The organism is Weissella koreensis KCTC 3621 (assembly GCF_000277645.1).
The window spans coordinates 115344-173014 of sequence record NZ_AKGG01000011.1 but is presented as its reverse complement, the minus strand read 5'-3'; the positions used below and the strand labels follow the sequence as shown (position 1 = coordinate 173014).

The 57671-nt window shown below is 35.3% G+C and carries 58 protein-coding genes (2 of these 58 cut by a window edge); all 58 read left to right on the top strand.

Going from position 1 to position 57671, the window contains the following annotated elements:
* Positions 1-1049: the 3' portion of a replication initiation and membrane attachment family protein gene (locus JC2156_RS03990; protein WP_006845564.1), read on the top strand. It extends 244 nt beyond the left edge of the window; 1049 of the gene's 1293 nt are visible here — the last part of the coding sequence; its start codon lies off the left edge, out of view; it ends in the stop codon at positions 1047-1049.
* Positions 1050-1051: 2 nt separating this feature from the next.
* Complete coding sequence (dnaI, locus tag JC2156_RS03985) at positions 1052-2035, top strand: primosomal protein DnaI (RefSeq protein ID WP_006845563.1); 984 nt, start codon at positions 1052-1054, stop codon at positions 2033-2035.
* A 113-nt stretch (positions 2036-2148) separates the two neighbouring features.
* Positions 2149-3144, top strand: coding sequence for a YibE/F family protein (locus JC2156_RS03980; protein WP_238530587.1), 996 nt, complete (start codon positions 2149-2151; stop codon positions 3142-3144).
* Positions 3144-3908, top strand: a complete 765-nt coding sequence (locus JC2156_RS03975) for a YibE/F family protein (RefSeq protein WP_006845561.1) — start codon at positions 3144-3146, stop codon at positions 3906-3908. Before JC2156_RS03980 ends, JC2156_RS03975 begins: the two co-directional genes overlap by 1 nt.
* A 158-nt stretch (positions 3909-4066) precedes the next feature.
* The gene (locus tag JC2156_RS03970; protein ID WP_006845560.1) at positions 4067-4756 is read left to right on the top strand and encodes a response regulator transcription factor; all 690 of its coding nucleotides are present in this window, start codon (positions 4067-4069) and stop codon (positions 4754-4756) included.
* Between the two features lie 144 nt (positions 4757-4900).
* Positions 4901-6244 (top strand): sensor histidine kinase, encoded by a 1344-nt coding sequence (locus JC2156_RS03965; RefSeq protein ID WP_238530586.1) that lies wholly within the window; start codon positions 4901-4903, stop codon positions 6242-6244.
* Positions 6245-6351: 107 nt separating this feature from the next.
* The gene (locus tag JC2156_RS03960) at positions 6352-7686 is read left to right on the top strand and encodes an FAD-dependent oxidoreductase (protein WP_006845558.1); all 1335 of its coding nucleotides are present in this window, start codon (positions 6352-6354) and stop codon (positions 7684-7686) included.
* Positions 7687-7995: 309 nt separating this feature from the next.
* A complete protein-coding gene (locus JC2156_RS03955; RefSeq protein WP_006845557.1) occupies positions 7996-8412 on the top strand; it encodes a MarR family winged helix-turn-helix transcriptional regulator in 417 nt (138 codons plus the stop codon).
* A gap of 113 nt (positions 8413-8525) precedes the next feature.
* Positions 8526-9392: a DegV family protein gene (locus tag JC2156_RS03950; RefSeq protein ID WP_006845556.1), complete on the top strand. Its 867-nt coding sequence runs from the start codon at positions 8526-8528 to the stop codon at positions 9390-9392.
* Positions 9393-9436: 44 nt separating this feature from the next.
* Entirely contained in the window at positions 9437-10291 is an 855-nt protein-coding gene (locus JC2156_RS03945) for a DegV family protein (RefSeq protein ID WP_006845555.1), read from the top strand.
* A gap of 225 nt (positions 10292-10516) precedes the next feature.
* Positions 10517-11386 carry a GDSL-type esterase/lipase family protein gene (locus tag JC2156_RS03940; RefSeq protein WP_006845554.1) on the top strand — a complete coding sequence of 290 codons (870 nt, stop codon included), beginning with the start codon at positions 10517-10519 and terminating at the stop codon, positions 11384-11386.
* Entirely contained in the window at positions 11386-11994 is a 609-nt protein-coding gene (locus tag JC2156_RS03935) for a YpmS family protein (RefSeq protein WP_006845553.1), read from the top strand. Before JC2156_RS03940 ends, JC2156_RS03935 begins: the two co-directional genes overlap by 1 nt.
* Positions 11994-12215 (top strand): YozE family protein, encoded by a 222-nt coding sequence (locus JC2156_RS03930; protein WP_006845552.1) that lies wholly within the window; start codon positions 11994-11996, stop codon positions 12213-12215. The genes JC2156_RS03935 and JC2156_RS03930 overlap by 1 nt, the downstream gene beginning before the upstream one ends.
* A 12-nt stretch (positions 12216-12227) precedes the next feature.
* On the top strand, positions 12228-13106 hold the full coding sequence (gene ylqF, locus JC2156_RS03925; protein ID WP_006845551.1) for a ribosome biogenesis GTPase YlqF: 879 nt from the start codon (positions 12228-12230) through the stop codon (positions 13104-13106).
* Positions 13099-13863, top strand: a complete 765-nt coding sequence (locus tag JC2156_RS03920) for a ribonuclease HII (RefSeq protein WP_006845550.1) — start codon at positions 13099-13101, stop codon at positions 13861-13863. The genes ylqF and JC2156_RS03920 overlap by 8 nt, the downstream gene beginning before the upstream one ends.
* 43 nt (positions 13864-13906) lie before the next feature.
* Positions 13907-14785: a DNA-processing protein DprA gene (dprA, locus tag JC2156_RS03915; protein WP_006845549.1), complete on the top strand. Its 879-nt coding sequence runs from the start codon at positions 13907-13909 to the stop codon at positions 14783-14785.
* Positions 14786-15070: 285 nt separating this feature from the next.
* On the top strand, positions 15071-16438 hold the full coding sequence (locus tag JC2156_RS03910; RefSeq protein ID WP_038241089.1) for a Na+/H+ antiporter NhaC family protein: 1368 nt from the start codon (positions 15071-15073) through the stop codon (positions 16436-16438).
* A gap of 145 nt (positions 16439-16583) precedes the next feature.
* Positions 16584-17177, top strand: coding sequence for a Holliday junction branch migration protein RuvA (gene ruvA, locus JC2156_RS03905; RefSeq protein WP_006845546.1), 594 nt, complete (start codon positions 16584-16586; stop codon positions 17175-17177).
* Between the two features lie 22 nt (positions 17178-17199).
* Positions 17200-18210 carry a Holliday junction branch migration DNA helicase RuvB gene (ruvB, locus tag JC2156_RS08865; RefSeq protein ID WP_006845545.1) on the top strand — a complete coding sequence of 337 codons (1011 nt, stop codon included), beginning with the start codon at positions 17200-17202 and terminating at the stop codon, positions 18208-18210.
* Between the two features lie 3 nt (positions 18211-18213).
* Positions 18214-19260 (top strand): tRNA preQ1(34) S-adenosylmethionine ribosyltransferase-isomerase QueA, encoded by a 1047-nt coding sequence (queA, locus tag JC2156_RS08860; RefSeq protein WP_006845544.1) that lies wholly within the window; start codon positions 18214-18216, stop codon positions 19258-19260.
* 74 nt (positions 19261-19334) lie between these two features.
* Positions 19335-20486, top strand: a complete 1152-nt coding sequence (tgt, locus tag JC2156_RS03890) for a tRNA guanosine(34) transglycosylase Tgt (protein ID WP_038241098.1) — start codon at positions 19335-19337, stop codon at positions 20484-20486.
* 18 nt (positions 20487-20504) lie between these two features.
* Positions 20505-20870 (top strand): preprotein translocase subunit YajC, encoded by a 366-nt coding sequence (yajC, locus tag JC2156_RS03885; protein ID WP_006845542.1) that lies wholly within the window; start codon positions 20505-20507, stop codon positions 20868-20870.
* A 99-nt stretch (positions 20871-20969) separates the two neighbouring features.
* Positions 20970-22088 carry a DNA polymerase IV gene (dinB, locus tag JC2156_RS03880; RefSeq protein WP_013989138.1) on the top strand — a complete coding sequence of 373 codons (1119 nt, stop codon included), beginning with the start codon at positions 20970-20972 and terminating at the stop codon, positions 22086-22088.
* Positions 22089-22167: 79 nt separating this feature from the next.
* Complete coding sequence (locus JC2156_RS03875) at positions 22168-23118, top strand: DHH family phosphoesterase (RefSeq protein ID WP_006845540.1); 951 nt, start codon at positions 22168-22170, stop codon at positions 23116-23118.
* 14 nt (positions 23119-23132) lie between these two features.
* Positions 23133-24503 (top strand): DEAD/DEAH box helicase, encoded by a 1371-nt coding sequence (locus JC2156_RS03870; protein ID WP_006845539.1) that lies wholly within the window; start codon positions 23133-23135, stop codon positions 24501-24503.
* Between the two features lie 19 nt (positions 24504-24522).
* The gene (locus JC2156_RS03865; protein WP_006845538.1) at positions 24523-25449 is read left to right on the top strand and encodes a YitT family protein; all 927 of its coding nucleotides are present in this window, start codon (positions 24523-24525) and stop codon (positions 25447-25449) included.
* 16 nt (positions 25450-25465) lie between these two features.
* Entirely contained in the window at positions 25466-25651 is a 186-nt protein-coding gene (locus JC2156_RS03860) for a 2-hydroxymuconate tautomerase (RefSeq protein WP_006845537.1), read from the top strand.
* 189 nt (positions 25652-25840) lie between these two features.
* On the top strand, positions 25841-27343 hold the full coding sequence (gene glpK / locus JC2156_RS03855; protein ID WP_006845536.1) for a glycerol kinase GlpK: 1503 nt from the start codon (positions 25841-25843) through the stop codon (positions 27341-27343).
* Positions 27344-27513: 170 nt separating this feature from the next.
* Positions 27514-28239: a YebC/PmpR family DNA-binding transcriptional regulator gene (locus tag JC2156_RS03850; RefSeq protein WP_006845535.1), complete on the top strand. Its 726-nt coding sequence runs from the start codon at positions 27514-27516 to the stop codon at positions 28237-28239.
* Positions 28240-28349: 110 nt separating this feature from the next.
* Positions 28350-29243, top strand: coding sequence for a competence type IV pilus ATPase ComGA (gene comGA, locus JC2156_RS03845; RefSeq protein ID WP_006845534.1), 894 nt, complete (start codon positions 28350-28352; stop codon positions 29241-29243).
* Complete coding sequence (locus JC2156_RS03840; RefSeq protein WP_006845533.1) at positions 29233-30234, top strand: type II secretion system F family protein; 1002 nt, start codon at positions 29233-29235, stop codon at positions 30232-30234. The genes comGA and JC2156_RS03840 overlap by 11 nt, the downstream gene beginning before the upstream one ends.
* On the top strand, positions 30228-30548 hold the full coding sequence (locus tag JC2156_RS03835; protein ID WP_006845532.1) for a competence type IV pilus major pilin ComGC: 321 nt from the start codon (positions 30228-30230) through the stop codon (positions 30546-30548). Before JC2156_RS03840 ends, JC2156_RS03835 begins: the two co-directional genes overlap by 7 nt.
* Before the next feature lie 50 nt (positions 30549-30598).
* On the top strand, positions 30599-30964 hold the full coding sequence (locus tag JC2156_RS03830; protein ID WP_006845531.1) for a hypothetical protein: 366 nt from the start codon (positions 30599-30601) through the stop codon (positions 30962-30964).
* A 167-nt stretch (positions 30965-31131) separates the two neighbouring features.
* On the top strand, positions 31132-31233 hold the full coding sequence (locus tag JC2156_RS08855) for a prepilin-type N-terminal cleavage/methylation domain-containing protein (protein WP_155815918.1): 102 nt from the start codon (positions 31132-31134) through the stop codon (positions 31231-31233).
* Positions 31230-31637: a hypothetical protein gene (locus JC2156_RS03825; RefSeq protein ID WP_006845529.1), complete on the top strand. Its 408-nt coding sequence runs from the start codon at positions 31230-31232 to the stop codon at positions 31635-31637. The genes JC2156_RS08855 and JC2156_RS03825 overlap by 4 nt, the downstream gene beginning before the upstream one ends.
* Before the next feature lie 73 nt (positions 31638-31710).
* Positions 31711-31872: a hypothetical protein gene (locus JC2156_RS09090; RefSeq protein ID WP_006845528.1), complete on the top strand. Its 162-nt coding sequence runs from the start codon at positions 31711-31713 to the stop codon at positions 31870-31872.
* Between the two features lie 42 nt (positions 31873-31914).
* Entirely contained in the window at positions 31915-32916 is a 1002-nt protein-coding gene (locus tag JC2156_RS03820; RefSeq protein WP_006845527.1) for a class I SAM-dependent methyltransferase, read from the top strand.
* A gap of 101 nt (positions 32917-33017) precedes the next feature.
* Entirely contained in the window at positions 33018-34202 is a 1185-nt protein-coding gene (locus tag JC2156_RS03815; protein WP_006845526.1) for an acetate/propionate family kinase, read from the top strand.
* 175 nt (positions 34203-34377) lie between these two features.
* Positions 34378-36798 (top strand): primosomal protein N', encoded by a 2421-nt coding sequence (gene priA, locus JC2156_RS03810; RefSeq protein ID WP_006845525.1) that lies wholly within the window; start codon positions 34378-34380, stop codon positions 36796-36798.
* A 14-nt stretch (positions 36799-36812) separates the two neighbouring features.
* The gene (fmt, locus tag JC2156_RS03805; protein WP_006845524.1) at positions 36813-37766 is read left to right on the top strand and encodes a methionyl-tRNA formyltransferase; all 954 of its coding nucleotides are present in this window, start codon (positions 36813-36815) and stop codon (positions 37764-37766) included.
* Positions 37759-39117 (top strand): 16S rRNA (cytosine(967)-C(5))-methyltransferase RsmB, encoded by a 1359-nt coding sequence (gene rsmB, locus JC2156_RS03800; RefSeq protein ID WP_006845523.1) that lies wholly within the window; start codon positions 37759-37761, stop codon positions 39115-39117. The genes fmt and rsmB overlap by 8 nt, the downstream gene beginning before the upstream one ends.
* 42 nt (positions 39118-39159) lie before the next feature.
* Positions 39160-39903, top strand: a complete 744-nt coding sequence (locus JC2156_RS03795) for a Stp1/IreP family PP2C-type Ser/Thr phosphatase (RefSeq protein WP_006845522.1) — start codon at positions 39160-39162, stop codon at positions 39901-39903.
* Positions 39903-41891, top strand: a complete 1989-nt coding sequence (gene pknB / locus JC2156_RS03790; protein WP_006845521.1) for a Stk1 family PASTA domain-containing Ser/Thr kinase — start codon at positions 39903-39905, stop codon at positions 41889-41891. Before JC2156_RS03795 ends, pknB begins: the two co-directional genes overlap by 1 nt.
* A gap of 194 nt (positions 41892-42085) precedes the next feature.
* Positions 42086-43000, top strand: a complete 915-nt coding sequence (gene rsgA / locus JC2156_RS03785; RefSeq protein WP_006845520.1) for a ribosome small subunit-dependent GTPase A — start codon at positions 42086-42088, stop codon at positions 42998-43000.
* A 72-nt stretch (positions 43001-43072) separates the two neighbouring features.
* Positions 43073-43729: a ribulose-phosphate 3-epimerase gene (rpe, locus tag JC2156_RS03780; RefSeq protein ID WP_006845519.1), complete on the top strand. Its 657-nt coding sequence runs from the start codon at positions 43073-43075 to the stop codon at positions 43727-43729.
* A gap of 25 nt (positions 43730-43754) precedes the next feature.
* Positions 43755-44423 carry a thiamine diphosphokinase gene (locus JC2156_RS03775; RefSeq protein ID WP_006845518.1) on the top strand — a complete coding sequence of 223 codons (669 nt, stop codon included), beginning with the start codon at positions 43755-43757 and terminating at the stop codon, positions 44421-44423.
* Between the two features lie 131 nt (positions 44424-44554).
* On the top strand, positions 44555-44755 hold the full coding sequence (gene rpmB, locus JC2156_RS03770) for a 50S ribosomal protein L28 (protein ID WP_006845517.1): 201 nt from the start codon (positions 44555-44557) through the stop codon (positions 44753-44755).
* Positions 44756-44986: 231 nt separating this feature from the next.
* On the top strand, positions 44987-45349 hold the full coding sequence (locus JC2156_RS03765; RefSeq protein WP_006845516.1) for an Asp23/Gls24 family envelope stress response protein: 363 nt from the start codon (positions 44987-44989) through the stop codon (positions 45347-45349).
* 27 nt (positions 45350-45376) lie between these two features.
* A complete protein-coding gene (locus JC2156_RS03760) occupies positions 45377-47059 on the top strand; it encodes a DAK2 domain-containing protein (protein ID WP_006845515.1) in 1683 nt (560 codons plus the stop codon).
* Between the two features lie 237 nt (positions 47060-47296).
* Positions 47297-49018, top strand: a complete 1722-nt coding sequence (locus tag JC2156_RS03755; protein WP_006845514.1) for a phospho-sugar mutase — start codon at positions 47297-47299, stop codon at positions 49016-49018.
* A gap of 25 nt (positions 49019-49043) precedes the next feature.
* Positions 49044-49613: a LemA family protein gene (locus tag JC2156_RS03750; RefSeq protein WP_006845513.1), complete on the top strand. Its 570-nt coding sequence runs from the start codon at positions 49044-49046 to the stop codon at positions 49611-49613.
* 2 nt (positions 49614-49615) lie between these two features.
* The gene (gene htpX, locus JC2156_RS03745) at positions 49616-50509 is read left to right on the top strand and encodes a zinc metalloprotease HtpX (protein ID WP_006845512.1); all 894 of its coding nucleotides are present in this window, start codon (positions 49616-49618) and stop codon (positions 50507-50509) included.
* 156 nt (positions 50510-50665) lie between these two features.
* The gene (locus JC2156_RS03740; RefSeq protein ID WP_238530585.1) at positions 50666-52033 is read left to right on the top strand and encodes a bifunctional folylpolyglutamate synthase/dihydrofolate synthase; all 1368 of its coding nucleotides are present in this window, start codon (positions 50666-50668) and stop codon (positions 52031-52033) included.
* Between the two features lie 6 nt (positions 52034-52039).
* Positions 52040-53572 (top strand): Mur ligase family protein, encoded by a 1533-nt coding sequence (locus JC2156_RS03735; RefSeq protein ID WP_006845510.1) that lies wholly within the window; start codon positions 52040-52042, stop codon positions 53570-53572.
* Positions 53573-53655: 83 nt separating this feature from the next.
* Complete coding sequence (locus JC2156_RS03730) at positions 53656-53958, top strand: hypothetical protein (protein ID WP_006845509.1); 303 nt, start codon at positions 53656-53658, stop codon at positions 53956-53958.
* Between the two features lie 11 nt (positions 53959-53969).
* Positions 53970-55655, top strand: a complete 1686-nt coding sequence (gene argS / locus JC2156_RS03725) for an arginine--tRNA ligase (RefSeq protein ID WP_006845508.1) — start codon at positions 53970-53972, stop codon at positions 55653-55655.
* A 333-nt stretch (positions 55656-55988) separates the two neighbouring features.
* Positions 55989-57440, top strand: a complete 1452-nt coding sequence (locus JC2156_RS03720) for an NCS2 family permease (protein ID WP_006845507.1) — start codon at positions 55989-55991, stop codon at positions 57438-57440.
* A 161-nt stretch (positions 57441-57601) separates the two neighbouring features.
* Positions 57602-57671: the start of an ATP-dependent DNA helicase RecG gene (gene recG / locus JC2156_RS03715; protein ID WP_006845506.1), read on the top strand. It continues 1961 nt past the right edge of the window; the window shows 70 of its 2031 coding nt (coding positions 1-70); it begins with the start codon at positions 57602-57604; its stop codon lies beyond the right edge, outside the window.

The window sequence follows — 57671 nt, the reverse complement described above, 5'->3', positions numbered from 1 at the left end:
GCTATGGGCTGATTCGGACTTTCGAACAAGTATTAACATTAGAATCACAATGGGTTTATGAAATAAATCAACCGATTGATGCTGAAAATTTTCTTAGTGATAAATTGCTAGTGAAACTTCTTTCATCTTATTTAGGTGATGATCAATTTGAGATATTAAAAACAAGTTTATTACCTGATTCAGCAGAAATTGAGGGAAATAATGTGTCAAAGGGATTATTTGATATTATTCGAGAGGATAATTTTGATCAGATTGAACCGTTGAAGCCGATTAATAAAAGGTCAACAGCATGGGATGAAGCTCGTCAAAAGGATCAGCCAACTATTGATTTTGATTTAATGTTTGAAATGTTAAAGGTGTATGGAGTTTCTCGGATGACTTTATTGAAAAATAAAGATAATTTAATGCTTTTCAAAAAATTATATGCAATTGATGATTTAAAATTAATTCGACTTATACAAGGGCATATGCTTGACGATCATCAAATTGACATTAAAGGAATCGAAAATGAGTTACGTCAAGAATTTCAGCAGCGACAAGAAGTTACGATCCAACCTGTAACTGATGTACAACCCAAGACAGGAAATATCCTAATTGATCAAGCTAACCAGTTGAGCCCATTAGAATTTTTAAAAAATATTCGCGAACAACGTGGGGGTGTCGTAACGGCAAGCGAACAATATGCAATTGAGCAATTAATAAAATATGGACGGTTACCTAACCCGGTTATAAATATAGAATTATATACACTGAGTGTTTTACAAGATCGCAAAACTTTGCCGAAAGCAATCTTAGAGGCAACTTATTCAGATTGGGCTCAGGCTAACATTAAAACGCCCAGTGAGGCCATTAAGTATATTCAGCAACGAGAGAAAAAAATTAAACAAGGTCAGCAGAATCGTACATCAAGTCGAGCTGGACAGCAGAAACATGAAACAAAACCCGATTGGGACAATCAACCAATTCAGGAGGTTAGCTCAGCCGATCAGGCTAAACTAGATAAAATGTTAGCCCAGATGGAAGCTAAGCGTGCCATCAAAAAGGAGTGATAATGCCAAATGTAGAACCATTTAATTTTCAAAATAATCGAGGAACTCAAAATATTGGAAAATCATTCCAAGATATTTTAAAAAAGCGGCCTCAAATGAGAAATGAATATGAAAAAATAAGGCAAATTATGTTGGAAGATGCAGAAATTAAAAATTTTATTCAAGAGCATCAGCCGGATTTAAGCGAAGCAATTTTCAATCGCGATTTAGCAACCATCTATGAATATTATTTGCAAAATAAAAAACAACAAGATGGCTTACCAGATGTTCATCCTGGTTATGATCCAGAGTTGTTATTTGTTGATAAACGTGTGGTGATTCAATATCGAGCAAGTCAAAAAATGCAAAAACAACATGAAAAGTTACGAGCAGCTAGTAAAATTATGGCAATTGGTATGCCTAAACAATTAAAATCGGCCACAATGAATGATTTTAAGTCAATGGATTCGGGAATGACTGCCGCTGTCTTAGCAGTTTCGGAATTTATTGAAGATTATGTTGATCGGCCTCAAGAATTTCATCAAGGTGCTTATTTACAAGGACCATATGGGGTAGGTAAAACTTATTTGATGGGAGCAATGGCTAATCAACTGTCTTTTGATGATATTGATGTATTATTGTTGCACTATCCAACTTTGGCTACCAATATGAAAGATGCAATAAGTGATCACAGTATTGACACTAAGACAGTACGGTCAGATATGAAATTGGTAGATATTCTAGTTTTAGATGACATTGGAGCTGAAAGTGATGGAAGTGGTTGGATTCGAGATGATGTTTTGAGTGTTGTTCTTGATTATCGAATGCAAAATGGACTAGCAACATTTTTTACATCTAACTTCTCTATGAAACAATTAGAGGAAGAACACTTCACATTGACCAAGAATGGGGCTGAACCAGTTAAAGCTGCTCGAATTATGCAAAGAATTAAATATTTAGCAAAGGAGATCCCAGTTAACGGCCAAAATAGAAGGCTAAATCCATGATATTAAATAAAGGCAAGAGACATTTTTTGTTTTGGTTATGTCTATTAACAGTTATATTATTTACATATTTTGGATTACGGCATGATGCATCGTTATATAGTAAACCTGTTGTATTGATAGAAAAAGTTAAAGTAATTGATGAAAATAATTCGACTGATGCATATCTGAATCGTGTGACTAATTATCGACAAAAAGTTAAAGCTAAATTTTTAAACACTGATCGTCAAGGTGAAAAAATTTGGATTGAAAATAATTATGATAGTAGTCAAGGAATGGATCAAAAATTAAAGCCAAAAATGCAGATTTTTTTACGTCAACAAGGGGATGCTTGGAACTTTGATAATGTTAAAAGAGATGCCACCTGGATTCCGTTATTAATTGCACTAATTGGTTTGTTAATTAATTTGATGGGGAAGTCTGGACGTCTAACAGCCATTTCTTTGGTTTTAAATACAATTTTATTTATTATTACTATTGATTTAAATTTAAAAACTGGGACCCATTATTTATTACCATTATTTGTGATCTTTAGTTTAATTGTGTCTGCATTGACTCTTGGATTGGTGATGGGATTTAAAAAAAGGCAAACATGGGTGATTTTTGCAACAGTGGTTACAACTACACTTATTACAATGCTTTTAGCTGCTTTAGTTTTTAAGTTGAATCATAATCAAGGTGTTAACTTTGAATTGTTAGGGTTCATTACACAATTACCCGTTCCAATGTTTTTTTCAATGACGTTAGTAGGAGTTTTGGGGGCAGTCATGGATGAATCAACGGACATGATTGCTACTTTATTTGCATTAAGAAAAGAAAATCATGATGTAACAACGAAAGAATTAATAATTGCAGGACGACATGTAGGACAAGAAATATTCGGAGCATTAACCAACGTGTTATTCTTGATTTTTATTGCTGGACAGATCCCGATGGCTATTTTGTTTTTAAGAAATGGGAATAACATTGGGTATACTTATGATATGAACATGGCATTGGGGATGGTTCAAACTCTGATTAGTGCGATCGGAATTGTGTTAACAGTTCCAGCTGGAATTTTGTGGGTTATCATTGATTCTAAGTATGAAATGCACAAAAGGAGGCTTAATTAATGTCAGTTACATTCGTTTTAGCACTCATTTTACTAGTATTAATGGTAGTTATTGGTGGTAAAAAAGGAATGGGTGCTTTTGTTAGTCTATGGATTAATTTTATTTTATTAATGGGCATGCTTCTCTTAATTAGTTGGGGATTTAGTATGTTTATGGTGTTATTAATTGGGAGTAGTTTGGTCTTATTGATTACGATATATAGTGCTGGAGCTGATGAAGAAACTACGATGGTATCATTGAAAAGTAGTTTAATCGTTATGTTGATTTTAATTTTGGTGATTATTCCTGTTGAACATTTAAACTTTGTACAAGGATTTACCGTTGAAAATTCAGAAGAGTTGGAAGGCTTATCTTTGCAAATTGGTTTAAATTTTGGGCAGTTGGGAATTGCAGCCGCACTGTTAGCAACACTTGGAGCAATCGCTGAAGCGTCTGTAGCAATTACATCAGGATTATCTGAGATTATGGAACACCACCCAGATATGGAAGTAAATAAATTAATACGATCAGGTTACCAACTAGGTTATCAAATTATAGGAACGGCTTTAAATACTGTTTTATTTGGTTTTATGGCTGATTTTTTGAGCTTGGGAATTATGTTTGCTAAACTTAATTATGGTATTGGAGATATCGTTAATTCTAAATTATTAGTTTCAGCTATTTTATCAATGCTGTATGCCTTTTTTGGTGTTATTATGGTGTTACCAATAACCTTGGGTTTGATTAAGATTCATCAACTAAAAGTAATAAATTCTGAGAATTAAAGTTAAAAATATTTTTAAATTGTATGCAATATAATACCTCGCTGCGTTAAATATGAAAAAACTCTATTAAATTAGTATTTACTTGATGAAAATTAGATATTTATGTTAAACTTAATAAGTTTGTTAAAAATAATGTTTTGAAAGAATAGGGTGCTAAGATGAATAAAATTTTGATAATTGAAGATGAGGAAAATTTAGCACGATTTGTTGAGTTAGAATTACAACATGAAGGCTATGAAACGACAGTTGCCGATAATGGTCGAACTGGGTTAGAAATATCGTTAGAAGAAAATTTCGATTTGATTCTATTAGATCTAATGTTACCAGAATTAAGTGGGTTAGAAGTTGCACGTAGACTTCGAGAAGTCAAAAACACACCTATTATTATGATGACGGCTCGTGATTCAGTTATTGATCGCGTTTCAGGGTTAGACTATGGGGCTGACGATTATGTTGTAAAGCCGTTTGCAATTGAAGAATTGTTGGCACGTATCCGGGCTTTATTGCGTCGAATTAATATTGAAACTGAAGAGCATGCTAGTCATCAAAGTATTGTAAAGTATCGTGATTTGGTGGTTGAAAAAGAAAATCGAATTGCGCGACGTGGTGATGAAATTATCAATTTAACGAAACGCGAATATGAATTACTTGTTATTTTGATGGAGAATATTAATGTTGTTCAATCAAGAGAAGTACTTTTGGCCAAGGTTTGGGGATATGATGATAACGTTGAAACCAATGTTGTAGATGTTTATATCCGTTACCTACGTAATAAAATTGATTATAGTGACTCTAAAACTTCATATATTCAAACTGTTCGTGGAACCGGTTATGTGATGCGTCAATAGAATTTGGAGAGATACAATGGATAAAACAGCCATTGTTAAAAATAATCCCAAGCAAAAGCCAGGTTTGTCACTTAAATGGAAGTGGGCCATGGGCTCAGCATTGGGATTTTTTTAATATTTATAATTTTTAGTTACATTTTAATTATGGCATTTGCTAATCGTATGTTGGTGGATGAAAAAATTTCATCGCGGGAATCTCTTAATTGGGTAGCCCAACGATTAGAAAAGGTCCCAATTGACAAGGTTAAATCGCAAGAAATTGAATCAGCGATTATTGGAGATAACGCCTTGTCACAAAAACAAGAGGTCGGATTGGTAGAAACTATGCGCCCTGACTTTAAAATCATAATTTACGATGGATCGTATCAAGTTTATCCCAAACATAAACCGGCAATGATTAATTTAGAAAATAGAAAGATTCATTTAGAACATGACCAAAATGGTAATCAAACATTGGTTGGTTATAAAACCATTCATAATAAAAATGGTAAAACGATCGGAGTCATTCGATTAGATAATAATTTAGAACAATTTAACCGTTTATTTAATCGAATTTATATGATTACGATTATAGCAACACTTTTGGGAGTTTTCTTTACTGCAATTTGGGGTTACTGGTTAGCTGATTATCTGTTGAGACCGATGGATGATATTAAAAAAGTGGTAGATTCAGCTAGAATTGATTCTCAATCGCAGGCTCGAGTTGACTCAGATGGAACTAGAAATGATGAAATAACTGATTTAGGTAAAATTGTGAATCGTAGTTTAGATCAAATGCAACATACTATGATGGCTCAACATCAGTTTGTGGAAGATGTTTCGCACGAACTTCGTACGCCAGTAGCAATTGTTAAGGGCCATATGGAACTCTTAAACCGTTGGGGTAAGGATGATCCTAAGATTTTAAATGAATCAATTGAAGCATCTTTAAAGGAAATTAGCCGGATGCAAGGATTGGTCCAAGAAATGTTGGATTTGACACGTGCAGACCAAGTGGAATTAGCTTTTAAAGATGGAAATACTGATATTCGTGAAGTGGTAACCTTAGTATATAATAATTTCAAAATGATCCATGATGATTTTACTTTTATTCTGGATGATGATTTAAAACATCCAACTTTTGTAAATATGTCACGAGATCATTTGGAGCAAATTATGATTATTTTATCTGATAATGCTGTGAAATACTCACGCGATCGCAAAGAAATTCACTATTCTGTGTCACGTAATGGAGGACAAGTTCAGATTGCGGTACAAGATTTTGGTGAAGGGATTAGTCCTGAGGAAGCCCATCATGTTTTTGATCGCTTTTATCGTGTTGATAAAGCTCGATCACGTAAGCAAGGTGGAAATGGTTTGGGCTTAAGTATTGCTCAAAAATTGATTGAGGGCTATGGTGGGACCATCATCTTGGAATCTGCTGAAGGTCATGGGTCGATTTTTAGAATTACATTACCTATTAAAAACAATGATCGTAAGTCGAAATAATTATAAATATATATTCTTTAAAAGATAGTATGTGAAAAAAGACGCTAACGTTGTATAATTGACTTATACAAATGAAAGCGTTTTTTTTATTATCGGAGGATGGACTAATGAAAGTTGCAATTATCGGATGTACTCATGCAGGTATTTTCTCAGCTCGTGGAATTCTAGAAACAGATCCAACGGCTGAAATTACAGTTTTTGAAAAGAATGATACTGTCTCTTTTCTTTCATGTGGAATTGCTCTATGGGTAGGTAACCACGTTTCTGACCCTGAGAAAATGTTTTATGATTCAGTTGAAGCCATGAAAAATGATGGTATTGATATGAAGATGCAGCATGAAGTTACGAATGTTGACTTGGAAAATAAAGTTGTAACATATCAAAACTTGGAGAATCAACAAGAGAAAACTGAAAAATTCGATAAAATTGTTGTGACAACTGGTTCAAAGCCAGTTATGCCACCAATTCCTGGAATTAATGGAAAAAATATTTATCTATGCAAGAATTGGGATGATGCCAAAGCTATTAATGAGGCCGTCAAAGATGTTAAATCAGCGATCGTAATCGGGGCTGGATATATTGGAGCTGAAATTGCAGAACAATTTTCAGTAAGCGGAATTAAAACAACTTTGATCGATGGTCTTGATCGGGTTCTGGCAAAAAACTTTGATAAAGATATTACGGATGAAGTTGAGATTGAATATCAAAAACACGATGTTACTTTAGGCTTAGGGCAAATGGTACAAGCGTTTGAATCTACTGATGACGGTGTTAAGGTAACAACTGATAAGGGATCTTATGAAGCAGATATTGTTGTCTTAGGAATTGGATTCTTACCACGGACTGATTTATTTACTGGGCAAGTTGATATGATTAAGAATGGAGCTATTATTGTTGATAAGTATATGCAAACTTCAGTTAAAGATGTTTATGCGGCTGGTGATTCTGCGACTGTATTTTATAATCCAACACAGCAAGATGACTACATTCCATTGGCAACAAATGCAGTACGCCAAGGAATTTTAGTTGGTAAAAACATTTTGAAGCCCACTGTAGCATACTTGGGAACTCAAGCAACGTCGGCTGTTGAGCTTTATGGTAAGGCAATGGCCAGTTCTGGATTAAATCAGCAATTAGCTCAAGCACGTGGTATTGAAGGAATCAAGACCGTTACCATTGAACAAGATTATCGACCTGATTTCATGTTAACGACAACCCCTGTACGTGCTACTTTGGTTTGGGATGAAAACACTCGGGCTGTTTTGGGTGGATCATTTTATTCTGAACATGATATTTCACAAACTGCTAATGCCTTATCATTAGCGATTCAAAATAAGATGACAATTGATGAATTAGCGCTTTCAGACTTCTTATTCCAACCAAATTTCAGCCAACCAATTAATTTCTTAGGGGCAGTGGCTATGGCAGCAGCAAAGCAATAAGCTATTGTTAAATTTCTAAAAATTTTTAAGGTTGGGACAGTCTGTCCCAGCCTTTTTATAAACTTATATAAACACTAAATATTTTTTAAATCTAATCGGCGGAATGTGAAAAATATAATTTAAATAAAACATGGATAATATTATTCTTTATTTTTAAATATATTTATTCTTATCATAAAATTTAATAGGAAACTACCATGGAAGCGATTATAATATTTATTAAGCACTTTTATTTTTAAATTTTGAGAAAAAGTAGCCATGATTTAAGATTATTTAAAATTGAGCTAGTCCTATTGGGAGGAGTTGCTAATGAAAGAAATTTTAAATGCATTACATGAAACAGATAAAGATTTTCAAAAAATTTTAAAAGAAATTATGAAAGATTATAAAATAACCATTGCAGAATGGCATCTTTTAATGAAAGTGGACAATGAATTTGATACTCAAGATCAATTGAGCCAAACAACAGGGTTAGATACTTCAACCCTCTCACGACAGTTAAATGCTTTAATGAAAAAAAAGATGATTGAACATCAGGTTGTTGGCCATGATCATCGACATTTTATATATCAAGTTACACCGTTAGGGGCAGAAAGTTTGGCCAAAATTAAAGCACAGTATCAGGCGACTGAGCAACAAATTTTTTCCGTTTGGTCTGAAGAAGAAAAGTCAATGTTGCAAATTTTAATAAATCGATTGGACAAATCAATTCAAAAAGGATTGTAAATCTCGGGTGGAAGCTAGTCAGTTCTAGTGGAACAGCGTATAATGAATAATTAATTTATTATTTGAATTATTTAGATGCCCAAATATTTTTAGATTAGAAAAGAGATTTATTTATGAAGATTGCAATTATGACCGATTCAACGGCAACAATTAGCTCTGAAGAGGCTGAACGATACAATATTAAAGTAATTCCAATTCCAATTATTTTAGATGGTAAGGCGTATAAAGAAGGAACTGAAATTACACCAAAACAGTTTTATGAGAAATTAAAAACTTCAGATTCATTTCCATCAACTTCCCAACCAGCTATTGGAGAATTGATGGAAATTTATGAAGATTTGAAATCCGAAGGCTATGATAAAGTAATTTCAATTCACTTAGCATCTACAATTTCAGGGTTTATCAATAATGTAGCATCAATTGCAGATAAAATTGATGGTTTGGAAGTTATTCCATATGATTCAAAAATAACGGTTCGTTTGATGGGATGGTTGGTTTTAAAAGCTGCTAAAATGGCACAAGATGACAAAAGTGTTGATGAAATTTTATCAACTTTAGATCAACTTCGTGATTCGATAGATGAATATTTCGTAGTTGATGATTTGAATAATTTAGTGCGTGGCGGACGTTTGTCAAATGCTGGGGCCATTATTGGAACAATGTTAAAGGTTAAACCAATTTTAACCTTTGATAACGATTCAAACTATATTGTCCCATTTGAAAAAGTTCGTTCAATGAAGAAAGCTAAAAAACGAGTTGAAGCCATTTTTAAGGATGTATTGATGAATACTGATTATCCTTTGAAACCATTGGTTATTCATGCAAATGATCCAATTGAAGGCGAGAAGTGGCGTCAAGAGCTTGAAGGAATGTATCCTGAATTGAACTTTGAACTTTCTTATTTTGGTCCGGTGGTAGGAACCCATTTGGGTCAGGGAGCATTAGCGGTTGCTTGGATGCGTGATCCAGAAAGTTTGTAAAAAATTAAATTATTAGTATTACATTTATTAGGTAGGAGAGAAAGATGACTAAAGTTAAAATTGTAACCGATTCGACGGCAGTTTTGTCAGATGCAGAAATTAAGGATTTGGGGATTAAAGTAATTCCTTTGAATGTTATGATTGATGATAAGACGTATACAGATGGTGTTGATTTATCACGTGAGGAATTCATGGATAAAATGGCACAGGCCAAAAATCTACCTAAGACATCAACTCCTGCATTGGGTGTTTTTACCGATGCTTATGAAGATTTATTAGCTAATGATGATGATGTGGAAATTATTAGTATTCACTTAACTCCAGGTTTGTCAGGGACTTTTGACACTGCACAACAAGCAGCTAAGATGTTGGAAACTGATAAAATTCATGTTATTGATTCAACCTTCATTGATTGTGCATTAGGGTTCCAAGCAATTAAGGCTGCTGAATTAGCCCAACAAGGTAAGTCTGCGACAGAAATTATGCAAGAAATTAAAGCGGTTCATGCAAATACGGAATTGTACTTAACTTTGAGTTCTTTAGATAATTTAACAGCGGGTGGACGTATTTCGAAAGCAACTGGCTTTATTAGTGGTTTGTTAAATATTAAAATTGGGGCTCATATTGTTAATGGTGACATTATTGCCGAGACTAAAGGACGTGGGTCAAAAACAATTAAGAACTATTTGAAGAAAATTGTGGATCAAATGCATGAAGCTAAAGGTATTCAAAGAATTGGATTATCACATGCTGGAATTCCAGAATTGGCGCAAGAATTAGCTGATATTTTAAGAACTGAGTTTCCTGAAGCCCAAGTTCATGTTCAACAAACGACACCAGTTGTATCAACGCATACTGGCGCTGGTGCATTTGGGCTTAGTTATTTAAAACAATATTAATTATTACTAATGAAGAATAGTGCTGGAACTTGTTTCAGTTCTATTTTTTTTCATTTAACAGAAATAATTTAGTATATCATCCTTAAAATAAGGTCTTAATAATTGTTAATTCATGATTAGGAAAAGGTATTATGTTAGAATTTACTAAAAATAAAGTATAATGATTAGAAATGTCTTGAATTTTATTTGGTATAATTAATTTCTGCGTGAAAGGGGGGATCGATTATGAAAAGAATACTAATCGTTTTAATGACATTATTGATTAGTTTTAGTCTTTCACCGTATATTGAGGCTAAGGAAATTGTTAAGAATCAAGTTCAATTAGTGACGGTTGGTGATTCTTTAACACAAGGTGTGGGAGATACCACTAATCAGGGTGGTTATGAAAAAAGAATTGCGAAATTAATTGAGAAAAAAGATCATGTTAAGGTTAAAACCAATAATTATGGTAAATCGGGTGATCGTTCCGACCAAATTTTAAAGCGTGTTCAAAAAAATGGAATAGCACAGAAAAATATTAAAGAGGCTGATATCATTGTAATGACATCAGGTGGAAATGACTTACAACAAGAATTATTTAAATTAATTCAAACTAAAGAAGAAAAAGATATTTTGTTAAAGGTAAAATCACATAAAGACGAATATTCTGATAGTTTGAATGAACTTATGAATTACATTAGAAGTTTGAACCCAGATGCTCCTATATTTATTTTTGGAAATTATAATCCTTTGTATGTTTATTTAGCTAATCGACCTGATATTAATCAAGCTGTGCATCTTTATAATTCAATAAATAGTGAAACAGCTCGTGAGAATAATAATGCATATTATGTTTCAGTTTTTAATAAACTTACTTATGGTCAGTTTCAAAGCAAAAAACAGCAGGCTAAGCTAAAAAAACAATCAGCAGCGTCTTTTACAGGAACAGTAGATAATAAAGTAGTTAAATCGACTTTAAATGGTCCCAATAAAGATAAAAACGAATATATTACTAGTTCAGATCATTATCATCCAAATAATAAGGGGTATGATCAGATGAGTAAGGCACTTTTTAAAACTGTTCAAAAACAAAAGGATGAGTGGATATATAAATAATGGTTAAAAAAGGATTGACTAAAGAACAACATCAGTTTAGACAACAAGGAATTTTGTGGGGGATTGGAGGAGCTTTAATTGTTTTAGTTTTTGTGGCTTTAATTTTAATGGTGATGCCACAAGGAAAGGAAAAACAATTTAGTACCCAGCAACAAGTTAAAATGACCGATGCTTCAATGGATGTACAATTAACGAAGAAAAATTTGAATGCTTGGATGAATAAATATTTGAATGATGATCCATCATTGAAAAAACGATTACGCTTTGAAATGGGGCAGTCAAGTATGATGGTCTATGGAACAGAACGCCTTTTAGGGCAAGATGTAGACTATGGAATGAAGATGACACCATCTGTCACTAAAGATGGTAATTTATTATTGCACGCTGATTCAGTTGCAGTGGGGCAGTTGCCTTTACCAGTCAATTATGTGATGGGTGGACTAGCTTCGCACTTAGATTTGCCAGCATGGGCCGATGTGAATCCTAAGAAGCAGACAATTTTAATTGATTTTAAAAAAGTTCCTAAGGTTTCTGGTATGCAGATTAAAATTAAGCAAATTAATATGAAAAAGGATCACTTTGTGTTCCAAGTGGGGTTACCAAAATAATGAGGCGTTCATTTTATCAATGGTTGATGACACAAAGAGATCCAGTCACACACGATGAAGTTAAAAATTTTGCGAATGGAACTTTTTATGATCAAGCATTTCCAAAGCAAAGCACAGATTTTGATGAACTTTCAAGATATTTGGAAGAAAATGGTAATTATTTACAAGCAATGGATATTTTTGATGCAGCTTGGCGTCAATATCTAGCATCAGAAGAATAGAGGTTTATTTTTATGGGACAAATTATTCAGTGGTATCCAGGCCACATGGCGAAGGCCTTCCGCTTAATGCGCGAAAATATGAAGTATGTAGATATTGTATTTGAATTAGTAGATGCCAGGATTCCATTGTCTTCACGGAATCCTGAACTAGATGATGTCTTAGGAGATAAGCCACGGTTATTGGTAATGACTAAGACCGATTTAGCTGATCCATCCCGGACTAAGGAATGGATTACATATTTTGAAACACGAGGATTAGCAGTAGTCGCTCTTGATTCACGTGACCGGAAGACCCCTCAGACTATTACAAAAGCGGCGCGTAAAGTTTTGGCTGAAAAGTGGGATCATCTTTTGGAAAAAGGAGTTAAAGACAAGGCGATTCGAGCTTTAGTAGCTGGGATTCCAAACGTTGGTAAATCAACACTTTTGAATCATCTAGTGATGAAAAATGTAGCCATTACTGGTGATCGACCTGGAGTTACTAAAAAATTACAATGGTTAAAAACACCTACTAACTTAGAGTTATTAGATACACCAGGAGTTTTATGGCCTAAATTTGATGATCAACGCGTTGGTCAACATTTAGCTATGACTGGTGCAATTAAAGATCAATTGATTAATGTGGATGATATTGCTTTAGAAGTTTTGAAATTTATGCGTGAGTATAATCCACAATCGATTACTGAGCGGTATAAACTGCCATCAGGTATTTGGGACGAAGAAACTGATGTTAACATCTTGCTTTTGATTACTCAAAAATTAGGTTTTAAGGATGATTATAATCGTGCTGGTGAAAGAATTCTGCTAGATTTGCGTCGTGGTAAATTGGGAAAATATACGATTGAAGTGCCTAATGATCAAATCGGGCAAAATGATGTTAAAAATGGATAAATTAACGATAACCGAAGTTAAATCAATCTTACAACAACCAAAAATTAAGGCCGACATTTTAAAACATTTAGCAGAGGATGAACGTCAAGGCGTTCAACGTTTATTAGTTAGTTATCAACGCCGAATTGAGAAGCAGCAAAAGATGCAAGCTACTTTTAATGAACGACAAGTTTTTGAACAAGCATATTGGAAAAAAGGTCAATTTGTTGCTGGTATTGATGAAGTTGGACGTGGCCCTTTAGCTGGCCCTGTTGTTGCGGCAGCAGTGGTATTAGATGACAATTTTGATTTAATTGAAGTCCATGATTCAAAACAATTGTCTTTGAAAAAAAGAGAAGCGCTAGTTCCTAAAATAAAATCCCAAGCTTTAGATTATGCCTTTGGAGTAGTTACATCTGAACAGATTGACGAAATTAATATATATCAAGCTGCTCGAGTTGCGATGTCTGAGGCTTATAAAGGACTCCAATATAATGTAAATGGTTTATTAATCGATGCAATGGACTTGGACATAGAGCTTGAGCAAACTAGTTTAATTAAAGGTGATGATCGCAGTATTAGTATTGGAGCTGCTAGCATTTTAGCTAAAGATTATCGAGATAATTTAATGGCAGAATACGATTTAAAATATCCCGGTTATGATTTTAAAAATAATGCCGGATATGGTACTGCTAAGCATTTAGCTGGACTAGAAAAGCTTGGTATTACACCAATTCACCGAAAAACTTTTTCACCCGTTAAAAATTATTTGAATTAATATTATTTTTGAGATCCTTTCTTTATATTGGAGGAAGTGGTCTATGACAAATCGAATTTTTATTTTAGTTTTATTGTTAATTCCAAAAATAACTTTGGAACAGCGTATTAAAATTTATCAAAATATTGATTGGCCTCAAGAACAGTCCTGTTCGTCATGGATGGACTGTTTAATGATTGCTATGGATAAACTTAATTTAGCTAAAAAGATTGGCTTAGACAATTTGTTAGAAGATTTAATTGAACAATTACGACGAATCGAAAGAACAGATTATATTTGTATTTTAGATGAATTTTATCCATTAAAATTACATGTATTAGCATATCCGCCACTGGTTTTGTTTTATCAAGGTAATTTGGACTTGTTACAAACGCCTTGTTTAGCGATTGTTGGGGCACGTAAAAATAGTAGCTATGGTAATTTTTTATTGCAATCTTGGATTCCATCTTTAAATGCGGCGGGATTAACTATTGTTTCAGGGTTAGCTGAGGGTATTGATGCGATTGCTCATCATAATACCTTAAAGGTTGGGGGACGCACGATTGGTGTGTTGGGGACGGGTTTGAATCAAATTTATCCACGGCACCATAAGAGGCTCCAACAAACTATTGGCGAAAAAGGATTAGTTATTAGTGAATATTTACCAAATCAGGGTCCTCGTAAATATCAATTTCCGCAAAGAAATCGTTTGATTGCGGCTTTAAGTCACTGCGTATTGGTAGTAGAAGCACGGTACAGATCGGGATCTTTAATTACTGCTGATTTAGCACTTGATTTAAACCGAGGTGTTTTGACCATTCCAGGTCGGGTGGACTTTGCCTTATCAAGGGGTTGTAATGAATTATTAGTACAGGGTGCTCAACCAGTTTTATCTGCTAAAGATGTGATATCAGCTTTTAATGAATATTATTGGTTAAATTAATATAAAACTTTTTGTATATTTGTAAGATAATTAAAATGGTTGACAGTTTATGAAAATTTGGTTAGACTTTTGATATTCAGTAGACGACCTTATTCAATGTCAGAGAAGCCACGGTTGCTGTGAGTGGTGCAGGTAATTTCGTTGAACTATTAACAATTTAACTTTGTAAAGTGACTCGTTCTTTTTTGGACGGGTAATTTTGGGTGGTACCGCGGAAAATGATGCTTCGTCCCAACTACGTTTTTTAACGTAGTTGGGACTTTTTTATTGAAAAGGAAAATGAATATGAATGAAAATACAAATAAAGTGAGCTTTAAATTAGCATTAAGTATTGTTCTAGGACTTATTTTGATTTTTAGTACTGGAATTATTGGTCTCAATCTTCCAGCTTTTATGCCATTGATTGTCAGCTTAGTTTTACTCACGATAATATTACGTTTTAAAAAAGTTTCATGGTCTGAGATGCAAGATAACATATTGGCAGGGATAAGAACTGGTTTAGCTCCATTATTTTTATTCTTATTAATTGGTATGCTAATTGCATTGTGGATGGGAACTGGAGTCATCCCCTCAATGTTATGGTTAGGGTTTGAGTCAGCTAATAGTACATGGTTTTTGCCAAGTACCTTATTAGTAACTGCTTTGGTTGGTTCAATGATTGGTTCAGCCTTTACTACAATTGGAACAGTAGGGGTAGCCTTAATGGGGGTGGGAGTAACGCTTGGATTTAACCCAGCCTTAGTAGCAGGGGCAATTTTATCAGGAGCAATTTTTGGAGATAAATCATCACCATTATCGGATTCTACGAATTTAGCAGCGTCAATTGCTGAAACTGATCTATTTGCACATATTAAAAATTTAATGTGGACGACTTTACCAGCATTATTAGGTTCTTTGATAATTTTTATTATTCTTGGTTTGGGTCATCATGGTGGATCAACAAGTCGGTTAGCTACACTAAGTCAATTGATTACACCCACTTGGTGGAGCATTATTCCGCTGGTATTACTAGTCGGTATGGCCATTTTGAAAGTTCCAGCTATTCCAACTTTATTATTAAACATTGGCTTGACTGGTACGGTATACTTGTTTAATCATTCACCCCAAGCCCTTAGTCAAATTTTAATGGACGGATTTAAAACAACATCAACTAATCCTAATTTAGTAAACCTTTTAAATCGTGGAGGAATGATGTCGATGATGCCAACTGTCATCGTTATTATGTTAGCATTATCTTTAGGTGGAATTTTAACGGAACAACGGATTCTACAAACGGTTATGGCGCCACTTTCACAAAAAATTAATTCAGCATCTGGAGTCTTAACTGGTGTAATCTTTACAGGAATTGCCGCAAATTTTTTAATCGGAGAACAATACCTGTCTACGATATTACCTGGACAACTTTGGAAACCAGCTTTTGACCGAATTAAATTGAGTCGTTTGGCTTTAGGAAGAGCATTAGAAGATTCAGGAACTGTTATGAACTACTTAGTTCCATGGGGAGTTGCCGGTAGCTTTGCGGCTCAAACTTTGGGAGTTCCAGTGGCAGATTTTGCGCCTTTTGTTTTTTTTGCCATCTTGTCGCCAGTCTTTTCGTTATTATCAGCTTGGACGGGAATTGGAATAAAAAAAGAAAATCAGGATGTTAAATAAGGTGTTTGAATTTAGGTAATAAATCCTAGTTACTAATAATTTATTCCAGATAATCTATATTGAATTAGTTATTTGACATGGTCGTTTATTCTTCCAGATAGGTTATAATTAATTTATGCGATTTTAGATGAGGGGAAATGAGATAATGTATGAATATTTAAATGGCTTAATTACAGTTTTAGCGCCAAAATTTATTGTCGTTGAAGCCGGTGGAGTTGGGTATCGGGTTATCGTTGGTAATCCCTACGCCTTTGAACAAAATAAGTCAGCCAAGGTTTATATTGAACAGATTTTACGCCAAGATGAAGAAACGTTATATGGCTTTCAAACGTCTGGTGAAAAACAGCTTTTTGAGCAATTACTAGCTGTTTCTGGGATTGGACCGAAGAGTGCTTTAGCAATTTTAGCAAATTCTGATCATACCGGTCTTATTCAGGCCATTGTTTCGGGTGATGTTAATTATTTGGTTAAGTTCCCCGGTATCGGAAAAAAGACTGCGCAACAAATTGTCCTTGATTTACAGAATAATTTAGCTAAATTACCATTTGATTTTAATAATATTACTGGAATTGAGCAACCAAAACAGTCGGAAAATCCAGCATTAGATGATGCTTTGGAAGCTTTAAAAGCGCTTGGGTACGGAGCGCGTGAAGTAGATAAGGTGTCTAATAAATTGGCAGCCTTAGATACTTTGGATACTGCTGGATATGTTTCAGCAGGTTTAAAATTGTTTAACTAAGTAAGCCTGAAGGAGTAATAACATGAGTGATGGGATTTTAGATCAAACGTCCCTGAATCCGGACGAGGAGCAAAGTGATCTTAATTTAAGGCCTAATACGTTGAAACAGTACATCGGGCAAGCAGAATTAAAAGAACGTTTGCAAGTTTATATTCAAGCGGCTAAACAACGAGAAGAAGCATTAGATCACACGTTGCTCTATGGTCCACCAGGACTTGGTAAAACAACTCTTGCGCTGGTAATTGCGACAGAGCTAGGAGTTAATATTAAAACGACGACAGGTCCTGTTATTGAAAAGCAGGGAGACTTACTGGCAGTTTTAAATGAGTTACAACCAGGCGATGTTTTGTTTATTGATGAAATTCATCGTTTGCCTAAAACGGTCGAAGAAATGTTATATTCTGCTATGGAAGATTTTTATGTTGATATCATTGTGGGCGAAGGTGAAAATTCACGACCTGTGCATTTTCCGTTGCCTCCTTTTACATTGATTGGGGCAACAACCCGTGGTGGAATGCTTTCGCAACCATTGCGAGATCGTTTCGGAATCGTTGAACATATGAATTATTATAATCAACAAGAGCTCAGTGAAATTATTTTGCGCTCAGCTGGTGTATTCGGGATTGAAATTGAAAAATCTGGGGCAGCAGAGTTAGCTCGAAGATCTCATGGGACACCACGAATTGCAAATCGCCTTTTACGCCGAGTTAGAGACTTTGCTATGGTCAAAAATTATGATTCGATTGATTTGTCCTTGGTGGATTTTGCCTTAGGATTGCTCAAAATTGATCGATCGGGATTAGATCAAGTTGATTTAAAAATTCTGAATACGATGATTGAAAATTATGATGGTGGACCGGTGGGAATTAAAACATTGGCGGCAAATGTTGGTGAAGAAGTTGATACTATTGAGTCGATGTATGAACCATACTTATTGCAGATCGGTTATCTAAAAAGAACACCACGCGGTCGTATGGTGACTATGAAAGCCTATGATCATCTGCAAATTGCTTATGATAAAGAAAGAAGATAAAAAATGAATTTATCAAATTATACTTTGGATGATTTTGATTATGATTTACCAGTAGAATTGATTGCACAAACTCCGTTAGAAAAAAGAGATACTTCACGCTTATTAGCATTGAATGCAGATACTGGGATGCTTGAAGATCGTCATTTTTACGATATTTTAGAATATTTAAAGCCAGGTGATGCTATTGTGATGAATAATTCGCGAGTGTTGCCTGCACGACTTCATGGAATTCGCCCTGAGACAGGTGGTCACGTTGAAGTATTGATGCTTCGACAAGATCATGGGGATGTCTGGGAGACTTTGGTTAATCCGGCCCGTAAATATCCAGTTGGTGCGGAAATTTCCTTTGGGAATGGTGAATTAACTGCCACGGTAACTGAAGAGCTAGAGCACGGTGGCCGAATGGTCGAATTTCATTATAATGGAATTTTCTTGGAAATTTTGGAATCCTTAGGTGAAATGCCTTTGCCACCTTATATTAAGGAAAAATTGGAAGATCAAGAACGTTATCAAACAGTTTATTCTAAGGTAAATGGATCAGCAGCAGCACCAACAGCTGGATTGCATTGGACACCGGAATTACTACAAAAAGTTGCAGATAAGGGTGTTAAACTAGTAGAATTGACTTTACACGTTGGATTGGGAACTTTTCGACCAGTTGAAACTAATAATTTAGAAGATCATAAGATGCATTCTGAATTTTACCAATTAAGTCAAGCTGCAGCTGATACTTTGAATGATGTCAGGGCAAATGGCAGTCGGATTATTGCGACTGGAACGACTTCCATTAGGACTTTGGAGACCATTGGGTCAAAGTTCAATGGGGAACTAAAAGCTGATTCTGGATGGACTGATATCTTTATCAAGCCGGGTTATCAATGGACAACGGTTGATGCTTTTATCACTAATTTCCATTTACCAAAATCAACTTTGGTAATGCTGGTGGCGGCTTTTACGGGACGAGAAAATATTTTAAATGCTTATCAGCATGCTATTGAAGAACAATATCGTTTCTTTTCATTTGGAGATGCGATGTTTATTCATCATTAAAAGGAGAAAAAATGCGTCAATATAGTGAATTTGATCAATTTTTAATGGAAAAATATCCATTAAAAGAAGAATTAATGAATGATCCCAAGCGGCCAGTTGTTTATGAATTATTGCATGTTGAAAAACATACTGGTGCACGTTTAGGAAGAATTTATACACGGCATGGAGTGGTACATACGCCAATGTTTATGCCAGTTGGAACTCAAGCTTCAGTTAAAAATGTTTCACCGCGAGATTTAGAGGATATTAATTCTCAATTTATTCTTTCAAATACTTATCATTTATGGGTTCGTCCAGGAGATGAGTTAATCGCTAAAGCTGGTGGGTTGCATAAATTTATGCAGTGGAACGGACCAATTTTAACTGATTCAGGTGGGTTCCAAGTTTGGTCATTGTCTAAAAACAATAAGATTTCTGAAAAAGGTGTTGATTTTAAGAACCATGTTGATGGCTCACAGATGTTCCTCTCGCCAGAAGTAGCTATGTCAATTCAAAATAATTTGGGATCTGATGTAATGATGCAACTCGATGAGGCAATACCATATTTTGAAACTTATGATTATGTTAAAAATTCAGTTGAACGAACGACCCGCTGGGCCAAAAGAGCTAAGGAAGCTCATAATCGACCAAATGATCAAGCTTTGTTTGGAATTATTCAGGGAGCGGGATTCAAAGACTTACGTAAACTTTCTGCAGATGGTTTGATCGATTTAGACCTACCTGGTTATGCAGTAGGGGGGCTTTCTGTTGGTGAATCTAAGGAAGAAATGAATCGTGTACTTGATTTCACCGTGGATTGGATGCCAGCGGATAAGCCTCGTTATTTGATGGGAGTAGCGGCCCCAGACTCATTAATTGATTCAGCTATCCGAGGAATTGATATGTTTGATTGCGTTTTGCCAACTCGAATTGCTCGAAATGGATCACTAATGACAAAGCATGGTCGAATTGTCATAACAAATAGTAAGTATAAAGATGACTTTAGCTTAATTGATGAAGATACTGAAGATTATGGTTCAAATACGTTTACTAAAGCTTATTTACATCACTTATTTAAGGCCAATGAATTGTATGGTCAAAATATTGCATCTGTTCACAATTTAAGATATCTGTTAAAGTTAATGGAAGAGATGCGTGAGGCAATCTATCATGATGAATTATTAGATTTCAGAGCGCAAGTTTTGGAAGATTATGGTTATAATCAGCCAAATGCACGGTTGTTTTAGAGAAGGAGATTTTAACACATGTCACAAAGTTTATTGATTTTTGTTGCGTTTATCGCCTTGATGTATTTCATGATGATTCGCCCACAACAAAAAACTGCAAAAAAGCGTCAAAGTATGTTGAACGAAATAAAGCCAGGAACTGAAATTGTTACCATTGGTGGTTTGCATGGTAAGATTGATTCACTTGATAAAGATACATTCAGTCTTGATGCTGATGGTGTATTTTTAACTTTTGAACGGTCTGCTATTCGAACGGTCGTTGAGAATAAGGATGCAGCTGAAGTAGTTGAAACTACAGATGCTCCAGTAGTAGCAGAAAACACAAAGATTGTTGATGAAACTAGTTCTGTTAAAGAGGATGCGGTTTCAACAAAAGAAGATTAATTTTTAATCTGGTGAGGAGGCTTGGTGTATTTATATCCAAGTCTCTTTTTATATCGACATAATTTTTCAATGCATTCTAAAGTTAGGATAGTAAATGATATGGCTGATTTATTTGATATTCCATTAAAATTAAATAGTGATCGTCATATTATACATATTGATATGGATGCATTTTATGCGCAAATTGAAATGCGAGACCATCCAGAATATCGAGATGAAGCAATAATTTTGGCCAATGATCCACGTTTAACGGGAGGACGTGGAGTAGTTGCAACTGCCAATTATCAAGCTCGTAAACTAGGGGTGCATTCAGCAATGAGTGCTGTAGAAGCCTTGAAATTGGCACCTCATGCCCGTTTCGTAGTTCCTAATTTCAAATTATATCGAAAAACGTCTCAATTAGTTCATGAAATTTTCCATCGATATACCGAAAAAATAGAACCAGTGGCGTTTGATGAAGCCTATTTGGATGTGACTAATGATTTATCGACATTTGATTCAGATTTAGATTTGGCGCATCATTTGCAACAGACGATTTTTGATGAATTAAAGCTTACCTCATCGGTGGGCGTTTCATATAACAAATTTATGGCTAAGTTAGCTTCAGAACACAATAAACCGGTCGGATTTACATATATTGATCCTAGCCAAATTAGAGAATTTTTGAATGATCTTAAGATTCAAGAAATTCGAGGAATTGGTAAAAAAACGATTCCTAAAATGAACGATTTGGGAATCTATAATGGATATGATTTATATCAACAAAGTCAAGCGACCTTGATTGATCATTTTGGTCGTGCAGGTTTTGATTTTTATCAAAGAATTCGAGGAGTTGATGATCGTGAGGTGGAGTGGAAAAGAGAACGAAAATCGATTGGAAATGAAAGAACTTATGGTCCCTTTTTATCTGAAGAAGCTGATGTTTTCGAGGCATTTCATCATTTAGCTAATTTATTAGAAACGTCCGTGCAACAAGAAAAAAAGCATGGAAAGACTTTAGTATTGAAAGTTAGAGATTCAGAATTTAAAACTGAAACACGGCGTCGAACTAATCTAGACTTTATGGAAAATAAAGCTGATTTATTTTACGATTTGGCATTGGAACTTTGGGATGAATTAGGAGGTTTTCAAGAACCAATTCGGTTATTAGGATTGACGATGACGAATTTGGCACCAATAACTTTTACCGATGTTCCGCTGGATTTATATGGGGTTTAACCAGCTTATCTGTGCTATAATTTGTTGTTAGTGATTAGAAAATAATTAAAAATATAATTGAAAGAATTGAGATAAAAATATGACGGCTGAAACAGTTATTTTAGAGCAAATTAAAAAGCATGATACAATTATCATTCATCGACATCAAAGGCCCGATCCAGATGCTTTTGGTGCACAATTTGGTCTAGCGGATTTAATTCAAAACTCATTCCCAGAAAAAAAAGTTTATACAGTTGGTAAAATGCAACACAGTGCCCTTTGGATGGGAACTATGGATGAAATTGAGGACCAACTCTATGAGGATGCACTAGTTATTGTAGTAGATACTGCTAATACTCCCCGAGTGGATGATCAACGTTGGGAACAAGGGGCTACAATTGTAAAAATTGACCATCATCCAAACGAAGAACCTTATGGAGATTATAATTGGGTGATTGAAGGTGCCTCTTCAACCTCTGCAATAATTTTTAGTTTCTATCAACAATTTAAAAATGAATTAGCGTTATCAAATAGTGGTGCTTCATATTTGTATAACGGAATTGTTGGTGATACTGGAAGATTCTTATATGCTACAAATGCGAAGACAATGGAAGTTGTTGCAGGATTAATGGAATTTGATTTTGATTGGTTTAAAATTAATCAAATGATGGATACTATTTCACCAGCTGCTGCTAAAATGTCTGGTTATGTTTTAAGTAATATGCAAATGAACGATCTAGGTTTAAATTATATTATTTTGAAACATGATGTTGTTGAAAGCTTTGAATTGGGAGATTTTGGGACTGCCTTTGTAGTGCCACTCTTAGGAAAAGTTAATACGATGAAAGCTTGGATTATCTTTGAAGAACAAGAAGAAGGTTTTTATCGAGTTCGCATGCGCTCTCGTGACGTGGTCATTAACAAAGTTGCGGCACGTCACGGTGGAGGTGGACACCCATTTGCTTCGGGTGCTTTAGCACAAGATCAAACTGAAATAAACACAATTATTGATGAAGTTAATGCTGTATTAGAAACAACCATTAACGAATAAAACAGGAGAAATTAATGGCAAAATTTACGGATTATAATTTAAAATCAGAAATATATCAAGCTCTAGGTGCAATCAACTTTAAAGAGCCAACACCGGTTCAAGAGAAAATGATTCCAGTGATTCTACAAGGTCGTTCAGTTGTGGGACAGTCACAAACTGGATCTGGTAAGACTCATGCTTTCTTGATCCCAATCTTTGAAAAATTGAATTTAACGGAATCAACAGTACAAGTTATTATCACTACACCTTCAAGAGAATTAGCGGCTCAAATTAATCGTGCTGCTAAGCAAATTGCGGATATGTTTGATGAAAAAATTCGGCCTCAAATCGGGTACTACGTTGGTGGAACCGATAAAGCCCGTCAAACTGCACAACTAGAAAATAAACAACCACAAATTGTTATCGGAACACCTGGTCGAATTCATGACCTTTCAAAAAATGGAGCTTTAGATATACATAAAGCATCAACTTTAGTTATTGATGAAGCTGATATGACATTGGATGGTGGTTTTTTACCAGATGTTGATGCGATTGCTGGAGCGTTGCCAAGTGATCTACAAATGATGGTATTTTCGGCTACGATTCCTAAAAAATTACAACCATTTTTGAAAAAGTATTTAAATAACCCAATTATTGAAGAAATTCCAAGTGAGACGGTAATTGCTAATACTATTACAAATCTATTGGTTGGAACTAAGGGTAAGACAAAAGATGAAGTCGTTTATAGTTTGTTAACGATGGGTAATCCATACATGGCCTTAGTATTTACTAATACTAAGGTTCGTGCCAAAGAATTGGCTAAGTATTTACGACAACAGGGACTTAAAGTTGCTGAAATTCACGGAGATATTCAACCACGAGAACGTCGTCGAGTGATGACTGCTATTCAACGACTTGATTATCAATATGTCGTGGCAACCGACTTAGCCGCTCGAGGAATTGATATTCCAGGGGTTGACTTGATTATTAATGATGGTATTCCAAATGAATTGGAATTCTTTATTCATCGAGTTGGACGAACTGGTCGTAATGGTCAAACTGGAACGGCAATTACAATTTATAATCCAGATGAAGAAGACCGAGTAGCTAGTGTTGAAAAAATGGGGATTGAATTCCAACCTAAAAACTTTAGTCATGGGGAATTGAAGGACGGAATTGATCGTCGTCGTCGGCGTCAACGACATAAGTCTACCCAAAAGCTTGATCCAACGATGTTGGGGATGGTTAAAAAGAAGAAGAAGCACGTTAAACCAGGATATAAGCATCAAATTAAGGCAGCAATTGCTAAAGATGCTCGCTTTAAGAAACGAGTTTCTGACCGTGAAGAGTTACGTGCTAATCGTAAGACTAAAAAGAAAGCATCTGATCAGGCTCGCGGAAAATAACATTTAGGAGGAAGATGCTTTGGTTTGGACATCAGTTAAAAATTACAGTATCCTCGTGGGGGGATTTATATTTGGTTCATTACTTGTTGCGGTATCCATGAATTTCTTCTTTATTCCTAATAATATTTTTTCAGCTGGATTTAATGGAATTGCGCAACTGTTAAATTTATTTTTGACTTATTTGTTTCATATTCATATTGAAGTAGGAACAATGATTTTGGTCTTTAATATTCCGATTGCGATTGCAGGTTGGTTTTGGGCTGGTCGTCGTTTCGTAGTATTAAGTTTCTTGAATAATTTGTTGGCATCTGGTCTACAAGTTTGGATGCCAAAAGTGAGCATTGTAAATAATGAACCGATCTTAGCTGCGTTATTTGGTGGAATGTTATTAGGGGTTGCCATTGGGATTACTTTTAGATTAGGTTTTTCTACTGGTGGAATGGATGTTGTTGCTGCTATTGTTCAAAAACGAACGGGTCGGTCAATTGGATCTGTTAGTATGATGATTAATGGGGGTATAGTTTTGATTGCTGGCTTCTTTATTGGCTGGCAAAATGCGATGTATACGATTATTGGAATTTATGCAACATCTGTTGCTATGGATAACATTTATACTAAACACCGAAAATTAACCGCATTTATTGTCACAAAGCATCCTGATGAAGTCATTGAAAACTTACAGGCGAATGTTGTTCGTGGTATTACAATTCTTGATTCTGTGGGTGCTTATACCAAGCACCCATCAAAAACATTGATGATGGTCCTTTCGCGTTATGAATTAGCAGATATGGAAAATTTAACTAAAGAAGCTGATCCAGATGCCTTCATCAATGTATTGAATACTGTAAATGTATCTAATAATTTCATTAATGAGGATTTACAGCGTCAAATTCAGGTTGAGAAAATTGCTGCTAAAAAGCAAATTTCAGATGTTTTAAATAATTAATAATAGGAGAGAAAAGATGCCATTTGTACATGTTGAATTAGTAGAAGGACGTTCAGAAGCTCAATTAAAAGCAATGATGTCAGAAATTACAGATGCAGTCGAAAAAAATGCCGGCGCACCACGTGATGCAATTAAAGTAATCGTTAATGAAATGCCTAAAAATCGTTATATGGATGGCGGAACTCTAAAGTCCGAAGCATAAAATAAAGTTATCTTTATTTTTAAAGCACGTATTAGCTTAAAATGTAAAAAAACGTTTGATATTACGATTATAGGGGACTGAGATAGTTTTAGCTTAGTCAATAATTTAGGTGAGGCAAACTTGCCTCGCCTTTTTATTTAAAAATATTTAACCAACTAATTTTTATTTGAGGGTAATAGGTAAAAAATAATGACAAAAGAATATGTAATGGCAATTGATCAAGGAACCACTAGTACTCGCGTCATTTTATATGATAAAAATGGTAATACAGTAGGGATGGTTAAAAAAGAGCTACCTCAAATTTTTCAGGAGCCAGGCTGGGTTGAACACGATGCAAATCAAATTTGGATTGACACTGAGTGGTTGATGCAGCAAGTTTTAACAAAATATGATATTCCTGCTCAGGAGATTGATTCAATTGGAATTACTAATCAACGCGAAACAACAGTTTTATGGGACCGAGAAACCGGTGAACCAGTAGCGCCAGCTATTGTTTGGCAATCTAAGCAGTCAAATATAATGGCTGATAAACTCAAAGAAAATCATTTAGAAGAAAAAATATATGATAAAACGGGTCTCTGGATTGATTCATATTTTTCAGCAACTAAAATAATGTGGTTATTAGACCAAAATTCAGAATTAAAACAATTGATGGATGAGGATCGACTTCGTTTTGGGACAATAGATTCGTGGCTGTTGTGGAAGCTCACTAGAGGAAAGGCCCATGCTACGGATTATACCAATGCATCACGAACTATGCTTTTTAATATTCATACCTTGCAATGGGATCCAGAGTTATTGGATCTTTATGGAATTAACCCAAACTTATTGCCGAAAGTTAAAAATTCATCAGATGATTTTGGTGAAACGATTCTGAAAGGTGTTCCAATTAAGATTGGAGCATTAGCTGGTGATCAGCAAGCTGCCTTGTTTGGACATCAAGCATTTAAGCCTGGTTCTATTAAAAGTACATATGGGACTGGCGCGTTTATTGTCATGAACACTGGAGATCAACCAAAAGTTTCAAAGCATGGTTTGCTAACAACGATTGCTTATGGTTTAAACGGAAAAATCACATATGCACTTGAAGGTTCAATTTTCGTCGCTGGATCAGCAGTTCAGTGGTTAGAAGAAGGAATGGATATCATTGATAATTCAGCAATGTCAGCAGAATATGCTTATCAGTCAAGCCAGTCAGTTCCTTATCAAGATATTTACCTGGTACCAGCTTTTACGGGCCTTGGTGCACCTTATTGGGATCAAAAAATTCGTGGAGCTGCTTTTGGATTAACTAGAGCAACTCGAAATCAAGATTTGGTACGAGCTACAATTGAATCTTTGGCATATCAAACTAAAGATGTTTTAGATGTAATGACCGTTGATACAGGACTCACACGAACTCATCTTTCTATTGATGGTGGTGCTGCAGCGAACGAATATTTGCATGAATTTATGGCTGATTTACTTCAAATAAAAATCACGAGACCACGAAAACTTGAAATGACTGCTCGTGGAATTGCGTATTTAGCTGGATTACAAAGTGGATTTTGGTCATCTATTGATCAACTACCCGATAATCCTGAGATGCTAACGGTTGACTATAATGAAGAGCATAAACAGACAATGCAAAAGCATTATGAAAATTGGCAAAAATCCGTTAAAGCTGCTCAAAAGTTTGCATATCATCGATAATTTTTTGATTATCATTAAAGTTAAAAATAATAACCGAATTAATTTAGTAAAGAGTAATAATGATATTTAAATCAAATATATTTGGTTCAAATATTGATATTGTTGTAAATTTGATTTATTATATAATTAATGAGTAGACTGTCAAAATAGATTGAAAAGAGGTTTTTGAAATGTCAGGACACAGTAAGTGGCATAACATTCAAGGACGTAAGAACGCCCAAGATGCTAAGCGTGGAAAAATTTTCCAAAAGTTATCACGTGACTTATATACTGCGGCTAAGTCGGGTGGAGTAGATCCAGATGGTAACCCTGGATTACGGTTAGTGATGGAAAAAGCAAAAGCAGCTAATATGCCTAAGGACAACGTGCAACGTGCCCTTGATAAGGCTTCTGGTGCTGGTGGTGCAAATTACCAAGAGTTAACATATGAAGGTTATGGACCAGCTGGAATTGCTGTTTTGGTTGAAACATTGACTGATAACACTAATCGAACTGCTTCAAATGTTCGTTCTGCCTTTAAGCATGCTGGTGGAGAATTGGGAACTTCTGGTTCAGTTGCTTTTCAGTTTGAACGTAAGGGATATATCGAAATTGCCCGTGGTGAAGACGCTCCTGAAATTGATGAAGATCAATTGTTTGAGGACATGTTAGAAGCTGGTGCCGATGATATGAAGACGTATGATGATCAATTTGAAATTTATACAGATCCAAAGGTTTTCCCAGAAGTTCGAGATGCACTAGAATCAAAAGGTTACACATTGATTAATGATGAAGTAACAATGATCGCTGATAATCCAATGGAAGTTCCAGAAGATAATGCAGAATCATTAGCAAAACTAGTTGAAGAATTAGAAGCTGATGATGATGTTTCAGCGGTATTTACTACAGCTGAATAATAATTTTTTTAAAGTCAAATGTGCATTAGCGCGTTTGGCTTTTTATTTTATTTTAAAAATTAAAAAACACTTTATGTTTTATTGGTTCCTTACTGTGTAAGGGGGTCAAAATGACAATTGAAAATATTTTTAATGAATTAGTTGAATGTGTTATTAAAGAAAAGGGGAGTGATTTATATATTTTACCGTCCAGTAATTATTATCGTATTATGATGATTACTAATAATGGTTTAAAAAAATTGCGGCAAGTTGAAGTTGATATTGGCTTACGGTTGCTTCGTTATATTAAGTTTTGTAGTGGGATGGATATTAGTGAAACACGTAGACCTCAGTTAAGTAGAATGACTTACCAAGTAGGGGGAACTAATTACAATTGTAGAATTTCAAGCGTTGGTGATTTTTTGAATCAAGAATCAATGGTTATTAGATTTTTATATCAAATTTGCAATATAGGTATTAAATTTAAAGATCCTGAACCAATTTATAAGTTAATTGAATCAGTAAAAAATATGAGTGGTTTAATTTTATTAAGTGGGAGGACAGGAGTTGGTAAAACAAGTACACTTTATTATGCTATTCAGCAGTTAAAAACAGCTCGATTGGTACTAAGCATTGAAGATCCAGTTGAAATTGAAGATAGTGAAATATTACAACTTCAAATCAATACACTTGCTGATATGAGCTATCAACAATTATTGAAATTGGCATTACGACATCATCCTGAAATTTTAATTATTGGAGAAATTAGAGACTCTAAAACTGCAAAAATAGCGGTTGAAGCCGGGATGAGCGGTCATTTGGTTTTGAGCACTGTACATGCCGATTCTTGTTTAGGAGTATGGTATCGCATGCTGGGGTTGGGCGTAGATGAGTGGGCATTGAAACATGTTTTATCAGGCGTTGGTTATCAAATAATGACAACGGTAAATGCTGAAAAAATGGCTGATTTACAGTATTTAACCCAACAAGATTTATTGATTGAAATGGAGAAAAATGGGATTTAAACGTTCGCAATGGTCGCGTCATGATCAAGTGCAATTTTTTGAAGTTTTAGGAGATTTACTAAATTCAGGCTATTCACTACAAGACGCATTAAATTCGATTCAAATGTTGCAGCCTAAAAATAGAAATATATTAGAAAGTGTTTTATTGGATATGAGGCAAGGAACAAGTTTTGAACTGGCGATTAAATCATATATGCCAATTAGAATAAATTTTCAATTAAGCTTTATTCAATTGCACGGCAATATGAGGGTAGTAGTGCAAGAGATTGGTAAACAAGAATATATTCATTTTATTCATCAACAAAAAATTAAAATGTTGTTATTATATCCAGGAATATTGCTGCTTTTAGTAACTTTATTAGGTATTGGATTAGTATTATTTTTCTCGAATGATATTTGGTCTAATAATAGCAATACATTATTAAATTCTCCTGAATTGTTAGGGATGGGCTTGGTATTAATTTTAATAATAATAATAATAATTTTGATGAAAAACGTATTTCGTAAAACTATTTTAAATTATTGGTATCTTTATTCAAAAATTCCACTTTTAAATAAGATATTAAATTTGTTGATATCTTATTATTTTTTATTTCATATGGGAATTTTATTGAAATCAGGGGTTAGCTTAGCAACAGTCATTACACGAATTAATAGAGTGAGGACAGTTCCTTTTATTGAAATGCTTGGTTCGGAGATGCAAAAACATCTTTTACAGGGTGAAGATTTAGTAACTGCCTTAAAAGAAATGCCTTTTTTACCAATAGAAGCAGAATGCTTATTTAAGACTGGTAAATCACAAGCGACAATTGGCTGCGATTTTATTCGCCTAGCTCTTTTGAAGAAAGAACAATTAGATCGTTTGATGGAAAGAGTATTGTTGTTAATCCAGCCAATTTGTTTTGGCATAATTGGATGTTTGATTATCGCATTATATTTGAAGTTTTTATTACCGATTTATTCTAATATGGGGGATTTTAACGGATGGTGAAAAAAAGAAAAGGTTTTACATTGATCGAAGTGGTAACTGCGTTATTTATAATTGGGTTATTAACAATGTTGATTTTGCCCAATATTCATAGAGTTCGCGATATTGCTAATCGACGTCAGGCAGAAACGATGGAAAGAACAATTCAAAGCCAAGCTGATTTATATTTATTAGAGCATCCAGAAGACAGGCCTGTCACTAAGGGAAAATTGTTAAAGGACAACTATTTAAGCAATCAACAATCAGCTCGTATGGAACAATTAGGTCTTGATTTTGACCATGAAGGGAATGTAAAACGCCACAAAAACGGGAAATGATGAAATCGAAAAGATCAGGTTTTACAATGATTTAAGTTCTTATAACAGCGATGTTGACGTTTTTAATATTAAGTACATTCGCGTATTTTAAACCTTCAACCCCAACTAAGCAAAACTGGGCTAACTTTAGACGAGAGTTACAATTTGAAGTTGATAGAGCGCGTAATTTGTCACAAACATCTCAGGTTTTAATTGAGGGTTGTGAACAAAAAGATAATCGAGCAATTATGATACAAAATAGAATGAAGTCTATGGTTTACTTACCCGAGGGGTGGGCTGTATATTATGGTGCTATTTCAGTACACTCGGGTTGGGTCCAACCTGGAACCATAACGCTTAAAAATCTTAAAAAGAAAGAATTTAAAGAATTAGTTTTCTCAATGGGGTGGGGTGATTTTGATCTTAGAACGCCGTAAAGGATATTTGATGTTAGATGCTTTGTTGGCTTTAGTTGTTATATGTCAAACAACAATTACTTGTCAGATGGTCATATCTAATCATCATCAAAATACAAACAGATTAATTCAGGAACAGATAAAGTTGTCAAAACAATTGCAAGAGGTAAGAGAACAGTGGGCGATTTATGCAAGTTGAACGAAAGGCATTTTCACTGGTTGAGGTTTTGGCTTCGCTTTTTGTTTTGGGGATAGTGGCTCAAATGATTACGGTCAATGTACACCAGTGATTACGGTCAATGTACACCAGTTAATTAATTTCAAGATATTAGAAGAAAAAGACTATTTTAAATATCAAGCCAACCGATTGATTTTAGATTTAAATCATCCTAAGCTAAATTTAAAATTTGTTATGGGTAATACTAAAATTGAAAAGAGACCAGTTTATCATTTTTATTCTAAAAAAAATAATAAAGATTATCGGTTGATAATTTGGCATCGACGGTTAGTTCTAACGGGTAGTAATAAAGGGTTTATGCCATTGAGCAAAGGCATTTATGTAGAAAAAATATTAACATCTGATAAACCTAATTATTTTAATATTATTATCAGGGAATTGGAGCATCTTAAGCATACCGGTAGAAATGACGACTGCTTATATGCGAAACGCATAATTTATTTAAACAATGATTAATGTAAATAGAGGGTTTATATTGCGTAGAAAAGGACATATTACAGTAACAATTTTATTGTTTAGTTTGGTATGTATGACAACTTTGAATTGTTTTTCACGAATTGAACGTAGACAATATGAAGTAATAATTGAACAAAATAAACGACTAAAACGTGAAATTAAACATTATCTATTACTGATTGAACGAGAGAATAAGCAGAAAACATCCCTTGCTAAAAGCTTTAAAAATGACTAAACTGAAAATTATATTTAATATAAAATTTTTAGAGGTGAAAGCATGTTTGAAAAAATTGAGCAAGCAGTTAATGTTCTACAATTAACGCGGAATGAAATAAGCGATGAAATGGATATTTCATCTATTGAAGCTTTAATAGAAGTGTTTTCTATGATTGTGGAGCATGATCATGAAGATTTGAACATGTTAGATCAAGAAATGGTTACGGCTTGGGAAAACAATGTAAATTCATTGTCATTAGAAAAAATGAACGTTACAGATAGACGTCAAATTTTACAATTGGTTTTGGTGGGAACTTTGATGGAGGACCAGTTACAGGCTAATTATCAAATTACACCAGACGCTATAGGAATGTGGGTAGCATATTTTGTAGATCAGTTTAATAATATAGAAAATAAGAGTAATCTATCAATATTAGACTTGGGAGTTGGGTCAGGTAATTTGAGTGCAACAATTCAGCAAGTCGTTGAAAATGGTGATCAGGTTAAAATAACGGGAATTGATAATGACGATACAATGCTTACCTTGGCAAGTGGAATGAATTCAATTTTAGGTTATGATTGGAATTTACAGTTAGCCGATGCTGTTGATTTTAATTTCACGAATAAATTTAATATCGTAGTGGGTGACTTACCAGTTGGAATGTATCCTAAACAGGTCGAAGATGGCTATAACGTTAAAACTAAACAAGATAACGATTTAACATACGTTCACCATTTATTGATTGAAAAAGCATTGAATACATTGGTTCCTGGTGGGACAGCTTTATTGCTAGTTCCCGAAAACATCCTAGAAACAGAGCAAGGTCCTGATCTTTTAAGACTATTTGCAGATGATACAGTTCTACTACAGGCAATTATTAAATTCCCTCAAAAGCTGTTTAAACAAGGAGCAGTTGGTAAAGAGTTAATGATTTTACAAAGGCGTGATGAAAGTCATACTCAAGCTGAACCTGTTTTGTTAGCCCAAATACCAGAAATCGGTGATAGTTCCTCTAATAAACAATTTATTGGAGACTTCTTAGACTGGAAAACTAAGATTTAGAAATAGCAAACCCTAGATTCTTATTTTCATGGTAAAATATAATTTATATAAAGTTACTATTAACTTTGATGTAATGCGAAAAATAAAGGAGATATTTAAGAATGGCGAAGACAATAGCAATTAATGCAGGATCTTCATCTTTGAAATTTCAATTAATTGAAATGCCAAGTGAAGAGGTAATTGCAAAGGGACAAATTGAACGAATCGGACTATCTGATTCTATTTTTTCATTAAAATTTAATGGAGAAAAGTTTGAAAACATCTTAGATATCAAAGATCATGAGCAAGGAATTGCTTATGTACTTGAACAATTTAAGCAACACGGTGTAATTTCTGATATTCAAGAAATTACAGGTGTAGGACATCGTGTCGTTGCTGGGGGTGAATGGTATAATCATTCCGTAGTAATCGATGACGATGTTATGGAGAAATTACAAAAACTAATTGATTATGCACCACTACATGAACCAGCTAACATTGTAGGGATTAAGACTTTTAAAAAATTAATTCCAAATGCATTATCAGTTGCAGTTTTCGACACTGCCTTTCATCAGACAATGCCGCAAGTTAACTATTTATATGGTTTACCATATGAATATTATACGAAGTACGGTGCACGTAAATATGGTGCACATGGAACTTCACACCGTTATATTTCAGCTCGTGCCGCTGAAATGTTAGGTAAGCCATTAGAATCACTAAAGATTATTACATTGCATTTGGGAGCTGGATCATCAATTACAGCCATTAAGGATGGAAAGTCATTTGATACTTCAATGGGCTTCACACCATTAGCTGGAGTAATGATGGCTACGCGAACGGGTGACATTGATCCATCATTAGTTAACTATATCCAAGAGCGTGAAGGATTAACTAATGAGCAAATGCTTGAAATTATGAACAAAAAGTCTGGTTTGTTAGGAGTGTCTACTATTTCTTCAGATATGCGTGATTTGAAAGAAGTAGCCGAAACTAATCCACATGCTAAGTTAGCTATTGATATGTGGGAAGACCGTGTTCTACGATATATTGGTCAATATATCGTAGAAATGGGCGGTGTGGACGTCTTAGTATTTTCTGGTGGAGTTGGAGAAAATTCTAAGGAACAACGTTCTCACATTATTGAACGCTTGAACTTTATGGGTATTAAGATGGACGAATCAAAGAATGATGTTTACGGTAAAGAAACAATTTTGACTGCCGAAGGATCAACTGCTGAGGTTTTGATTGTGCCAACAGATGAAGAAATCATGATTGCACGCGATGTTGAATCATTGAAAAAGTAAATTTAATTTTAAAAGAGCTGGATAGACGAATTTACGTGTATCTAGTTCTTTTTAATTTCAAGGTAAAATTCAGTCAATTTTTTAAAATAAATCATAATATAATTTATACGGTCCGAAAAGGTGCATGGTCTGCTATAATTATTAGAAGTGTAATTTTTGGAAGGAGATGATCTTAATGGATGTCGCAAAAATTATTGTAGATGTTTCCACACGACAAACGAATAAACCATGGACATATCAAATTCCAGAAAATCTTCAATCAATTGTACAGCCAGGTATGCGAGTACAAGTTCCTTTTGGTAACGGGGGACGCCAAATTCAAGGCTTCGTATTAGAGGTGGTTAAAGGCGAGACAACTACTAAGCCGTTGAAACCGATAACTAATGTTTTAGATTTAGAACCGGTTTTAAATCAAGAATTGCTTCAATTAAGTGCAAGAATTGCTGAACATAATTTTAATTTTCAAATTAATGTTTTACAGGCGATGTTGCCTAATGTGATGAAAGCTAAATATCAAAAAACGCTAATTTTATTAAATCCAAATTTGATTGACGATAATAATATTAATGATTTGTTTATTGATCGCGATGAAATTCCGTTTGAATTAGATTTTATTCCAATTGAATTGATGAGCAAAATTAAACACTATCAAGCAATAAAGGCTCTAGGGTTTAAATATTATTTAAAAAATAAGGCTAAGATTAAAAAAGTCAAAAAATATAAAAATAAATTGTCATCTGATCAATATGATGAGATTAGAAGGAATCTTAACAAAAATGCTAAAAAGCAGGCGCGTTTTGTAACTGCTTTAATGGAAAATCCAACACCAGATTGGCAATTAGTTAGTTCGTTGCAACATTCATATAAATTAACAGCACAAGATATAAATCAGGCGGTTACCAATGGTTGGATTTCTATGACTGAAATGGAAACGTATCGTACGCCAACATTATCAAGCACTATTCAAAAAACTAAGCCATTAGTTTTGAATGAAGAACAATCAGTTGCCTTTGATGCGATTAATAGCGCATTGAACCAACAAATTTCAACAACTTTCCTCTTAGAGGGTGTGACTGGTTCGGGTAAAACCGAAATATATTTACAAGCAATTGCTAGAACTATTGAGGCCGGAAAAACAGCCCTATTTTTAGTTCCTGAAATTACATTAACTCCACAGATGGTCCGACGTGTAAAAGGACGTTTTGGAGATGATGTGGCTTTATTGCATTCGGCTTTATCAGATGGTGAACGATATGATGAGTGGCGTCGAATTCAGCGCCAAGAGGTCCATGTAGTTGTAGGAGTACGTTCGGCTATTTTTGCCCCTTTGGAACAGATTGGCTTGATAATTATGGATGAAGAACATGAAAGTTCTTATAAGCAAGATGATAATCCACGATATCATGCTCGTGATATTGCCTCGTGGCGTGCTAATAGACATCAAGCAGTCCTTATTTTGGGATCAGCCACGCCTTCATTAGAAAGTCGAGCACGGGCACAAAAGCATGTCTATCAGTTGTTGGAATTGAAAAAGCGGGCACTCGCAAATCCATTACCAACAGCTCAAATTATTGATATGAGTGAAGTGATTAAGTCGGGAGGGGATGAAGTTTTTTCACCACAATTGCTTGATCAAATTGAAGAACGTTTAGAAAAAAAGCAACAAATTATTTTAATGCTTAATCGACGTGGTTATGCTAATTTTATGATGTGTCGAGATTGTGGCTATGTTCCAATGTGCCCTAATTGCGATTTAGCATTGACGATGCATAAAGATACTTATCGAATGGAGTGCCATGTCTGTGGTGCTACACAGCCGATACCTCATAAATGTCCAGTATGTGGGTCCACTCGGATTAGGCCTTTTGGGACTGGAACGCAAAAAGTGGAAGAACAATTGCAAGACAAGTTTCCTCAAGCACGTATTATCCGTATGGATAATGATACAACGCGTAAAAAAGGCGCTACAGATCGACTGTTGGAACAGTTTGGTCAACAAAAGGCGGATATTTTGATTGGAACGCAAATGATTGCAAAGGGATTAGATTTCCCCAATGTGACTCTTGTAGGAGTTTTAAATGCGGATACAACTTTGAAAATTCCAGATTATCGTGCTAGTGAAAGGACCTTTCAGTTAATCACTCAAGTTGCAGGTCGAGCAGGTCGGGCTGATAAGGTTGGGAATGTCGTTATTCAGACCTTTAATCCACAGCATTATGCTATCAAATTAGCTCAAAATCAAGATTATGAAGCTTTCTATCAGCAAGAAATGAGTCTACGTAAAACTTGGCATTATTCGCCATATTATTATGCTATTCAGATTAAATTGACTCATCCAAACGAGCAGGATGTAGCTAAAATAGCATATAAAATTGTTAACTGGTTACGAGAACAAATTATGCCTAGTACTATGATATTTGGGCCCGCTCCGGGATCAATTCGTCGAGTTAAAAATCGGTATGTTTATCAAATTTCATTACGATTTAAGTATGATGATAAATTAGAACAAGCGCTTAATCTTTTAGTTAATGATGCTCAAAAGATTATTGATAAAAATATTCAAATTAGTATTAATCGTGACCCTATTAATTTGTAAAATTAGGAGTAAATATGCAAACAAAAATTATTTTTATGGGAACTCCCCAGTTTTCAGTTGGTATTTTAGAATCATTAATTAATCATCCTGATTACGATGTGATTGCTGTTTTAACACAACCAGATCGACCAGTGGGGCGCAAGAAAGTCATGACGCCTACACCCGTCAAAGAAGTTGCTGTTAAAGCGGGGATTCCTGTGTTTCAACCGGCTAAGTTAAGTGGTTCACCAGAATTACAGGCTTTAATTGATTTACAGCCTGATATTATGATTACAGCTGCTTATGGTCAATTTTTACCAACAAAATTATTGAATGCAGCTAAAATTGGTGCTATTAATGTCCATGCTTCATTGCTGCCAAAGTATCGAGGCGGGGCTCCAATTCACTATGCCTTACTTAATGGTGATACTGAAACGGGTGTTTCAATCATGTATATGATTAAGCAAATGGATGCTGGTGATGTTCTATCACAAGCTACATTACCTATTACAGATGATGACAACACTGGAACTTTATTTGAAAAATTATCTATTCTTGGCCGCGATTTATTATTAAAAACATTGCCGGAATTAATCGATGGAACGAATGTAGCGACACCGCAAGATCCTGATTTGGTAACCTTTTCACCGAATATTAAGCCAGAAGAAGAGTCACTTGATTTTTCAAAATCGGCACGAGAAATATTTAATCAAATTCGAGGATTATATCCTTTTCCGATTGCACATACTGAAATTAAAGGGAAACGTACAAAAGTTCAAAAATCCCATTTAATTGATGAACATAGTGATTTACCAAGCGGAACAGTTTTCAAAAAGAATAAACATGAATTATGGATAGTCGCTGGTGATGGAAATATTTTAGCAATTGATGAATTGCAGCCAGCTGGAAAACCAAAAATGGATGTTACCGCCTACTTAAATGGGCATGCTAATTTTACCGAAGGAGAACAAATAATTACTCATGAGTAAAGGAAATTCAAAACAAATCGCGGGGTGGGAACAAAGTAATGCCCGCGCGTTATCAGTTCGGGTATTAGAACGGGTCAAAGATGGCGCATATTCAAATTTGCAATTAAATCAACTTGCGAAAGCCTCAAAATTAGAGGAGCGAGATATACATTTACTCACAACAATTGTTTATGGTGTGATTCAACATCGCCTGACTTTAGAATATTGGTTAAAACCATTCTTACGTGGGAATGTTGATCCATTTGTCAAAGAGTTATTAATGATATCAGTTTATCAAATGCAATACCTTGATAAAATACCACAACATGCCATTTTTGATGAGGCAATTCAAATTGCTAAGCGCCGTGGTCATGATGGAATTCGTAAGTATGTAACGGGGGTTTTGCATAGCCTTGAACGGCAAGGATTACCTGAATTTACGACAATTAAAGATCCAATTGAACAATTATCAATTGAAGCTTCGTTACCAGTTTGGCTACTAAAACAACTAGAAAGTGAAGTTGGCCATGAAAAAATGGTTAAGATCGCTCGTTCTATTAATGATGCACCAGCTCAATCTGCACGAATTAATCGGGCAGTTACAACGCAGGAACAAGTTACTACTGTTTTGGAGGCAGAAGGCTTTGAAGTAGAAGCTTCTAAAGTTACACCTGAGGCACTTCGTATCAAACATGGACATGTTGCTTCTTCTAAAGCATTTGAAGATGGCTTGCTAACATTACAAGATGAATCAGCTATGCTAATGGTTCCTAATCTAAATTTAACACCATCAATGAAAGTATTAGATGCTGCGGCCGCTCCTGGTGGTAAGACAACACAAATCGCCAGTTATTTAGATCCAAAGCAAGGCGGTATCGTGGAAGCACTTGATATCCACCCTCATAAGATCAAATTGATCGAAGAAAATGCACAAAGACTGCACGTATCTGATCAGGTGCACGCTCAAGAATTAGATGCTCGTAAAGTCGATGAACAGTTTGATGATGAAACCTTTGATGCGATTTTAGTTGATGCTCCATGTTCAGGGTTTGGATTATTACGTCGAAAGCCTGAGATTAGATATGAAAAAAGCTACGCTGATAGTATGAAATTACACCAAATTCAACTAGATATGCTAAATGCAGTGGCTCCTAAATTAAAAAAGGGTGGAAATTTGGTCTATGGGACTTGCACTATTTTAGAAATTGAAAATGATGCTGTTGTTCAAGACTTTTTAGAGCAAAATTCAGATTATGAATTAGTACCCACCATTGGTCCTTTGCCTCAACGATCACAATTAACAATGCAAGTTTTCCCTGACGATTTTGATTCAGATGGATTTTTCGTTGCGACGTTACGTAAAAAAAAGTAATATATAATTTATATTGGAGAAACTAAAAGGAGAGGGCAAGTTATGAAAATCGCATTTGCAACAGATCGTGGAACTGTTCGTGCTGATAATCAAGATTATGTTGATGTTTTTGTGAATCAACGAGGAGTTCAATTAGCGATTGTTGCGGATGGCGTTGGTGGTCAAAATGCCGGTGATGTAGCGGCGACTATGGCCGTTTCACATTTTGGAAATGACTGGCTTATGACACAGATATACACTCCAAGCGCGGCTAAAGATTGGCTGTTAGCACAGACACTCCAAGAAAATAAAAAAATTTTAACAACCGCTAATCGCTATAAAACTTTAAAAGGGATGGCAACAACATTAGTCATTGCAGTAATCTTGCCCAATTCTTTGGTTATATCAAATTTAGGCGATTCGAGAGCCTATCTTTTACGTCGTGATAGTATTTTACAACTAACACAGGATCACAATTTGGCGAGCGAGTTATTACGACGGGGAGCTATTACTTCAGAAGAAGCAAAAGATCATCCTGGTCGTAATATGATTACTCGTCAATTAGGAGTTAATACTGAGGCAAAACCAGATATTCAAGATATGAAAATAGAAGAAGGAGACCTCCTCCTCCTCACCACAGATGGATTAGGAAAGGCGCTTTCTGATTATGAGGTTGTTAAAATCATTCAAGATAGTGATAACATTTCCTTAGCAGTAGCGCATTTAATTGCAACAGCTAATCAGAAGAGTACGCCAGATAATATAACAGTGCTCTTAGGTATGCAGGAAGGAGAAGGGGAATACTAATGCAAGTTAATGAATTAATTGCCGATCGTTATCAAATCATTGAGCCATTAGGTGAAGGTGGTATGGCCAATGTTTATCGTGCACATGACCAAATTTTAAATCGGGATGTTTCCGTTAAATTGCTTCGTTTGGATATGCGTGATAACAGTACTAGTCGTCAACGTTTTGAAAATGAAATCGCTGCCTCAACTGAGTTGGTCCATCCAAATATTATCCAAGTTTACGATTTTGGTGAATCTAATCAACTGCAATTTTTAGTCAGTGAATATGTTAAGGGAGAAGATTTAAAACGTTACATTGCTAGTCATCATCCGCTAACGATAACGCGGACATTAGAAATTATGGATGATGTTTTGGCTGGAGTGGCAATGGCACATAGTCATAACATTGTTCATCGTGATTTAAAACCACAAAATATTTTAATTGATGAAAGTAGCCGCGCTAAGATTACTGATTTTGGGATTGCATTAGCACAATCTAGTTTGGGATTAACTAAAACTGACGTTGCAATTGGTTCAATACATTATATGTCTCCTGAGCAAGTTAAAGGGGGGATGGCAACAACGCGTAGCGATATTTATGCATTAGGTATTATTCTCTATGAAATGTTGGTTGGTAAGGTGCCATTTGATGCCCAAGAGGCAGTTAGTGTGGCATTGATGCATTCGTCAGAGCCAATGCCATTTGTACGTGATATTGATCCACGAATTCCACAAGCGTTGGAAAACGTGATTTTACGGGCTACACAGAAAAATCCAATGGACCGTTATAGTTCAGTTAATGAGATGCGCCAAGATTTATCAAATGTAATGTCGACTGAACGTTTAAATGAGCCGCGTTTGAATTTGAATAACCAAGCTGACGATACGACAACAGTTACTAAAATTATTCCTAATGATGTTTTGGGAGCGGTGGCTAATCAAGAGTCTAAGCATAATACAACAGCAGAACCAATATCACGTAAAGCTCAACGGGATGTTAAGAAAAAATCAGGTAAGGGTAAGGAACAATCTAGTATTAAAATTTGGAGTAAACCCCGTCGGATTATGACCTGGATTGCGATTGCATTTTCTGCAATTTTGACTATCTTTTTGATTTTTGGTCTAACACCTAATAAAGTAACGATTTCTGATTTTACAGGAGATACCGAAAGTTCGGCACGCCAATCTTTGAAACAAGATGGGGTTACAGTTGGACAAGTTTATCATGTTAATAATAAAGATGTTAAAAAGGGCTATGTGATTAAAACTGATCCAAAAGCTGGTCAAAAAATTAATAAAGGTGATAGTGTTGATCTTTATATCTCAAGTGGCGCTAAGATGGTTCGTGTTGGCGATTATACAGGTGAGAAATATTCAAAAGTTGCCAGTCAGCTACGAACCAGAGGCTATAAGATCAAAGCCGTACATCAGTATAATGCTGATGTTCCGTCAGGTTATATTAGTGAACAAGATATTCCTGCTGAATATAAGGTAGATCCTTCAAAAACAACGATTACCTTTACGGTATCAAGAGGACAAAAGTCATTAGTTGTACCTGATTTTAGTGATATGACTCAAAATGAGGCACAAAAATTAGCTAATAAACAGGGGGTTATCGTTTCATTTGCTCAGCAAGCCTCGGATTCTGTTGATGAAAATAACGTTATTTCACAGTCGATTAAGGCTGGAACAAAAATTAAAGATGGGACTGTTGTTACGGTAGCAATTTCATCTGGGGCAAACCCAATTTCAGTTCCAGATTTCGTAGGTAAAACATATGGAGATGTTAAGTCTTGGGCTGATAAGAATGGGATTGAGGTTAATGTTGATCCAGCTGGAGCAGATGATAGCAGCAAGGTAACTAGTCAAAATATCTCCTCAGGTGGAACCCTTAAAAAGGGTGGAACTTTGAAGATTAGTGTCTCAAGCGGATCAGGTAATAGTTCAAGTAGCAGTAGTTCTAGCGCTAGCAGTAGCGTCTCTAGTACTAGTAGTTCATCAAGTTAATCAGATAGAAGATCAAACATAATATTTAAAGAAATAGATATCAGAAAAGGTAATTCTAAAGAATTGACCGGATCTGATATTTTTTTTAATTTTGATAGTTTAGTGAGAGTAAGAAAATTTTCAGCATGGTTTTTAAATCAATATTACGCTAAAATTAGTTAATACTAATATCTATAGAAAATTGAGGAAATTGAATGACCAATTATCATGGACAAATTCATCTATCATTAGCTGGATTTTATGATGTTTTAACGGATGACGGAAAAATGAAACGAACTCGAGCACGCGGGAATTTCAGAAAAAAAGGTTTGACACCTTTGGTTGGTGATTTTGTGGAGTTTTCCGCTGATGCTGATCAAGATGGTTATTTGTTAAAAATTGATGCACGTAAAAATAGTTTAGTTCGACCACCCGTGGCCAATGTTGATCAAGCGATTTTAGTAACAGCAGTTAAGTTGCCTGATTTTTCAACCAATTTATTAGATCGACAATTGGTAGCATTAGAAGATGATGGAATTGAACCGATTATTTATTTTTCTAAAATCGATTTATTAACACCAGTGGAGTATGAAAATTTAGCCGAAGTAGTTGTTGGTTATCGAAATGCTGGTTATCAGGTGGTCTTGCCAGAAAAATCATTTGATGAACCTAGCTTAAAAGAATTACGGGAGATTTTAAACGAGGGGTTAAGTGTAGTGATGGGGCAAACAGGAGCTGGTAAATCAACACTGTTAAACCATCTAAATGAAACGCTAAATCTTGCTACAGGAGAAGTGTCACAGGCCTTAAGCCGTGGGAAACACACTACTAGACAAGTGAGCTTAGTTGCAATGGGACAAGGATGGGTTGCAGATACACCTGGTTTTTCTACTTTTGAAGTTTTCAAAATGAAAGCTCGGGATTTAACCAAATATTTCCGTGAAATTAACCAATATTCTAGCCAATGCCGTTTTCGCGGATGTGTCCATTTGAATGAGCCAAATTGCGCAGTAAAGGAAGCCGTTGAGAATGGTGAAATAATGCAATCAAGATATAATAACTATAAATTGTTTTATGATTTGATTGAAGACCGCCGGCCGGTATATAATAAACATGATAAAAAACATTAACTTTACCAATCTAGGTGAGTTAATTTAGAATAATTTGAATTACATTCAAATTCAACAGGAAATGGGGATATTATGTCAATTAAAGTAGCACCATCAATTTTAGCAGCTGATTATTTGAACTTAGAACAAGATGTCAAGCTTGTTGAGAAAGCAGGCGCTGAATATTTGCATATTGATGTGATGGACGGAATGTTTGTACCATCTATTTCATATGGTCCAGGGTGGGTGAAGGCCTTGAAGCCAAAAACTAACATGGTCTTGGATGTGCACCTAATGGTTGAACAACCAGAACGTTATATTGATACTTTCGTTGAAGCTGGGGCAGATATTTTAGGTGTTCATTATGAAGCTACTCAACATCTTCACCGAGCATTACAACAAATTAATGAGCATGGGATCAAATCTGAGGTTGTAATCAACCCAGCAACACCTGTTTCATCAATTGCACCAGTATTACATATGGTTGACCAAGTATTGGTTATGACTGTTAATCCTGGCTTCGGGGGACAAAAATTCTTGCCCGAAACTTTAGCTAAGATTGCTGAATTATCTGAATTAAAGACTAAAAATGGATATCATTATGATATTGAAATTGATGGTGGTGCCAATGATGAGACGACTAAGCTAGCTTACGAAGCAGGTGCTACTGTTGCTGTTGCTGGTTCATATGTTTATGACAAAGTTGATCCTGCAGCTAAGGTTGCACGTTTAAAGGAAGTCACTAAGTAATTCGAGTCAAATGAGGTGAGGATTGATGCAGGCACAGGATAAAACTAATCAATTAATTCGATTACTAGTTGGTGGACCTCAGTCTGAATGGCCGTTAGAGTTAAAAAATGGATCTTTATCGGGACCATGGGTGGCTGCTGATCGTGGCGCACTATATTTAATGAAGCTAGGCATAACTCCTATATTAACGTTTGGTGACTTAGATTCAATTCATTTTGAACATCATTCTGATCTTGCATCGAAATTGCCGGAAATAATTAGCAAAGAAGAACAAGTTCAAACAGACGCTGAGGCAATTTTGCAGGTAATTGAACAAAAATACCAGCCAAAATTGATTGAAATATATGGTGCAACTGGTGGTCGTTTAGATCATTTGTTGCATAATATTTTGATGTTTGCGAAGCCTAATTTGAAAAGAATAGCCGATCAGTGTCGTATTATTGATAAAAATAATGTGATTGATTTCTATCTTCCTGGTAATTATACTATTGAAAAGATTTCTGGGATGAAATATGTTGGATTTGCCGCGATTGAACCTGTCACTGGATTAACGTTAATTGATGAAAAATATCCTTTAACTGATTGGAATGGTCCAGTCACTATTTGGGGATCTAATGAATTTGTGGGTGAAACAAACCATTTTTCATTTAAATCGGGACTTATTGCGGTCATTCAATCTAAAGATGCCGACTAATTATTCAAAAAAAATGATGTAAAGTAATATTACTTTACACAAAGTGCTTGCATATTGTTCCACGCTTTGATAAGATTATTTAAGTAAATTAAAGCACTGAAATAAAGAGCTTAAGATGGGAGGGTCACACCATGGCAGTTGATGCAGTCAACGGAAAGCGTACGCGCTTCGGTAACCAACGTTCACACGCCCTTAACTCAAGCCGTCGTAGCTGGAAGCCAAACTTGCAAAAGGTAACCGTTAAAATTAACGGAGCAGCACCTAAAAAAGTTTACTTATCAGCCCGTACTTTGAAGGCTGGGTTGAAGAACGGTTCAATCGAACGTGTTTAATATCAAATAGATTATGGCTATCTAATTATTTAGGTAGCTTTTTCTTTACAAAAAAGAGAAAATGACAATTTTTATTTACCAGTAATGGTAGGCTGATTTAACAATAATTTACACATTTTTAATCAGTTGCGTTAAAATAAAGTAACCATTGAATTTAGTGACAATTGATAGAGCTGTCTTAAGTTCTGTGATAAAATATTGATTATGGATTTTATAAGGGGGTTTTAGGATATGGCAGTAAAGATTCAAACCGAACAAGGAACCGTTCAAATTGAAAATGATGTAATTGCTAAAATTGTTGGTGGCGCAGCAACTGATAATTATGGTGTGGTTGGGATGGCCAGCCAAAATCCTTTACGTGATGGAATTAACCAAGCTTTGAGTGGAGACAATTATGCTAAAGGGGTAGTTGTTCGTGAGACTGAAACTGGAATTGCTGTAGATGTTTATGTGATTGTGGGTTATGGAATGAAGATCTCAGAAATATCAAAGAGCGTGCAAGCACGTGTTAAAAATGATTTAAGTAGTATGCTGGGAATTATCGCCGATGAAGTCAATGTGATTGTCCAAGGCGTTCGTATTTTGGGTGAATAATCGGAGTATTTCGGAGGATTTGAAATTGTGGAAGTTGTAACAGAAATTACAAACGTTGAATTTGGTAAAATGATCAACGCTGCAGCAAATACATTGCAAGATAATGCAGAAAAAATTAATAAATTAAATGTTTTTCCAGTTCCAGATGGGGATACGGGAACTAATATGACTTTGTCGATGGCTTCTGGAGCTGAGTATGAGCGTGATGAAACTGATTTGCGCCTTGGTTCTTTAGCTAAGGCAACCTCAAAAGGTTTATTGATGGGCGCTCGTGGAAACTCTGGAGTTATTCTATCTCAAATTTTCCGTGGGTTTGCTAATGCCGTTAAAGATGAAGAGGTATTGACAGCCCGGACTTTTGCTAATGGTTTAATGGGTGGAGCTGAAACGGCCTATAAAGCTGTTATGAAGCCCACTGAGGGGACTATTTTAACTGTTATTCGCGAGGCAGCATCAGCAGCAAATAATGCAGCTAAACAATCTGATAACGTAGTTGAAATTGCAAAAGCAGCTTATGATGCTTCTGAAAAGGCTTTAGCATCTACACCTGATTTGCTTCCTGTTTTAAAGGAAGTGGGTGTGGTTGATTCTGGTGGACAAGGGTTAGTTATTGTTCTTGAAGCATTTTATGCTGTTTTGTCTGGTCAAGAAATCAAGCATAATGCTGTTGATAATGCTGGTCTTGAAGCTATGATTCAAGATTTGCATAATACTGGAGTTCAGGGTGAGCTTAATCCAGATAGTATTAAATATGGTTATTGTACTGAAATGATGGTCGATCTTGCTGTTGGAACAACTTATGATACTGAATTTGATTATGATCAATTTTACGATTACTTAGCTAATTTAGGTGATTCATTGTTGGTTATTAATGATGAAGAAGTTGTTAAAGTTCATATTCATACTGAGCATCCAGGAAAAGTCTTTGAATGGGGCTTGAAGTATGGGTCGTTACGTAAGACTAAAGTTGATAACATGCGTTATCAACAAGTAGAAGCATCTATGGCAGCGCAAAAAGCTAAAGATGAACAAAAGAATGAACCACTTCAAGTTGAATTGGCAGTCATTGGAATTGCAGCTGGTGATGGTGTACAAGACCTCTTTAAGACGTCAGGGGCTAATATTATTATTGATAGTACCCAAGCACCATCAACATCTGATATTGTTTCAGCGATTAAAGATAGTGGAGCCAAACAAGCAATTGTTTTGCCAAATGATTCCAATATCTTTATGGCAGCTGATCAAGCCAAGTCGATGTTAGACATTCCGGTTGAAATTATTAAAACCAGAACAGTTCAACAAGGGTTAACAGCCTTGCTAGTTGGTTTCAATCCAGATGCATCGTTAGTAGATAATGCTAAAAATATGACTTTGGCACTTGCTGATGTTAAGTCTGGTTCTGTCACAACTTCAGTACGCGATACAACAATTGGTGGGTTAGAGATTCATGTTGGTGATGCGATTGGCCTTTTGGATGGAGACATCGTTGTCGCCGAACCTGCAGGTGATATAAAAGCAGCAGCCCAAAAATTGCTGGAAAAAATGTTAGATGAGGATGATGAAATTGTTACATTAATTTATGGAGCAGATTCAACTAAGTCTGATGCTGAAGAGTTGGCTAGCTATATTGAAGAATTAGATAGTGAGATGGAAGTCGAAATTCATTCTGGAAATCAACCTCTTTATCCTATTTATTTGGCAGTAGAATAACTAACTTTTCAATTAAATAAAAAGAATATAATGTTAAAAGTTATTAATAACATTAAATTTTAAAAAGCAGATTAGACATATTTTGTCTAATTTGCTTTTTTGCTTTAAGCTGTATTTATAATGTTTTACTAATTAATACATGTCAGGATAGTGGTACTAATAGTGCTGTGATATAATAATGTAAACAATTTCAAAGATGTAATACGATAAAGATTAGTTAGAACTAGGAGAAATAATATGAGTTGGGAAGAAACATATAAAATTTGGTCAGAAAAGCACGATTTACCTGCCGATTTAAAAGCTGATTTAGCTAACATGCAAAATGATAGTGAACGAGAGGATGCTTTTTATACACCATTAAGTTTTGGAACAGCTGGAATGCGTGGGATCCTTGGGGCTGGAATTAATCGGATGAACATTTATACTGTTCGTCAAGCCACTGAAGGCCTTTCACAGTTAATTGATTCATTTAATGATGACGCTATAAAAGCACGTGGTGTAGCAATTTCATATGATTCAAGACATTATTCACAGGAATTTGCTCAAGAAGCAGGACGCGTGTTGGGAGCGCATGGTATCAAAGCGTTCGTCTTTGAAAGCCTTCGACCAACGCCAGAGCTATCATTTGCGGTTAGACATTTAAATACTTATGCAGGAATTATGATTACAGCTTCTCATAATCCTAAAAACTACAATGGTTATAAGATATATGGTGAAGATGGTGGGCAGATGCCACCTAAAGAGTCTGATATCATTACTGATGCAATTCGACAGGTTGATATGTTTAATGTTCCAGTGGCTAACTTAGATGATTTACGAGCTAAAGATTTATATCAAGATTTATCTGATGATTTAGATCAAGCTTATCTTGAAAATGTTAAAACAGTATCAATTAATCATGAATTAATCGACACTGTTGGGCGTGATATGAAGTTAGTCTACTCACCTTTGCATGGAACTGGGGCGATGATTACTGGTCAAGCTTTAGAAAATGCAGGTTTTAAAAATGTATTAATGGTTCCAGAACAAAAAGAACCAAATGGTGATTTCCCAACTGTTGAATTACCTAATCCCGAGGATCCAAAAGCTTTGGCGATGGGGATTGAACTAGCCAAACAAGAAGGTGCTGATGTAGTAATCGCTGTTGACCCCGATGCTGATCGAATGGGAACTGCCGTACGTCAACCATCTGGTGAATATGTTATGTTGACGGGTAATCAAATTGGTGTAGTTTTGATGAATTATATCTTAACTGCTCAAAAGGAAGCTAATAAGTTACCTGAAAATGGGGTGTTAGTTAAGTCAATCGTTTCTTCAGAATTTGCTGCAGATATTGCTGCCAGCTTTGGGATTGAGACTATTAACGTTTTGACTGGATTTAAATATATTGCTGAACAGATTAAAAATTATGAAATTAACCATGATCATACTTTTCTCTTTGGTTTTGAAGAATCATATGGTTACTTGGTAAAGCCGTTTGCACGTGATAAAGATTCAGTTCAAGCAACAATTTTGATGGCTGAAGTGGCCGCTTACTATAAATCACTTGGTAAAACTGTCTATGATGGTGTCCAAGAATTATTTGAAAAATTTGGTTATTTTGTTGAAAACACTAAGTCATTGACCTTTAAGGGTATTGATGGAAAAGAACAAATTGAACAATTAATTGCTAAATTCCGTCAAGAAACACCTAAACATTTTGGTTCATTGAATGTTATTAAGGTCGAGGACTTTGCAGCTGGAACTGAAACTGATATGCAAACAGGGGCAGTTCAAAAAATAACATTACCAACTGCAGAAGTATTGAAATATTGGTTGTCTGATGGTTCATGGGTAGCTGTTCGCCCTTCAGGAACTGAGCCAAAGATTAAGTTTTACGTGGGGACGAAAGGCGCAACATCCGCTGAGGCTGATGATCAATTAACTGCCATTCAAGCCACGATTGCGACTTATCTTTAATAGTTAAAGGGGATAAATAATTTATATGAGTATACTTATTTTAATTGTAATAATAGTAGTATTAGTGATTGCTTATGTAGTCATTTATAATGGCTTAGTTTCAGCACGGATGCACACTAAGGATTCATGGTCTCAAATTGATGTTCAATTGAAGAGACGTAATGATTTGATTCCAAATTTAATTGAGACGGTTAAGGGTTATGCCAAGTATGAACAAGGCACTTTGGAAAAAGTAATAGGTTTGCGAAACCAATTGATGGAGATTCCAGCAAATGATCAAGAAGCAACTATGGAGGTTTCTAATCAATTATCATCAGCTTTGAAATCTGTTTTTGCTTTATCAGAAGCCTATCCTGATTTAAAAGCTAATCAGCAATATACTAATTTGATGGAAGAATTAACTAATACTGAAAATAAAATTGCATATTCTCGTCAATTATTTAATTCAACAACTTCAAATTACAATGCGAAGATTCAAATGTTTCCAACTTCAATTGTTGCTAAGATGGGACATTTTGAACCGTCTGCTTTCTTAGAAGTTCCTAGTGAGGAAAAAGTCGCACCAAAAGTTTCATTTAATGATCAAGGAATATAAATATGTTGTATGACCAGATTAGTCAAAATAAGCGAAAAACGGTGTTGTTATTTATCGGATTCTTTATCTTTTTGGTAATTGTAGGAGCGGCTTTGGGCTACTTTGTGTGGCGATCAGTGTCTATGGGGTTAATGATTACCTTGGTTGTAGGAATTGTTTATGTTGGTTACATCTATAGCCAATCGACTGATATTGTAATGCAAATGAATCATGCTCAGGAGTTGCAAGGTCCAGATGATGCACCAGAACTGTGGCACATTGTGGAAGATATGGCTTTAGTAGCAAATGTTCCAATGCCGCGTGTTTTTATTGTTGATGATCCTTCGCCAAATGCATTTGCAACTGGTAATAATCCTAAAAATGCAGCAGTTGCAGCCACGACTGGAATTCTACAACGATTAAATCGGACAGAATTAGAAGGCGTTATGGCTCATGAAATGACGCACGTACGAAATTATGATATTCGGATTCAAACATTGGCAGTGGCTTTAACATCAGTAATTGCCTTGTTAGCTAACTTTGGAACTAATTTTATGTTTTGGGGTGGCGGACGTCGAGACGATGAAGACAATAACAGTAATAATATTTTAGGTATAATTGTTTCATTACTGGTACTGATCTTAGCTCCTATTATGGGAACTGTTGTCCAACTTGCTATTTCGCGAAATCGCGAATATTTGGCTGATGCTGGTGCTGTTGAGTTAACACGAAATCCGCAAGGGCTGATTTCAGCTTTACAAAAAATATCGCAGAGCGAACCTATGCAAGAAGATAATGTCGCGCCATCGAGCGCAGGATTATATATTAGTAATCCTTTAAGTCGAGATAAGATGAACAATCTATTTTCGACTCATCCACCGATGGAACAAAGAATTGCAGCACTTGAAAAGTTATAAATTTTTTGTATACTGAACACATAGAGTTAATGTTAATTTAATAAGAGGATTGAAGAATTATGCATGACTTCAATCCTCTTTTATTGCATAATTATGTATGATTTTAATGCTCTAAATTTGAAGTTTTTGTGAATAACGTTTTTTTTCGACAAAACATTGTATAATTTGGTAAGAAGTTTTGAATGGAACAATAATAATAAGGATAGTGATGATATGGTTGGTCGTGAAGATTACAGTAAAATTAATAAAAAAATTACAGCTGCGAAAGCTGTAAAACCTTCGTTAGCCCGCGTGGGTATGATTAGCGAAATTTTATCGTGGTTGGGGAATCCAGATAAAAGGCTACGAATTATTCATATTGCTGGGACCAATGGTAAAGGATCAACAGGAACTATGCTGAAAAGCATTCTACAGGAGAGTCAGTACCATGTTGGCCATTTTTCGGCACCAGCCATTCAAGATGATTTAACGATGATCACCATTGATGGTCAACCAATTGGTCAAAAAGATGTGGTCAAAATTGTTCATGAAATTACACTCCAAATTAAAAAACATGATGGTGATTTTTCACTACTCAGCACTTTTGAGTGGTGGGTTCTGATCGCCTTAGTTTATTTTGCACAACAAGATACTCAATTTGTAATCTTAGAAGAGGGGCCAGGAGGAAGTAATGATGTCACTAATGCGGTCCGAACCCCCTATTTAATTGCGTATACTAAAATTTCAGTTGATAATATTTGTTCAACGGGCTCAACTTTAAAACAAGTAGCTAATGAGTATGCCAAAATTATAAAGCCAGGTGCATTAATTGTTAGTTACCCAGGTCAAGATTATGATGTTCAAAAAGTTTTGCATGAACAGACTGATGCAGTTCATGCATTTTGGAACCCTTACCCATTGCCTCAGATAACGATTCTATCTACTGCACCACAGGGATTATCATTAAAAATTGATGATATTCCTGATATTCCTGATATTCATTTACCATTGGCCGGAGCATATCAAGCTAGTAATTTAAGTACGGTGCTTCAAATCGTTAATTATTTACAGCAAAAAGGGTTCCAATTGTCCAAGGATAAGACAATGGCAGCTTTATCTAACATATCAATTCCTGGGCGGATGGAATATGTTGCTGATCGTAATATATTGTATGATGGTGCTAGTAATTTAGATGGAATTAGCGGATTAAGAGATTCAATTAAAGCTTGGCATTTACCATTTAAACCTGTTTTTGTTTTAGGGTTATTGGATGATCGAAATGCACATGAAATAATTGATCTGGTAGCTAGTATCGCGTCAACAATTATTGCCGTAACTCCTGAGTCAAAAGAGGGGATGTCGGCTGAAGCAATGGCATCATATTGTCTACACAACACTAAAAATAATATAGATGTTGAAATTGCCGATGATCCTAGTGCAGCAATACAATTAGCCCGTAAGTATCGAGCTTCATCGAATGCTTTAATTGTTGTGACGGGATCAATTTATACATTAAGAGCAATTTTTAACGAGGAAGAGGGATAATTTTCAATGGTATTAACATCAGAGCAAATAACTAATGTATTATCAGATGAAGGATTATTAGTACAGGCACCAGAAGATCAAGAACGTGTCTTTCAAACGATTAGTTATAATTCAAAGCAAGTGGAATCAGATTCTCTTTTTATTATTAAAGGGGAATTACCTGCTAAATATTTAGAAGAGGCCTTACGAAAAGGGGCAAATGGAATTGTTACCCAACAAAAGCCAGTATTAAATGATATAACAATTCCAATCTGGTATGTTGAAGATAGTTTGGCGGCTATGAGTATTTTAAGTATGACTTATTATGATTATCCTCAACGTTCCCTAAACTTAATTGGTGTGACGGGAACAAAAGGGAAGACTTCAACGACATACATGATTTATGATATTTTAAAACATGCTACAGATAATAAAGTCGCCTTGTCATCAACAATTAGTCAGATTACTGGACCAAAACCAGAAAATCATTACCGTGCTCATTTGACAACACCAGAATCATTAGATCTATTTAAATTAATGCGCGAAGCTGTTGATAATGGCATGACACATATGGTGATGGAAGTTTCTTCACAAGCGTTTAAAATGCGACGGGTTTATGGCCTCCGATATAACGTTGGTATTTTTTTGAATATTTCTCCTGATCATGTCGGAGAAAATGAACATCCGACATTTGAAGACTACTTAGCACATAAAATGATGTTAATTGATCATTCTGATCAGATTATTTTGAATGCAGAAAGTCAACATTTTTCAGAATTGATGGCTCGAGCTACAGAGTTAATTCCTCGTGATGGGATTTGGCTTTATGGAGCGCAACAAGATGATGGAGTTAAACCGGACTTAGAATTTAGGACAAATTCTGCTAATTTAAGCGGTTCAAATTTTGATCTGATTGAAATGAATCAACAGGCACAAAGACTAAATATTCAAGGAAATTATGATCTAGATTTGCCAGGCGATTTTAACGAAAGTAATGCCACTGCGGCAGCTTTAGCAAGTCGGTTAGTCGGTGCTGATCCAGATGCAATTGAAGCTGGATTAGAAGAAGTTCAAATTCCTGGAAGAATGCAAATGTTTTCGACGCAAAAGCATGGGACAATCTATGTGGATTATGCACATAACTATGCCTCAATTGCGGCCTTATTAAAATTCGTACGATCAAATGAAGCAGTAAAGGTCTTACGCGTAGTGGTTGGGGCTCCTGGAAATAAAGGGGTTTCTCGTCGCCCAGGCATTGGGAAAGCTTTAAGTGAAGGAGCTGATGTTGCCATTTTAACGGCGGATGATCCTCAATTTGAAGATCCTTCAGCCATTGCGGATGAGATTGAACAAAATATTATAAATCCAAAGGTAGAAATTTTAAGAGAAATGGATCGTTCGCTTGCTATTGAACGAGCGATTAGTGCTTCTGGAATTAATGATGTTGTAGTAATAGCAGCAAAAGGTCTAGATGAATATCAAAAAGTTAATGGGGTGGATACCCCATATGAAAATGACTGGAATGTTGCACAACGAGTTGTTTCAGAGCTGGAAAATTAACCTAAAAATTGGTATAATATGTTGATTGGCGTTGAATTTTTATACAAAATTAATTAAATACAAAAACAAAAGAGGATTGACGAATGGCTAAAAAAGAACCGCTTGTAAATACATCAGAATTTGATATTGGTGACTATGTTGAAGCACCCGCATTTGCTAATTTCGAACATTCCTTTAAAGGAATTATTGAAAAAATATACGAACATGCCTTATTGGTCATGATTACTGAAAATGATCCAGCTGACGATGCAACTGTGGTTGAATATAACCGACGAGCAATTACCCGAATGAGTGAAACAAAAATTTTAGTTAAGACTGAAAACCCAGCTCCTCGTGAATTGCCTGAAGAAGAAACCACGGATGAGAAGCCAGAAGAAACGAACTAGGAGAAAAGTCGATGGATTATAAAGTAAAAATAGCATCAACATTGTCAACGATTTTACCTGATTTAGATGTTGAGACGTTAAAGGCCAAGATAGAAGTTCCAAAAGATTCAAGCAAGGGTGACTATGCTTTCCCAACCTTCACCTTAGCAAAGGAATTAAAAAAAGCGCCCAATTTGATTGCAAGTGACTTAGTTGACGCAATGGATACTAGTGATTATCAAAAAGTTATTGCAATGGGACCTTATGTTAATTTCTTTTTAGATCCTAAGGCTGCTGGGGCGAATATCTTAAAAGAAATTATTTCCAATGAAAATTATGGGCATAATACAGATGGAGAAGCAGGACATATTACAATTGATATGTCTTCTCCAAATATTGCCAAGCCAATGTCGATGGGACACTTACGGTCAACTGTCATTGGAAATTCTTTGGCAGAAATATCAAAAGCCAATGGTTATCAACCAATTAAAATTAACCATTTAGGTGATTGGGGAACTCAATTTGGTAAGTTGATTGTTGCTTACAAGCAATGGGGCTCAGAGGCTGAGGTCAGAGCTGATCCAATTAATACGTTGGTTCGTTATTATGTTGAATTCCATGCTAAAGCTGAAAATGAACCAGAATTAAATGATCAAGGTCGAGCTTGGTTTAAAAAGCTAGAAGATGGCGATACTGAGGCTTTGGAACTTTGGCAATGGTTTAGAGATGAATCATTAAAGGAGTTTATGGATGTCTATGATTCTTTGGATATTCAATTTGATTCATTCAACGGTGAGGCTTTCTACAACGATAAGATGGAAGCTGTGATCGATCGCTTGGAAGAAAAAGGAAAGCTAGTTGAGTCACAAGGAGCGCAAGTTGTTAACTTGGATGATTATGATTTAAATGTAGCTATGATCAAACGAACCGATGGTGCTACTTTGTATATGACTCGTGACCTTGCTGCTGCGACTTATCGTAAGAAGAACTACAACTTTGTAAAATCTCTTTACATTGTTGGTGGGGAACAACGTGAACATTTCGAACAATTGAAAGCTATTTTGAAAGAAATGGGTTATGAATGGTCTGACGATATTGAACATATCGTATTTGGAATGATTACGGTTGATGGGAAGAAATTATCAACACGTTCAGGTCGAATTATTTTATTGAAGAATGTTTTGGCTGATTCTGAAAATTTGGCTTTGGCTCAAATTAATGAAAAGAATCCTGATCTTCCAAATAAAGAAGAAGTTGCTCATGAAGTTGGAACTGGAGCGGTCGTTTTCCATGATTTGATGAATGAACGGACTTTGAATTTTGACTTTAAACTAGAAGATGTTGTGCGTTTTGAAGGTGATACTGGACCATATGTGCAATATGCTAATGCTCGGGCCCACTCAATTTTGCGAAAAGCAGGTAATCCAGAAATTGATCCAGAACACTTAGAAATTTCAGATGAAAAAGTCTGGGAGACAGTTAAGTTACTTGGGACTTTTAATGAAGTTATTCGTCGGGCCTGGCGTGATCGTGAACCATCAGTGATTGCTAAATATGCTTTGAACTTAGCACGTACTTTTAGCAAGTATTATGCTAATTCAAAAATCTTGGTAGAAGATGATGAATTGAATGCTCGTTTAGCCCTTGTACAAGCGGTATCAAATAATCTGACTGAGTCTTTGCGCCTTTTGGGAGTTAAAGCACCAAGTGAGATGTAATATTAAATTATAAATAAAAAACTAAAATTACGTCTTAACGTAGTTTTAGTTTTTTTATAGAAATATTTAAAAAAATTTAAGATCTGTTTAATTGTGATATTATCTTGACTAATTTTGAAATGAGCGGTATTGTTAAAACAACATTTTAAATCAATCAGTCGTTAACGTGTTCTGCCACAGACTTGAAATAAAATACTTTGATGTTGCTTTTTTAAGTGGCATTATAGGTTTTTGTTGACGACGTAAAGTTTATTACTTTACGTCTTCTTTTATTTCATGCGTCTTTGGTATGGATTCGGAGACGCATATTTTATTTCTCGGGGGATATAAATCGTGTTTGAGCATTTTTTTAAATTATCGGAGAACCATACAACGGTTAGAACGGAAGTCACAGCTGGTTTAACAACCTTTGTGGCGATGGCCTATATTATTTTCTTGAATCCAGCTGTTTTATCAATGACCGGGATGCCATCACAAGGTGTCTTCATGGCCACAATTCTAACAATAATTACTGGAACATTAATTACAGGACTTTTTGCTAATTTACCGTATGCCATTGGACCTTCAATTGGGATGCAAGCAATGTTTACTTATACCATTGTATTTGGCTTAGGCTTTAGTTGGCAACAAGCGTTAGGGATGGTTTTCTTGGTTGGATTAGTTGATGTGATCATTACGTTGACAAAATTAAGATCAGCCATCGTCAAGGCTATTCCAATTTCTTTAAAGCATGCAATTGCTGCTGGAATTGGAATGTTTATTGCCTATATTGGTTTAAAAAATGCGGGATTTATTAACTTTATTGTTGGTGGTGATAGTATTTTAAGCATTAATAATAAACCTTTTCATTCAGGACAAGGAACTAAGGCAATTGAAACAATGGTTGCTGGTGGTGGTACAACTCCATCATTAGCTAACTTTAATACTGCCCCAGTTATATTAGCTTTAATTGGTTTGATTATTATTGTGATTTTAGTAGTGAAACAAGTTCGTGGAGCCTATTTGATTACTGTATTATTAACAACCTTAATTGGAATACCTATGGGAGTAACGAATATTCATGTTGATATTCATAATTCATTTGTTACTACTTTCCATGATTTTGGGACTGTATTTGGGGCAGCGTTGGGTAAAGACGGCCTTTGGTCGATGTTCACTACGCCTAAGCAAATTTTAGTAGTTATTTTAACGGTATTTTCAATGGGACTTTCCGGATTGTTTGATGCGATTGGGACATTCATTGGAACTGGTTTAACAACTGGTATTTTTTCAAAGCAAGATCAAAAAGAATTTGAAGAAGGTAAAGGCTTTAAATCTAAAATGGATCGTGGACTAGTCGCTGATACTTTTGCCACAATGTTTGCTGGAATATATGGAACTTCAAATACGACGACTTTCATTGAATCAGCTTCTGGAATTAATGCTGGAGGTCGTACTGGACTAACTTCTTTGGTCATTGCAATTGGATTTATGTTCTCAATTGTGGCAGCACCACTTGTGGGGGTAATACCTTCTGCAGCCACGGCACCGATTTTGATCATTGTGGGAATCTCAATGATGAATGAGTTCAAGGCCATTGATTGGAATGACTTAGAAGTCGCCATCCCGGCCTTCTTTACTTCCGCATTTATGGCCCTATCATATTCAATTTCATATGGAATTGCAGCTGGGTTCATTTTCTTTATCATCGTTAAGCTTGCCAAAAAGAAAGCTTCTGAAATTACACCGGTACTGTGGGTAGTGGCTTTGCTATTCTTACTAAATTTCATTTCATTAGCATTTTAATTTAAAATATTAAGAAAAAGATCGCCTAATTAAAGCGATCTTTTTTTAATTTATTATGTGATAAAAATAGGTCTAAATTTAAGTGATTTATGATAAAGCTCGTTAGTTATTGTAAAAAAACAATGTATAATTAATAGAATAATAAAAAAGGAGGGGAGACAATGCAATTAAATGATTCGGTCGCAGAACTGAGTGGTGTAGGTCCTAAACGTCTTGATGGGTTGCATCATT

Excerpts from the sequence above, each read along its gene's own strand:
- dinB (WP_013989138.1), top strand. The coding sequence starts at position 20,970 with ATGGCTGATTTATTTGATATTCCATTAAAATTAAATAGTGATCGTCAT.
- JC2156_RS03930 (WP_006845552.1), top strand. The coding sequence starts at position 11,994 with ATGAGGCGTTCATTTTATCAATGGTTGATGACACAAAGAGATCCAGTC.
- queA (WP_006845544.1), top strand. The coding sequence starts at position 18,214 with ATGAATTTATCAAATTATACTTTGGATGATTTTGATTATGATTTACCA.
- argS (WP_006845508.1), top strand. The coding sequence starts at position 53,970 with ATGGATTATAAAGTAAAAATAGCATCAACATTGTCAACGATTTTACCT.
- ruvB (WP_006845545.1), top strand. The coding sequence starts at position 17,200 with ATGAGTGATGGGATTTTAGATCAAACGTCCCTGAATCCGGACGAGGAG.
- JC2156_RS03935 (WP_006845553.1), top strand. The coding sequence starts at position 11,386 with ATGGTTAAAAAAGGATTGACTAAAGAACAACATCAGTTTAGACAACAA.
- JC2156_RS03755 (WP_006845514.1), top strand. The coding sequence starts at position 47,297 with ATGAGTTGGGAAGAAACATATAAAATTTGGTCAGAAAAGCACGATTTA.
- JC2156_RS03920 (WP_006845550.1), top strand. The coding sequence starts at position 13,099 with ATGGATAAATTAACGATAACCGAAGTTAAATCAATCTTACAACAACCA.
- JC2156_RS03830 (WP_006845531.1), top strand. The coding sequence starts at position 30,599 with ATGTTGACGTTTTTAATATTAAGTACATTCGCGTATTTTAAACCTTCA.
- JC2156_RS03750 (WP_006845513.1), top strand. The coding sequence starts at position 49,044 with ATGAGTATACTTATTTTAATTGTAATAATAGTAGTATTAGTGATTGCT.
- JC2156_RS03860 (WP_006845537.1), top strand. The coding sequence starts at position 25,466 with ATGCCATTTGTACATGTTGAATTAGTAGAAGGACGTTCAGAAGCTCAA.
- tgt (WP_038241098.1), top strand. The coding sequence starts at position 19,335 with ATGAATGATCCCAAGCGGCCAGTTGTTTATGAATTATTGCATGTTGAA.
- rsgA (WP_006845520.1), top strand. The coding sequence starts at position 42,086 with ATGACCAATTATCATGGACAAATTCATCTATCATTAGCTGGATTTTAT.
- JC2156_RS03815 (WP_006845526.1), top strand. The coding sequence starts at position 33,018 with ATGGCGAAGACAATAGCAATTAATGCAGGATCTTCATCTTTGAAATTT.
- glpK (WP_006845536.1), top strand. The coding sequence starts at position 25,841 with ATGACAAAAGAATATGTAATGGCAATTGATCAAGGAACCACTAGTACT.
- JC2156_RS03975 (WP_006845561.1), top strand. The coding sequence starts at position 3,144 with ATGTCAGTTACATTCGTTTTAGCACTCATTTTACTAGTATTAATGGTA.
- JC2156_RS03875 (WP_006845540.1), top strand. The coding sequence starts at position 22,168 with ATGACGGCTGAAACAGTTATTTTAGAGCAAATTAAAAAGCATGATACA.
- priA (WP_006845525.1), top strand. The coding sequence starts at position 34,378 with ATGGATGTCGCAAAAATTATTGTAGATGTTTCCACACGACAAACGAAT.
- JC2156_RS03910 (WP_038241089.1), top strand. The coding sequence starts at position 15,071 with ATGAATGAAAATACAAATAAAGTGAGCTTTAAATTAGCATTAAGTATT.
- JC2156_RS03955 (WP_006845557.1), top strand. The coding sequence starts at position 7,996 with ATGAAAGAAATTTTAAATGCATTACATGAAACAGATAAAGATTTTCAA.
- ylqF (WP_006845551.1), top strand. The coding sequence starts at position 12,228 with ATGGGACAAATTATTCAGTGGTATCCAGGCCACATGGCGAAGGCCTTC.
- dnaI (WP_006845563.1), top strand. The coding sequence starts at position 1,052 with ATGCCAAATGTAGAACCATTTAATTTTCAAAATAATCGAGGAACTCAA.
- JC2156_RS09090 (WP_006845528.1), top strand. The coding sequence starts at position 31,711 with ATGACAACTTTGAATTGTTTTTCACGAATTGAACGTAGACAATATGAA.
- ruvA (WP_006845546.1), top strand. The coding sequence starts at position 16,584 with ATGTATGAATATTTAAATGGCTTAATTACAGTTTTAGCGCCAAAATTT.
- JC2156_RS03945 (WP_006845555.1), top strand. The coding sequence starts at position 9,437 with ATGACTAAAGTTAAAATTGTAACCGATTCGACGGCAGTTTTGTCAGAT.
- JC2156_RS03870 (WP_006845539.1), top strand. The coding sequence starts at position 23,133 with ATGGCAAAATTTACGGATTATAATTTAAAATCAGAAATATATCAAGCT.
- htpX (WP_006845512.1), top strand. The coding sequence starts at position 49,616 with ATGTTGTATGACCAGATTAGTCAAAATAAGCGAAAAACGGTGTTGTTA.
- dprA (WP_006845549.1), top strand. The coding sequence starts at position 13,907 with ATGACAAATCGAATTTTTATTTTAGTTTTATTGTTAATTCCAAAAATA.
- JC2156_RS03950 (WP_006845556.1), top strand. The coding sequence starts at position 8,526 with ATGAAGATTGCAATTATGACCGATTCAACGGCAACAATTAGCTCTGAA.
- rpe (WP_006845519.1), top strand. The coding sequence starts at position 43,073 with ATGTCAATTAAAGTAGCACCATCAATTTTAGCAGCTGATTATTTGAAC.
- JC2156_RS03940 (WP_006845554.1), top strand. The coding sequence starts at position 10,517 with ATGAAAAGAATACTAATCGTTTTAATGACATTATTGATTAGTTTTAGT.
- JC2156_RS03765 (WP_006845516.1), top strand. The coding sequence starts at position 44,987 with ATGGCAGTAAAGATTCAAACCGAACAAGGAACCGTTCAAATTGAAAAT.
- yajC (WP_006845542.1), top strand. The coding sequence starts at position 20,505 with ATGTCACAAAGTTTATTGATTTTTGTTGCGTTTATCGCCTTGATGTAT.
- JC2156_RS03970 (WP_006845560.1), top strand. The coding sequence starts at position 4,067 with ATGAATAAAATTTTGATAATTGAAGATGAGGAAAATTTAGCACGATTT.
- JC2156_RS03850 (WP_006845535.1), top strand. The coding sequence starts at position 27,514 with ATGTCAGGACACAGTAAGTGGCATAACATTCAAGGACGTAAGAACGCC.
- rpmB (WP_006845517.1), top strand. The coding sequence starts at position 44,555 with ATGGCAGTTGATGCAGTCAACGGAAAGCGTACGCGCTTCGGTAACCAA.
- JC2156_RS03795 (WP_006845522.1), top strand. The coding sequence starts at position 39,160 with ATGAAAATCGCATTTGCAACAGATCGTGGAACTGTTCGTGCTGATAAT.
- pknB (WP_006845521.1), top strand. The coding sequence starts at position 39,903 with ATGCAAGTTAATGAATTAATTGCCGATCGTTATCAAATCATTGAGCCA.
- JC2156_RS03820 (WP_006845527.1), top strand. The coding sequence starts at position 31,915 with ATGTTTGAAAAAATTGAGCAAGCAGTTAATGTTCTACAATTAACGCGG.
- JC2156_RS03735 (WP_006845510.1), top strand. The coding sequence starts at position 52,040 with ATGGTATTAACATCAGAGCAAATAACTAATGTATTATCAGATGAAGGA.
- JC2156_RS03965 (WP_238530586.1), top strand. The coding sequence starts at position 4,901 with ATGGCATTTGCTAATCGTATGTTGGTGGATGAAAAAATTTCATCGCGG.
- JC2156_RS03835 (WP_006845532.1), top strand. The coding sequence starts at position 30,228 with ATGGTGAAAAAAAGAAAAGGTTTTACATTGATCGAAGTGGTAACTGCG.
- rsmB (WP_006845523.1), top strand. The coding sequence starts at position 37,759 with ATGAGTAAAGGAAATTCAAAACAAATCGCGGGGTGGGAACAAAGTAAT.
- comGA (WP_006845534.1), top strand. The coding sequence starts at position 28,350 with ATGACAATTGAAAATATTTTTAATGAATTAGTTGAATGTGTTATTAAA.
- fmt (WP_006845524.1), top strand. The coding sequence starts at position 36,813 with ATGCAAACAAAAATTATTTTTATGGGAACTCCCCAGTTTTCAGTTGGT.
- JC2156_RS08855 (WP_155815918.1), top strand. The coding sequence starts at position 31,132 with ATGCAAGTTGAACGAAAGGCATTTTCACTGGTTGAGGTTTTGGCTTCG.
- JC2156_RS03960 (WP_006845558.1), top strand. The coding sequence starts at position 6,352 with ATGAAAGTTGCAATTATCGGATGTACTCATGCAGGTATTTTCTCAGCT.
- JC2156_RS03730 (WP_006845509.1), top strand. The coding sequence starts at position 53,656 with ATGGCTAAAAAAGAACCGCTTGTAAATACATCAGAATTTGATATTGGT.
- JC2156_RS03775 (WP_006845518.1), top strand. The coding sequence starts at position 43,755 with ATGCAGGCACAGGATAAAACTAATCAATTAATTCGATTACTAGTTGGT.
- JC2156_RS03840 (WP_006845533.1), top strand. The coding sequence starts at position 29,233 with ATGGGATTTAAACGTTCGCAATGGTCGCGTCATGATCAAGTGCAATTT.